The sequence below is a fragment of the Burkholderia sp. Bp9099 genome, from assembly GCF_003857805.1.
Taxonomy (GTDB): domain Bacteria; phylum Pseudomonadota; class Gammaproteobacteria; order Burkholderiales; family Burkholderiaceae; genus Burkholderia.
Map to the genome: position 1 here is coordinate 1 of NZ_QTPU01000038.1, position 55,573 is coordinate 55,573.

53 protein-coding genes and 2 pseudogenes (1 of these 55 cut by a window edge) are annotated in these 55,573 nt (G+C 68.3%); 30 read left to right on the top strand and 25 right to left on the bottom strand.

Going from position 1 to position 55,573, the window contains the following annotated elements; translation table 11 throughout:
• A pseudogene (locus DIE17_RS38125) lies at positions 1–153 on the top strand (virulence factor); the annotation flags it as partial.
• A 227-nt stretch (positions 154–380) separates the two neighbouring features.
• On the opposite strand, the gene DIE17_RS31975 reads toward DIE17_RS38125, so the two are convergent.
• Positions 381–1,934 (bottom strand): methyl-accepting chemotaxis protein, encoded by a 1,554-nt coding sequence (locus tag DIE17_RS31975; RefSeq protein ID WP_124668172.1) that lies wholly within the window; start codon positions 1,932–1,934, stop codon positions 381–383.
• A 245-nt stretch (positions 1,935–2,179) separates the two neighbouring features.
• On the opposite strand from DIE17_RS31975, the gene panE reads away from it, so the two are divergent.
• Positions 2,180–3,118 (top strand): 2-dehydropantoate 2-reductase, encoded by a 939-nt coding sequence (gene panE, locus DIE17_RS31980; RefSeq protein ID WP_124668171.1) that lies wholly within the window; start codon positions 2,180–2,182, stop codon positions 3,116–3,118.
• Between the two features lie 412 nt (positions 3,119–3,530).
• Here the strand turns inward: panE and DIE17_RS31985 are convergent, their stop codons facing one another.
• The 6 genes from DIE17_RS31985 to DIE17_RS32010 all read right to left on the bottom strand — a co-directional run bounded on the left by DIE17_RS31985 (position 3,531) and on the right by DIE17_RS32010 (position 8,918).
• A complete protein-coding gene (locus DIE17_RS31985; RefSeq protein ID WP_124523732.1) occupies positions 3,531–4,115 on the bottom strand; it encodes an NTP transferase domain-containing protein in 585 nt (194 codons plus the stop codon).
• A 369-nt stretch (positions 4,116–4,484) separates the two neighbouring features.
• A complete protein-coding gene (locus DIE17_RS31990; RefSeq protein WP_044846647.1) occupies positions 4,485–4,880 on the bottom strand; it encodes a type II toxin-antitoxin system VapC family toxin in 396 nt (131 codons plus the stop codon).
• Positions 4,877–5,116, bottom strand: a complete 240-nt coding sequence (locus tag DIE17_RS31995) for a type II toxin-antitoxin system Phd/YefM family antitoxin (RefSeq protein ID WP_011659184.1) — start codon at positions 5,114–5,116, stop codon at positions 4,877–4,879. The genes DIE17_RS31990 and DIE17_RS31995 overlap by 4 nt, the downstream gene beginning before the upstream one ends.
• Before the next feature lie 119 nt (positions 5,117–5,235).
• Positions 5,236–5,919, bottom strand: coding sequence for a Fe2+-dependent dioxygenase (locus DIE17_RS32000; RefSeq protein ID WP_124668170.1), 684 nt, complete (start codon positions 5,917–5,919; stop codon positions 5,236–5,238).
• Positions 5,916–6,671 (bottom strand): tetratricopeptide repeat protein, encoded by a 756-nt coding sequence (locus DIE17_RS32005; RefSeq protein ID WP_124489071.1) that lies wholly within the window; start codon positions 6,669–6,671, stop codon positions 5,916–5,918. Before DIE17_RS32005 ends, DIE17_RS32000 begins: the two co-directional genes overlap by 4 nt.
• Before the next feature lie 3 nt (positions 6,672–6,674).
• On the bottom strand, positions 6,675–8,918 hold the full coding sequence (locus DIE17_RS32010; RefSeq protein WP_124668169.1) for a TonB-dependent siderophore receptor: 2,244 nt from the start codon (positions 8,916–8,918) through the stop codon (positions 6,675–6,677).
• 322 nt (positions 8,919–9,240) lie between these two features.
• On the opposite strand from DIE17_RS32010, the gene DIE17_RS32015 reads away from it, so the two are divergent.
• Together DIE17_RS32015 and DIE17_RS32020 are read left to right on the top strand one after the other, a co-directional pair.
• Entirely contained in the window at positions 9,241–9,480 is a 240-nt protein-coding gene (locus DIE17_RS32015) for a FitA-like ribbon-helix-helix domain-containing protein (protein ID WP_124523734.1), read from the top strand.
• Positions 9,477–9,896 (top strand): type II toxin-antitoxin system VapC family toxin, encoded by a 420-nt coding sequence (locus DIE17_RS32020; protein ID WP_124668168.1) that lies wholly within the window; start codon positions 9,477–9,479, stop codon positions 9,894–9,896. The genes DIE17_RS32015 and DIE17_RS32020 overlap by 4 nt, the downstream gene beginning before the upstream one ends.
• A 138-nt stretch (positions 9,897–10,034) precedes the next feature.
• On the opposite strand, the gene DIE17_RS32025 is transcribed toward DIE17_RS32020, so the two are convergent.
• Entirely contained in the window at positions 10,035–11,330 is a 1,296-nt protein-coding gene (locus DIE17_RS32025) for an aspartate carbamoyltransferase (protein ID WP_124668167.1), read from the bottom strand.
• A 232-nt stretch (positions 11,331–11,562) separates the two neighbouring features.
• Here DIE17_RS32025 and DIE17_RS32030 point away from each other — a divergent pair, with 232 nt between their 5' ends.
• Positions 11,563–11,697, top strand: a complete 135-nt coding sequence (locus DIE17_RS32030; RefSeq protein ID WP_059449563.1) for an entericidin A/B family lipoprotein — start codon at positions 11,563–11,565, stop codon at positions 11,695–11,697.
• A gap of 97 nt (positions 11,698–11,794) precedes the next feature.
• On the opposite strand, the gene DIE17_RS32035 is transcribed toward DIE17_RS32030, so the two are convergent.
• The 3 genes from DIE17_RS32035 to DIE17_RS32045 form a co-directional block, all read right to left on the bottom strand.
• Positions 11,795–12,343: a permease gene (locus DIE17_RS32035; protein ID WP_124668166.1), complete on the bottom strand. Its 549-nt coding sequence runs from the start codon at positions 12,341–12,343 to the stop codon at positions 11,795–11,797.
• Between the two features lie 125 nt (positions 12,344–12,468).
• Entirely contained in the window at positions 12,469–13,428 is a 960-nt protein-coding gene (locus DIE17_RS32040) for a DMT family transporter (protein ID WP_044846719.1), read from the bottom strand.
• A 206-nt stretch (positions 13,429–13,634) separates the two neighbouring features.
• Entirely contained in the window at positions 13,635–14,429 is a 795-nt protein-coding gene (locus tag DIE17_RS32045) for an AraC family transcriptional regulator (protein WP_124489066.1), read from the bottom strand.
• 170 nt (positions 14,430–14,599) lie between these two features.
• Between DIE17_RS32045 and DIE17_RS32050 the strand changes: the two genes are divergently transcribed.
• Entirely contained in the window at positions 14,600–15,430 is an 831-nt protein-coding gene (locus DIE17_RS32050; RefSeq protein WP_124668175.1) for a molybdenum cofactor biosynthesis F family protein, read from the top strand.
• On the top strand, positions 15,430–16,239 hold the full coding sequence (locus DIE17_RS32055; RefSeq protein ID WP_124668174.1) for an SDR family oxidoreductase: 810 nt from the start codon (positions 15,430–15,432) through the stop codon (positions 16,237–16,239). Before DIE17_RS32050 ends, DIE17_RS32055 begins: the two co-directional genes overlap by 1 nt.
• A gap of 81 nt (positions 16,240–16,320) precedes the next feature.
• On the opposite strand, the gene DIE17_RS32060 is transcribed toward DIE17_RS32055, so the two are convergent.
• Positions 16,321–16,998: a dihydrodipicolinate reductase C-terminal domain-containing protein gene (locus DIE17_RS32060; RefSeq protein ID WP_124668165.1), complete on the bottom strand. Its 678-nt coding sequence runs from the start codon at positions 16,996–16,998 to the stop codon at positions 16,321–16,323.
• 421 nt (positions 16,999–17,419) lie between these two features.
• Here DIE17_RS32060 and DIE17_RS32065 point away from each other — a divergent pair, with 421 nt between their 5' ends.
• Complete coding sequence (locus DIE17_RS32065) at positions 17,420–18,133, top strand: SDR family NAD(P)-dependent oxidoreductase (protein WP_124668164.1); 714 nt, start codon at positions 17,420–17,422, stop codon at positions 18,131–18,133.
• Positions 18,134–18,221: 88 nt separating this feature from the next.
• On the opposite strand, the pseudogene DIE17_RS38130 reads toward DIE17_RS32065, so the two are convergent.
• Positions 18,222–18,305 (bottom strand): annotated as a pseudogene (locus tag DIE17_RS38130) (RidA family protein); the annotation flags it as partial.
• Positions 18,306–18,410: 105 nt separating this feature from the next.
• On the opposite strand from DIE17_RS38130, the gene DIE17_RS32075 reads away from it, so the two are divergent.
• The gene (locus tag DIE17_RS32075; RefSeq protein WP_409362714.1) at positions 18,411–18,608 is read left to right on the top strand and encodes an oxidoreductase-like domain-containing protein; all 198 of its coding nucleotides are present in this window, start codon (positions 18,411–18,413) and stop codon (positions 18,606–18,608) included.
• Positions 18,609–18,677: 69 nt separating this feature from the next.
• Here the strand turns inward: DIE17_RS32075 and DIE17_RS32080 are convergent, their stop codons facing one another.
• The gene (locus DIE17_RS32080) at positions 18,678–20,138 is read right to left on the bottom strand and encodes an MFS transporter (RefSeq protein WP_124668162.1); all 1,461 of its coding nucleotides are present in this window, start codon (positions 20,136–20,138) and stop codon (positions 18,678–18,680) included.
• A 159-nt stretch (positions 20,139–20,297) separates the two neighbouring features.
• Between DIE17_RS32080 and DIE17_RS32085 the strand changes: the two genes are divergently transcribed.
• From DIE17_RS32085 to DIE17_RS32095, 3 genes are read left to right on the top strand one after another with little or no spacing between them, the layout of a single operon-like run.
• Positions 20,298–21,170, top strand: a complete 873-nt coding sequence (locus tag DIE17_RS32085) for a LysR family transcriptional regulator (protein ID WP_044846723.1) — start codon at positions 20,298–20,300, stop codon at positions 21,168–21,170.
• Between the two features lie 59 nt (positions 21,171–21,229).
• Positions 21,230–21,496 carry a hypothetical protein gene (locus DIE17_RS32090; RefSeq protein WP_124489059.1) on the top strand — a complete coding sequence of 89 codons (267 nt, stop codon included), beginning with the start codon at positions 21,230–21,232 and terminating at the stop codon, positions 21,494–21,496.
• Positions 21,497–21,522: 26 nt separating this feature from the next.
• Positions 21,523–21,843, top strand: a complete 321-nt coding sequence (locus DIE17_RS32095; protein ID WP_124489058.1) for a hypothetical protein — start codon at positions 21,523–21,525, stop codon at positions 21,841–21,843.
• Positions 21,844–21,885: 42 nt separating this feature from the next.
• Here DIE17_RS32095 and DIE17_RS32100 read toward each other — a convergent pair whose 3' ends face one another.
• Positions 21,886–22,785: a LysR family transcriptional regulator gene (locus tag DIE17_RS32100; RefSeq protein ID WP_124668161.1), complete on the bottom strand. Its 900-nt coding sequence runs from the start codon at positions 22,783–22,785 to the stop codon at positions 21,886–21,888.
• Positions 22,786–22,883: 98 nt separating this feature from the next.
• Between DIE17_RS32100 and DIE17_RS32105 the strand changes: the two genes are divergently transcribed.
• Complete coding sequence (locus DIE17_RS32105; RefSeq protein ID WP_124668160.1) at positions 22,884–23,864, top strand: NAD-dependent epimerase/dehydratase family protein; 981 nt, start codon at positions 22,884–22,886, stop codon at positions 23,862–23,864.
• 76 nt (positions 23,865–23,940) lie between these two features.
• Here DIE17_RS32105 and DIE17_RS32110 read toward each other — a convergent pair whose 3' ends face one another.
• The 5 genes from DIE17_RS32110 to DIE17_RS32130 all read right to left on the bottom strand — a co-directional run bounded on the left by DIE17_RS32110 (position 23,941) and on the right by DIE17_RS32130 (position 28,942).
• Positions 23,941–24,642 (bottom strand): DUF2848 domain-containing protein, encoded by a 702-nt coding sequence (locus DIE17_RS32110; RefSeq protein ID WP_124668159.1) that lies wholly within the window; start codon positions 24,640–24,642, stop codon positions 23,941–23,943.
• Between the two features lie 49 nt (positions 24,643–24,691).
• Positions 24,692–26,011: an MFS transporter gene (locus DIE17_RS32115; RefSeq protein ID WP_044846663.1), complete on the bottom strand. Its 1,320-nt coding sequence runs from the start codon at positions 26,009–26,011 to the stop codon at positions 24,692–24,694.
• A 90-nt stretch (positions 26,012–26,101) separates the two neighbouring features.
• A complete protein-coding gene (locus DIE17_RS32120) occupies positions 26,102–26,788 on the bottom strand; it encodes a DUF4286 family protein (protein ID WP_124668158.1) in 687 nt (228 codons plus the stop codon).
• Positions 26,789–26,887: 99 nt separating this feature from the next.
• Positions 26,888–27,928: a LysR family transcriptional regulator gene (locus tag DIE17_RS32125; RefSeq protein WP_124668157.1), complete on the bottom strand. Its 1,041-nt coding sequence runs from the start codon at positions 27,926–27,928 to the stop codon at positions 26,888–26,890.
• Between the two features lie 222 nt (positions 27,929–28,150).
• Positions 28,151–28,942 (bottom strand): SDR family NAD(P)-dependent oxidoreductase, encoded by a 792-nt coding sequence (locus tag DIE17_RS32130; protein WP_124668156.1) that lies wholly within the window; start codon positions 28,940–28,942, stop codon positions 28,151–28,153.
• A gap of 430 nt (positions 28,943–29,372) precedes the next feature.
• Here DIE17_RS32130 and DIE17_RS32135 point away from each other — a divergent pair, with 430 nt between their 5' ends.
• The 15 genes from DIE17_RS32135 (at position 29,373) to DIE17_RS32205 (ending at position 50,348) form a co-directional block, all read left to right on the top strand.
• The gene (locus DIE17_RS32135; protein ID WP_185500298.1) at positions 29,373–31,517 is read left to right on the top strand and encodes a hydantoinase/oxoprolinase family protein; all 2,145 of its coding nucleotides are present in this window, start codon (positions 29,373–29,375) and stop codon (positions 31,515–31,517) included.
• An 11-nt stretch (positions 31,518–31,528) separates the two neighbouring features.
• A complete protein-coding gene (locus tag DIE17_RS32140) occupies positions 31,529–33,853 on the top strand; it encodes a hydantoinase B/oxoprolinase family protein (protein ID WP_124668155.1) in 2,325 nt (774 codons plus the stop codon).
• A 40-nt stretch (positions 33,854–33,893) separates the two neighbouring features.
• Positions 33,894–34,400 (top strand): acetone carboxylase subunit gamma, encoded by a 507-nt coding sequence (locus tag DIE17_RS32145; protein WP_034180969.1) that lies wholly within the window; start codon positions 33,894–33,896, stop codon positions 34,398–34,400.
• A gap of 348 nt (positions 34,401–34,748) precedes the next feature.
• Positions 34,749–36,776, top strand: coding sequence for a sigma-54-dependent Fis family transcriptional regulator (locus tag DIE17_RS32150; protein WP_260427349.1), 2,028 nt, complete (start codon positions 34,749–34,751; stop codon positions 36,774–36,776).
• A gap of 365 nt (positions 36,777–37,141) precedes the next feature.
• On the top strand, positions 37,142–38,020 hold the full coding sequence (locus tag DIE17_RS32155) for a neutral zinc metallopeptidase (protein WP_124489049.1): 879 nt from the start codon (positions 37,142–37,144) through the stop codon (positions 38,018–38,020).
• 427 nt (positions 38,021–38,447) lie between these two features.
• Positions 38,448–39,179: a helix-turn-helix transcriptional regulator gene (locus DIE17_RS32160; protein ID WP_124489048.1), complete on the top strand. Its 732-nt coding sequence runs from the start codon at positions 38,448–38,450 to the stop codon at positions 39,177–39,179.
• Between the two features lie 291 nt (positions 39,180–39,470).
• Complete coding sequence (locus DIE17_RS32165; RefSeq protein ID WP_124668154.1) at positions 39,471–40,973, top strand: aldehyde dehydrogenase family protein; 1,503 nt, start codon at positions 39,471–39,473, stop codon at positions 40,971–40,973.
• 106 nt (positions 40,974–41,079) lie between these two features.
• Complete coding sequence (locus DIE17_RS32170) at positions 41,080–42,420, top strand: aspartate aminotransferase family protein (RefSeq protein WP_044846672.1); 1,341 nt, start codon at positions 41,080–41,082, stop codon at positions 42,418–42,420.
• Between the two features lie 252 nt (positions 42,421–42,672).
• Entirely contained in the window at positions 42,673–44,175 is a 1,503-nt protein-coding gene (locus DIE17_RS32175) for an APC family permease (RefSeq protein ID WP_124668153.1), read from the top strand.
• Positions 44,172–44,762 carry a DUF3156 family protein gene (locus DIE17_RS32180; RefSeq protein ID WP_124668152.1) on the top strand — a complete coding sequence of 197 codons (591 nt, stop codon included), beginning with the start codon at positions 44,172–44,174 and terminating at the stop codon, positions 44,760–44,762. Before DIE17_RS32175 ends, DIE17_RS32180 begins: the two co-directional genes overlap by 4 nt.
• Before the next feature lie 60 nt (positions 44,763–44,822).
• Positions 44,823–45,761: a helix-turn-helix domain-containing protein gene (locus DIE17_RS32185; RefSeq protein WP_044846726.1), complete on the top strand. Its 939-nt coding sequence runs from the start codon at positions 44,823–44,825 to the stop codon at positions 45,759–45,761.
• A 176-nt stretch (positions 45,762–45,937) separates the two neighbouring features.
• On the top strand, positions 45,938–47,146 hold the full coding sequence (locus tag DIE17_RS32190; RefSeq protein ID WP_124668151.1) for a porin: 1,209 nt from the start codon (positions 45,938–45,940) through the stop codon (positions 47,144–47,146).
• A 202-nt stretch (positions 47,147–47,348) separates the two neighbouring features.
• Entirely contained in the window at positions 47,349–48,587 is a 1,239-nt protein-coding gene (locus DIE17_RS32195; RefSeq protein WP_124668150.1) for an ABC transporter substrate-binding protein, read from the top strand.
• Between the two features lie 34 nt (positions 48,588–48,621).
• A complete protein-coding gene (locus DIE17_RS32200; protein WP_124668149.1) occupies positions 48,622–49,491 on the top strand; it encodes a carbohydrate ABC transporter permease in 870 nt (289 codons plus the stop codon).
• Positions 49,488–50,348, top strand: a complete 861-nt coding sequence (locus DIE17_RS32205; protein ID WP_124668148.1) for a carbohydrate ABC transporter permease — start codon at positions 49,488–49,490, stop codon at positions 50,346–50,348. The genes DIE17_RS32200 and DIE17_RS32205 overlap by 4 nt, the downstream gene beginning before the upstream one ends.
• A 9-nt stretch (positions 50,349–50,357) precedes the next feature.
• Here DIE17_RS32205 and DIE17_RS32210 read toward each other — a convergent pair whose 3' ends face one another.
• Positions 50,358–51,380, bottom strand: a complete 1,023-nt coding sequence (locus DIE17_RS32210) for a LacI family DNA-binding transcriptional regulator (protein ID WP_124668147.1) — start codon at positions 51,378–51,380, stop codon at positions 50,358–50,360.
• Positions 51,381–51,386: 6 nt separating this feature from the next.
• Here DIE17_RS32210 and DIE17_RS32215 point away from each other — a divergent pair, with 6 nt between their 5' ends.
• On the top strand, positions 51,387–52,307 hold the full coding sequence (locus DIE17_RS32215) for a phosphatidylinositol-specific phospholipase C (RefSeq protein WP_185733844.1): 921 nt from the start codon (positions 51,387–51,389) through the stop codon (positions 52,305–52,307).
• A gap of 226 nt (positions 52,308–52,533) precedes the next feature.
• Here DIE17_RS32215 and DIE17_RS32220 read toward each other — a convergent pair whose 3' ends face one another.
• Positions 52,534–53,145, bottom strand: a complete 612-nt coding sequence (locus DIE17_RS32220; RefSeq protein ID WP_044846680.1) for a LysE family translocator — start codon at positions 53,143–53,145, stop codon at positions 52,534–52,536.
• Positions 53,146–53,228: 83 nt separating this feature from the next.
• Here DIE17_RS32220 and DIE17_RS32225 point away from each other — a divergent pair, with 83 nt between their 5' ends.
• Positions 53,229–53,756 (top strand): GNAT family N-acetyltransferase, encoded by a 528-nt coding sequence (locus DIE17_RS32225; protein WP_124668146.1) that lies wholly within the window; start codon positions 53,229–53,231, stop codon positions 53,754–53,756.
• 15 nt (positions 53,757–53,771) lie between these two features.
• Here the strand turns inward: DIE17_RS32225 and DIE17_RS32230 are convergent, their stop codons facing one another.
• From DIE17_RS32230 to gcvA, 3 genes are all read right to left on the bottom strand, one after another.
• Complete coding sequence (locus DIE17_RS32230; protein ID WP_124668145.1) at positions 53,772–54,833, bottom strand: alkene reductase; 1,062 nt, start codon at positions 54,831–54,833, stop codon at positions 53,772–53,774.
• A 71-nt stretch (positions 54,834–54,904) separates the two neighbouring features.
• Entirely contained in the window at positions 54,905–55,213 is a 309-nt protein-coding gene (locus DIE17_RS32235; RefSeq protein ID WP_044846683.1) for a helix-turn-helix transcriptional regulator, read from the bottom strand.
• A gap of 122 nt (positions 55,214–55,335) precedes the next feature.
• Positions 55,336–55,573 carry the final stretch of a transcriptional regulator GcvA gene (gene gcvA / locus DIE17_RS32240; RefSeq protein ID WP_124668144.1) on the bottom strand. It continues 662 nt past the right edge of the window, so the window shows 238 of its 900 coding nt (coding positions 663–900); the start codon falls outside the window, past its right edge; the stop codon is at positions 55,336–55,338.

Here is a 55,573-nt window from a genome sequence, read left to right on the forward strand (position 1 = left end):
CCCGTCGCCGTCGTCGTCAGACCACCGTCGAAGCTCACGCCGATCGATCCGGACCAAGACTGGTTCCGCGCACGCGGTGGAAACAACGCGTACCTCCCTTGGTGGGGACGTCGACACGACACCGATTACGGCATACAGGGCTATTCGTGGTGACGTAAGGCAGCGCTGTGGCGTGATTGCTTTGCTTGCGGATTCGCGACGTGTCGGAACGCGATCGACTGGACACATGACCGGTCGACAGTTCCAACGGGTCTGGCTTCGAGATGCCGCCAACCGCGACGCCGAACGGAAGCGGATTCAGCGGTTGGCCGTGTTGAGGTACACGCCACTCCCGCCCTCCGGCGCGACACGCGCGGAAGGGCGGGGCAGGACCCCGGCCGTCAAGCCGGCAACGCGAACCGCGTAACGGCGTCGCGCAGCGCTTCGGCCTGGTCGCGCAGCGAATGCGCGGCCGCCGCGGCTTCCTCGACGAGTGCCGCGTTCTGCTGCGTGACCTGATCCATCTCGCCTACCGCACGGTTGACCTGCTCGATGCCCGCGCTCTGCTCGCGCGATGCATGACTGATCTCGTCGAGGATCTCGTTCACGCGCCGCACCGACTGCACGATCTCGGCCATCGTCTCGCCCGCGTTCGTGACGAGCGTCGCGCCGTGCTCGACGGTTTCGTTCGATGACTCGATGAGCGACTTGATCTCCTTCGCTGCCGTGGCCGAGCGTTGCGCGAGCGAGCGCACCTCGGCCGCGACCACCGCGAAGCCGCGGCCCTGTTCGCCCGCGCGCGCCGCTTCGACGGCCGCGTTCAGCGCGAGGATGTTGGTCTGGAACGCGATTCCGTCGATCACGCCGATGATGTCGCCGATCTTGTGCGAGCGGTCGGTGATCTCGTTCATCGTGCGCACGACATCGTCGACCACCTCGCTGCCGCGCGTCGCGACTTGCGCGGCCTGACCGGCGAGCGTGGCGGCCTGCGCGGCGCTGTCCGCGTTCTGCTTCACGTTCGCGGTCATCTGATCCATGCTCGACGCGGTCTGCACGAGCGCGGCCGCCTGTTCTTCGGTGCGCTGCGACAGGTCGGTGTTGCCCGACGCGATCTCGCTCGCGCCGACGTTGATGTTCTCCGTGCCCATCCGCACGCGCGACACCATGTCGATCAGTCCGCTCTGCATCGTGTGCAGCGCATGCAGCAGGCTGCCGCGGTCGTCATGCTTGACGTTCACGCGTGCGGTCAGGTCGCCCTGCGCGATGCGCCGCGCGGCGTCGAGCGCCACTTCGAGTTCGCCGCCGAGGTTCGCGCGCACGCTTTTCAGCACGAGCACCATCACGGCGGTCGCGATCGCGCCGAGCACGGCCGTCATCGCGAGCCAGCGGCCGACGCTCGCGAGCACGGCCGACCGCACGTCGTCCATGTACATGCCCGTCACGAGATACCAGTCCCACGGCGCGAAGCGCTGCACCGCACTGGTCTTGCCCTGCGGCTTGTCGGCACCCGGCTTCGGCCACAGATACTCGACGAAACCCTTGCCGCCTTCCATGTTGCCGGCCTTCACGATCTCGACGAACAGATGCTTGCCGCTCGGATCCGCGAAATTCGACACGTCCTTGCCGTTGAGCTCGCTCTTGATCGGATGCATCACGATCACCGGCTTCGAATCGTTGATCGAGATGTAGCCGTCGGTGCCGTAGCGCATCGCGGCGATCGCCTCGAGCGCCTTCTGCTTCGCGTCGGCCTCCGGCAATGCATTCTGTTGCGACAGCTTGTAGTAGTGGTCGGCGACGTTCGTCGCTTGCGCGACCAGCGACGCAAGCTGATCGCGGCGGTCCGTGATCATCGACGCGCGCGTCTGCCACGCGCCGATGCCGGCGATCACGAGTAGACCGAGCCACAGAATGACGATCATCGAGGCGAGTTTCTGATTCAGGGAAAGGGTGCGCATGGGTAGTGAGGTCGGTCGGTCGAACAGGCGCGCCGGAACGGCGTGACGGGATAACTCGTTGACGGCATGCAACGAACGTTGCCGTAGGCGGGAAATCCCTTAGAAACGGCAGCGGCCCGATACCGGTGAGCGCGGTGCGGGCATCTATGCATATACATATTCGGCGTCGCTATACTGTCGGGCGATGGCGCGCCGTGCCCGACGGTCGGGCGCACGGCGGCGAACGAACCTGAAAGGAGGCAACGATGCGAATTCTGGTGGTGGGGGCCGGCGCGGTCGGCGGATACTTCGGCGGCCGGCTCGCGGCGGCGGGGCGCGACGTGACGTTCCTGGTGCGCGACGGCCGCGCGGCCGCGCTCGCGCGCGACGGGCTCCTGATTCGCAGCCCGCGCGGCGACCTGACGCTCGCGAACGTGCAGACGGTGCGCGCGAGCGACACGGCCGGGCCGTTCGACCTGGTGCTGCTGAGCTGCAAGGCCTACAGCCTCGACGATGCGATTGCATCGTTCGCGCCATTCGTCGGGCCGTCGACGCTGATCCTGCCGATGCTCAACGGGATGCGCCATCTCGACGTGCTGCGCGAACGGTTCGGTGCCGCGCAGGTGCTCGGCGGCCTGTGCGTGATCGCGGCGACGCTCGATCGCGAACAGCGGGTCGTGCACCTGAACGACACGGCAGGGCTGTCGTTCGGCGAACTCGCCGGCGGCGAATCGGCGCGCGTGCGCGCGGTGGCCGACGAGCTCGGCGGCGCGGGCTTCGATGCGACGCTCAGCGACGACATCGCCGCGCGGATGTGGGACAAGTGGGTGTTCCTCGCGACGCTCGCGGCGAGCACGTCGCTGTTTCGCGGTTCGATCGGCGACATTCTGGCCGCGCCGGACGGCCGCCGCCTGCTCGAGACGATGCTCGACGAATGCAGCGCGATCGCCGCGCACAACGGTTACCGGCCCGATCCCGCCGCGGTCGAGCGGATGCAACGGATGGTGCTGACGCCGTCGCCGCTGACCGCGTCGATGCTGCGCGACGTCGAAAATCGCGCGCGGGTCGAAGCCGATCACGTGATCGGCGACCTGCTCGCGCGCCGCGACCCGCAGGCGGCGGATGCGCTGTCGCTGCTGCGGATCGCGTACAACCACCTCAAGACGTACGAGGTGCGCGTAGCGCGGGAAGGCGCGGCGGCGTAGCCGCGGCAGCGGCCGTGTCGTTTGTCAGGGCGAGTGCCGGAGCAGGCCTGATGGCGCGGGCGGATGCCGGCTAGACAGGATCCTTGCTTGGCGGTCCGTTGGGTTGCTGCGGATTGTCGTGAGGATGCCCCGGTGGCGGCGGTGACAGCGGATCGTCTTCCGGATCGCGGTTCGGGTCGGCCGGGGGCTCGGGCATCGGGGTCGTGTGGTCCATGGGGAACTCGCGCAGGGCGTGACGGCGGTGGCGCGGCGGGCGCGTCTCGTCTCCGTTATAGGCAATCGGGCGGCTGTTTGCCGGAGGATTCTCGCGGCGGCATGCGGATTGCCCGCGACAGGCGAGCCGCTGCAGGTATCGCGCCGGATCGCGCGCAAACAGCGCCACGATGCGGGGTGCGGCCGGCGCGCGCCGCGGTCAGCGCAGATCGGCGGGCGTATCGACGTCGCGCAGGATGCCGGGATCGTCGACCTCGAGCAGGTTCACCGGCGCGCTGGCGAACAGCGCGCGGGCGCCCGTATCGCCGTCCAGCGCGGCGAGCGCCTCGTAGTGGTGCGCGGCAAAGCCGACCGGATGGCCGCGCACGCCGCGGTGCACGGGGGCGACGATCGATGCATCGTCGGCGTCGAGGGCGCGTGTGACCGCTTCGTAGGTGGATGCCGCGATCCACGGCATGTCGCCGAGCGCGACCAGCCAGCCGGGCGCGTCCGGCGAGGTGCGAACACCGGCTGCCAGGCTCGCGCCCATGCCGCGCATCGCGTCGGGCGCATAGACGACCTGGCAGCCGGCGTCGTTCAGCAAAATCGCGAGTTTTTCGGCGCCGGGACGCACGACGGCGATCACCTCGGCCGTGGCCGCCGCCAGATGACGGGCGGCGGCGACCGCAACCGGCGTGCCGTCGGGAAGCCGCGCGAGCAGCTTGCTGTGCAGACCGCTTGGGTCGAAGCGTTGACCGAGACCGCCGGCGAGCAGGACGCCGGTGGCGAGTGACGCATAGGACATCGGCGCGGGGGGAGGGAAGGCAGGTGGCCCGATTGTGCGGGAGCGGGCGGGGATCGGCAAGTGCGGATGTTACCGACGCGGGGGCGTTGTCGTCGGAAAGAATGTCGGCGGGCGCGTTCGTCGAGCATGGTTTCCTCGACGGGGCCGTTTATGGAGTGCGATTCTCGTTACATCACGGTTCAATCGCGGTCGCTGAACGGCTAATGCCGCTAGTCCGACGGGTAATACGTGAAGCGGGTGCGAGGTAAAACCTCGATCGGTCATGGACGGCTTCGCGTGATCGCCGTCATCGGTTCCGTCAGACGAATCGTCTGTCGAGTGGCATGCGGATGTGTCGGTGTTGCGATTCGGCCGACGTGCCCATGACCGTCACCAAAGTGTCTTGACGTGCGCGTATGCACGGATCTTTTCGTCACGGGTGACGAGCGGCGCACCGAGCCGGCGCGCAGTCGCGACGATCATGCGGTCGGCTGGATCCTTGTGAAAAGTGCCGGGCAGCGCGGTGGACCTCGCGGCGATGTCGGCGTCGACCGGCACGAAGCGCATGCCGTCGATTTGCGCGACCGTCGCGAGCCACGCATCGACGTCCATCGTCAATGCGAGGCGCTCGTTGCGCACCAGCATCGCGATTTCCCATGCGGAGATCGCGGACGCAGCGAGTGCGCCCTCGCCGCGCGCGCGATCGATCGCGCTTCGCGCCTTCTTGCTGAGCGACGGATCGCCCGCCACCCACCACACCAATGCATGCGTATCCAGCACGATCACCGCGACGCCTCCCAGTCATCTTCCGCAATCGGATCGAGAGGATTGTCGTAGCGCATGACCGAGCCGCGCAATATGTCCAACGGCTGAGCCTCGCGCGCGTGATACGGCCGGATTTCGAGCGTTGGCTTGCCATGGTCGGTGACGATCAGGCTTTCGCCCGACGCCTCGACGAGCCGGAAGTATTCGAGTGCGCGAGCCTTGAATTCGGATTTCGATACGGGAGCGTGCGGCATCATGATATGAGCATGGTCATTTGACGATGGTCATTTTAGACATGCATCGTGAACCGATGCAAGCGATGGAGCGCCGGCTCCGGCGACGTACTTCACGGCGGACGTCGCGTGATCAGCCCATGCTACGCATCCGCCCATTTCCTCAACAGGTTGTGATAAATCCCCGTCAGGGAAATGACCATCGGATCCTTCGCGCCTTTTTCCGCGGAAAGCGCCTGAATCTGCGTATCGAGCTGAAACAGCAGCGTGCGGTCGCCATCGTCGCGCACCATGCTCTGGATCCAGAAGAACGACGCGACGCGCTCGCCGCGCGTGACCGGCGTGACGTGATGCAGGCTCGACGCCGGATACAGCACGAGATCGCCGGCCGGCAGCTTCGCGCGATGCACGCCGTACGTATCTTCGACGCACAGCTCGCCGCCGTCGTACGCGTCCGGTTCCTCGAGAAACAGCGTCGCCGACAGATCGCTGCGCACGCGGAAATCCGTGCCGCGCAGCAGCCGGATCGCGTTGTCGACATGCGTGCCGAACATCTCGCCGCCTTCATAGCGATTGAACAGCGGCGGAAACACCTTCAGCGGCAGCGCCGCCGAAAAGAACAGCGCATGCCGGGCCAGCGCATCCTGGATCGCATCGCCGGCCGCGCGCGCGACCGGCGAACCTTCCTGCAACTGCCGGTTGCGTTTCGCGAGCGCCGACTGCGCGCCGGATGTCGCGTTGCCGTCGACCCAGTCGGCGGCATCGAGCATCTCGCGGCATCGCGCGACCTGTGCCTTGGTCAACACGCCGGGGATATGAAGCATCATGATTCGGATTCCATGCCGTGAGACGGCAACTGCATCGCCGCCGCGCGCAACGCATCGAGCGGCGACGACGCGAGATAGGCGCGCATCTTCGCGACGAACGCGGGGGTAGCGGTGGCCGGCACGCGCGCGAGCCAGACGAGGGCTTCGTCGACGCGCCCGCGCTCGGCGAGCAGTCGCGCATGGTTGAACTGGCCGCGAAAGTCGCCGGCCTCGGCGGCGCGCCGATAGTGGTCGAACGCGGCGTCGGCATCGGCGGTCACTACCCAGCCGTCCTCGTAGAAGCCGCCGATCAGGTTGATCGATTTCGCATGGCCGAGCGCGGCCGCGCGGCGAAACCAGTCGAGCGCGGCGGCGCGATCCTCGTCGATGCCGTTGCCGAGCGCGAGCGCCGTCGCGTAGTTGTACATGCCCCAGTCGAGCCCGGCCTGCGCGGCGAGCCGATACCAGTACACGGCCACCGGCGCGCATGCCGCCGTCCCCCAGCCGAACTCGTAACAGCGGCCGAGCATGTTCATCGCCATCGGGTGACCGGCCCGCGCCGCGTGCCGGAACCAGCCGCATGCGGCGGCCGGATCGCGCGCGACGCCGTGCCCGTCGAGCAGGTACTGGCCGTAGACGGCCTGCGCGTCGACGATCCCGTTATCGGCGGCCGCCGCGACCCACGCGGCGGCGCGCTCGGGCGGCCCGGCCAGAATGTCGGCGAACGCGCGCGGCGACACTGACGCGAGCGCCTTCAGCGAGACGGTTTCCATCGATCAGTAGCGTGCGTTCAGCGTGACGAACGCCGAGCGGCCCGGCGCGATCGACGCATAGTGCGCCGGATACGCCTGATCGAAGTACGTGCGGTTGAACAAGTTGTTCACGTTCAGCTGCAGGTCGAGCTTCTTGTTGATCCGGTATTGCGCCATCGCGTCGAAGCGCCAGTACGACGGCACCGCACGCAGGTTCGCGGGATCGCCGAACACTTCCGACATGTAGAACGCGCCGCCGCCGACAGTGAACTTCGGCGTCACGTCGTAGTTCGACCACATCGTCAGGCTGTGCTTCGGCGTATTCGGGAAGCGGTTGCCGTCGTTCGCTGCATCCTTGCCGTTGTCGCGCAGCTCGCTCTTCATGTACGTATAGCCGCCGAACACCTGCCACTGCTTCGTGATCTGCCCGGCGACGCCGAGTTCGAGACCCTGCACGCGCTTGTTGCCGACCATCGCGTACTGGTTGTTCGGCAGCGTCACGCGCGCATTCGTCGTGTCGATCTGGAACAGCGCGGCGGTCAGCGACAGCTTGTCGTTCAGCACGTTCCACTTGGTGCCGAGTTCGATGCTGCGGTTCTTCTCGGGGGCCATTTGATCGGCGTTCGGGCCGACGCCGCCGCGGCCCGGCGTGAGCGACTGCGTTTCGCTGCCTTCGCCGAGCAGCATGCCGGCCGGCGTCGACGACGTCGCATACGACGCGTAGATGCTGCCGTTCCGCGCGGGCTTGAACACGAGGCCGGCCTGCCAGTTGAAGAGCGTGTCGTCGCGCGTATAGGTCTTGCTGCCGTTGGCCTTGGTGTCGGTGAAGCGGGTCGAGTAATCGTCGACGCGCACGCCGGCGTTCACCTGCCAGCGCGGCGTGAGCTCGATCGTGTCGAAGCCGTAGATCGACTTGGTCGTGGTGCGTGCATGCGCATAGTCGTTGTTGCGCGTGACGGAGCCGGCCCACGGATCGTTCGGATCAGGCGACCACAGGCTCGTGCAGTTGTAGCCGGACGGCGCGCCGATGCCCTTCTGGCAGATCGTTCCCTTGTCGGTCGCGACCGTGTACGAATCGCGCTTGCCCCATTCGCGCGTCAGCTCGATGCCGGTCGTGAAGCTGTGCTTGAACGGGCCGGTGCGGAATTCGCCGAACAGTTCGGTCAGGTTCGCGAGGCTGTTGATCGAGCTGTCGCGGTTGTTGTTGCGGCGCCAGACACGGCCGTTGACCACGTTGCCCTGGCTGTCGTCGGGCTGCGTCCAGATGTAGTCCTGCGTCGATTCCGTGTAGCGCGTGGTGTTGCGCACCGTCAGATTCGACGTGATGTCGTGCTCGATCTTGATCGTGCTGATGTCCGAGGTGGTCTTGCGGAAGTCGCGGTCGATCAGGCCGTAGAAGTTGTGGCGGTCGACCGGCGCCGGATAGATCGTGTCGACGTTCGCGGGCTTGTTCGACGTCGTGTAGAAGTACGGAATGCCGCCGTCGGGCATGTCGTCGGTCGACAGGTGGTAGTAGCTCGCGGTCACGCGCGTCGGCGTGCCGAGGCCGAACGCGATCGACGGCGCGACGCCCCAGCGCTCGTTGTTGACGGCGTCGCGGCCGGCGACGTCGTTGTTGTGGCTCATCAGGTTCAGGCGGAACGCGGCGTGATCGGCGAACTGCCAGTTGCCGTCGGCGGTGAAGCGGCGGTAGCGGTCGGTGCCGAGGCCCGCGCTCGCGGCGGCCGTCGTGCCGAGGTGCGGCGCCTTCGTGATCAGGTTGATGCTGCCGCCCGCGCCGCCGCGGCCGCCGTACGCGCCGTCGGAGCCCTTGGTGATCTCGACGTGTTCCGTGTTGAAGATCTCGCGCGTGGTCGCGCCCGTGTCGCGCATCCCGTCGACGAACATGCTGCCCTGCGTGTCGTAGCCGCGGATGAACGGGCGGTCGCCGAGCGGGTTGCCGCCTTCGCCGGCGCCGAACGTGATGCCGGGCACGGTGCGCAGCGCTTCGGTCAGCGTCGCCGCGCCGCTGTTCCGGATCAGTTCCTGCGGGATCACGGTCACCGACTTCGGCGTGTCGACGAGCGGCGCGGTGAATTTCGCGGATGCGGAAAAGTCGGCCTTGTAGCTGTGCTCGGCCTTGCCCTGGACCTCGATCGGCGCGAGATGGCCTTCGGTGCTGACCGGGGCGGATGGCGGCGTGCCGTCGGCGAACGCCGGGCTCGCGGCGAGTACGCTGCACAGGGTGGTGAATTTGCCGAGCTTCTGCTCGTCAGGACGGGACTTCATGGTGCGCTTCGACCTCGCAGTATGGCCCCGGGAACGACGCGCTACGGAAATGTGCATGCCGCCCGGAATTATTACGATTTGTTTTCAGGCGGCATTCTATGTAATTTCTTTTTAAATGAGAAGCGTTCGTGTTCGCATTTGCGAGGAGAATGTTGACGAATGTGGCGGAGGGCTGCCGAGCGCGTAGGGGCCGCGGCGATGGCCGAATGGCCGAGTGGGAAAGGCGTGTCGGGCGATTTACAGTGATCGGGTCTTCACTCGTCCAAAATGACAGCAAGGTGATAATATGACTGCATTGAAAGCAAATGTAGTGAGGCGCATCATGCCTGTGATCACTGTTAGAAACCTGCCCGACGAGGTGCATCGCGCGCTTCGAATCCGTGCTGCACAACATGGCCGCAGTACCGAGGCCGAGGTGCGCGATATCCTCGAGCAGGCCGTTCGGCCCGGCGGACGTCCCAGGCTGGGAACGCTGCTGGCGGAGATCGGGAGAGAGGCCGGCGGCATCGATTTCGAGGTTCAGCGCGATCAATCGCCAACCGATCCGATGAGCTTCGAATGATTCTGGTCGATACCAACGTCATTTCGGAGCCGCTGCGACGCGAACCGAGCGCGGCCGTGATCGAATGGCTCGACGCGCAAAACGTCGAGACGCTGTTTCTTGCCGCGATCAGTCTGGCCGAGATGCGATTCGGCGTGGCCGCGTTGCCGGAGGGGCGCAGGCGAGACTGGCTGCACCAAAACATCGAGCAACGCGTCGTGCCGTTGTTTCGCGGGCGGATTCTGCCGTTCGACGATGCGGCCAGTGACGCATATGCGAGCCTACGCGCGAAGGCGCGCGCCCTGGGGCACACGATGGCGCCTGCCGATGGCTTCATCGCTGCAACCGCCGCAGCCAACGGGTTGATCGTGGCCACGCGCGACGTCGCACCGTTCGAAGCAGCGGGCCTGCGCGTGATCGATCCGTGGGCTCGCTAACTTCCGGCCGGTCGCCTCGATATCACCCGCGCCGAAAATGAAAACGCGCCGTGCAAGGCGGCGCGTCGTGCGTTGCTTCGGCGCGCGGCGCTCGATCTTCAGCAATCTCGAGTCTGGCCGCGCGACACTGGATGCGGGTCAATCGATTCCGTGAAACACCGCATCCTCCGGCCCGAGGTACGCCGGCGGGCGCCACGTCGCATCGCGCATCGAATGCTGGACGAGATTCTCGACGCCGAGCAGCACCGCGAAGATCGCCATCCGCACCGGAATGCCGTTGTCGGTCTGCCGGAAGATCGCGAGTCGCGGATCGCGGTTCAAGTCGACCGACAGGTCGTTCGCGCCGGGCCGGCTGTCGCGCGGCAGCGGGTGCATGATCAGCGTGTCGGGCTTGCAGACGGAGTCGACGAGCGCCTGGTTGATCTGGAAATCCGGCGTATAGCCCTCGAACGACTCGTCGGTGAAGCGCTCCTTCTGGATCCGCGTCGCATAGACGACGTCCGCGCCGCGCAGCCCGCCCGCGAGGTCGTTCGTCTGCTCGATCACGTGGCCGTTCGTCGCAATCTGGTCGATGATGTACGCGGGCATTTCGAGCGTCGGCGGCGACACGAGCGTGAACTTCAGCCCGCGGTACAGCGCGAGCAGCTTGACGAGCGAATGCACGGTACGGCCGTATTTCAGGTCGCCGACGAGCGCGATATGCGCGCCGTCGACGATCTTGCCGAGCCGCGAGAACTCGCGCTGGATCGTATAGAGATCGAGGAGTGCCTGGCTCGGGTGCTCGCCCGGGCCGTCGCCGCCGTTGATCACCGGCAGGTTGGTCGCGCGCGCGAATTCGGCAACCGAGCCTTTCTCCGGGTGGCGGATCACGAGTGCGTCGACGTAGCCGGCCATCACGCGGCTCGTGTCGTAGATCGATTCGCCCTTGGCCATCGACGAGAACGTGAAGCCGGTCGTGTCGCACACCGAGCCGCCGAGCCGGCAGAAGGCCGCGCCGAACGACACGCGCGTGCGCGTGCTGGCTTCGAAGAACAGGTTGCCGAGCACCGCGCCCTCGAGCACGCGCGAGATCTTGTGGCGGCGCGCGATCGGCTGCATCACGTCGGCGACGCGGAACAGCGCCTCGACCGAGTCGCGCGAGAACTGGTCCACCGAGATCAGCTGCGGCTTGCCTTCGAACAGGAATTGCTTTGCGAGCTCCTGTTTGTCTACGCTTTGCGTATAGTCTGCGCCGTCCGGCGCCGAGCGCTCGACGATTTCCGACACGAAGCGTTCGACGATCTCGGGCATCCCGCGCGATTCCTGCGAGTCGTCGGGCAACAGCCACGTGTCCAGCGCGCGGCGGCTTACGCCAATGCGGTTCGCGAACGCTTCGCGGGTCATGTTGAGGCGGCGCATCGCGTCGCGCAGGAAGGCTTGCTGGGGAACGGTCATCGGGGGCACCTGATGAAAAATATACGCGGTGCGTATATTAGTTCGCGCGCCGACGAAGTCAAGGAAAATCTGTGCGACCGGCCGTGTCGTGCGCGGGCACTGGCGCGGTCGCCACTGGCGCACGGCGGCCGTCTCCGTATAATCAGGTCAGGCCCCGTGTCCTGCACGCCGCAGGGCACCACGCCGCATACGATTCGCCCGGTCGGGCATGTTGACTCGAAGGAGAATGAGCATGACGCGTACGATTGCTGCAGTGCTGCTGGTGGTGACCGCCGCGCTCGCCGGTTGCAATACCGTTGCAGGCATGGGGCAGGACATTTCGAAGGGTGGCCAGGCAATCAGCGATACGGCTGAGAAGGCCAAATAAGCTGCCGGGTTCCGGAATGCAGAAGGCGCCGGGCCGTCCCGCGATTGCGGGGCGGCCCGGCGCCTTTTTCACGGTGCGAGGTGCGTGGTGTGCGGTATCAGGCGGTTTCCACGAACGCGTAACGGCCCTCGACCTTGCGCGGCGTGAACCAGCCGAAGTCGGGGAACAGCCGGTTGCGGACGAACCAGACGTAGCCGACCAGGATGACCGTCACCCCGAGGGTCGGCAGCGCGGTCGACGGATCGCGGCCGAGATCGGCGATGGTCTTCGGTACCTGCAGCAGCGACAGAATGATGAACGCGTGATATGCGCCGACGCGATGGGTCGCGAAGCCCCAGATGAACAGCAGCGACAGCGGCACCGTCAGTGCGAGGAACAGCGCCGCGGCGCCGACGCTGAGTGTGTCCACCAGGATGAGATAGGCGAGTGCGACGCTGATCACCAACTGCGCGATGCCGAGCCCGATCAGGACCCGCGTATGCACCTTGTTCTTCCTGCACAGCTCGGGGTCGGGGCGCGACGCGATCAGGCGCGCGAGCACGCGATCCTTGAGGCCCTGTCCGGCCAGCTCGGCCAGCACGTCGGCTTTCCTCGCACCCGCGGACAGCAGCGCCGCGATTCTTGTCTTGGCTTCCTTCTTGTTCATGATGATGCGAATTATTGTTCGGTGGTTGTCAAATGGCCCGGCCACGCGAATATTGCATCTTGTGCGACGGTGCGCAACGATTTTGCCGCGGGCGGACACATTCCTACAGTCGCCGCGCACGCGGATCAATCGGTAGCAGTCGACGTGGATGCCGCTGGGCGCGCTGGCGACCTCGACCGTGAGTCCGTTGCGCGTGCCGGCGGCTCGCGCCGCCGCGTCGCGCCCACCAGCATTCCCGCGACGACGAGCGCGATGCCGAGGAGCCGCGTGCCGCCCAGGGTCTCGCCGAACAGCGCGACCGCGAACAGCACGGCCGAGACCGGCGCAACCGCCGTGAACAGCGCGGCTTCGGTGCCGCTCGTGCGCGCCGAACCCGCATACCAGCACAGATAGCCGAGCACGGTCGGCACCAGCGCGTAGTACACGATCGCCGACACCGCGCCGATATTCCAGTTCGTCGCCAGCGCGTGCCATTCGAACGCGGCCGGCACCAGTGCGAGCACGAAGCCGAGGCCCGACATCGCCGTCGACAGCGTGAGCGGCGGCAACGGCGCCGACAGCCGCCGGTTGAGCAGGATGAACACGGCCTCGCATGCGACGGCGGCCAGCACCAGCGCGTCGCCGGCGAGCGTCCGGAGCGACGGCATGGCCTGGCCGGGCGCGAACGTGACCAACACCACGCCGGCGGTGGCGAGCGCGGCCGCGCTCCAGTCGCGCCGCGTCTGCCGCTCGCGCAGCACCACCGCCGCGATCAGCGTCGACATCGCCGGCAGCGTGCCGAGCATCACGCCCGCATCGACCGGCGACGACAGCTTCGTGCCGCTGATCAGCAGCACCGTATAGCCGACCCCGCCCGCCGCAGCCTGCACGACCAGCAGCACGGCGTCGCGTGCGGAGAGCCGCGGCCATCGCAGCCGCTGCGCCCGCATCAGCGCGAACAGCAACGGGGTTGCGATCAGGAAGCGCAGCGCGGTGGCGGCGAACGGCGGCAGGCCGCCGGCCGCGAGGCGGCTCGCGATGACGGTGCTGCCGACGCCCGCCATCGCGGCGGCGAGATAGAGATAGCCGATCAGTCGTGTTTTCATGTGCCGCATAGTCGCGTGCGGCGGCGCGGGCGTCTTGAACGAAATTGCAGCGGCGCCGGCGAGCGGAGCGGGTGAACGGAAGGGTATTGCGCTCGGTGTCCCCGGATGACCGGTGGCGCCGCCATCAAGCGCCATCGTTGGTGCTGAACGGCGGCGATCGGCGACGTCGCGCCACGGCGGCGGCCGTGCCGGGACCGCGACGTCAGTCAGCCGGCCTGCGTGAATCGGCCCGGCGTGATCCCGAACTGGCGTGCGAACGCGCGCGTGAGGTGGCTCTGGTCGGCAAAACCGGCTTCGGCCGCGGCATCCGCGATCGGCCGGCCGCTCGCGAGCAGTGCCCGCGCCAGCCGTGTGCGCGACTGCACCAGATACGCGTGCGGCGTGATGCCGAGTTCGCGCGCGAACCCGCGCAGCAACTGGAAGCGGCTCACGCCGCTCAGGCCGGCGAGTTCGGCCAGCGAGACGGGTGCGGCGGGCGCCGCATCGAGCCGCTCGCGGGCCACGCGGATCGCCGGCGCGACGCCGGCGGCCGGCAGCGCCCGGTTCGAATGCCGCGCAAGCAGCCCGGCGACCAGTGTCACGAGCGCCTCGTCGCGGGCGAGCGGCACGGTATCTCCTGCGACGATTCGAGCATGCAACCGGCCGAACGCGGCCGCGAGCCGCGCGTCGCGCACGGCCGGATGCGCGAGCTCGACGCCGCCGACGCCTTCTTCCGCCGCGACGCCCGCGACCAGCGCCGGCGCGAGGTACAGCATCCGCCAGCGCCGGGCCGTGCCCGTCCCGATCGGCATGCCGTCGTGCATTTCGCCCGGATTGACCATGATCGCGTCGCCGGCCAGCGCATCGACCTGCCCGCGGCCGCTCCAGGACCGGTGCGCGCCGCTGACGATCACGCCGACCCCGAATTCGTCGTGCGCGTGCCGCGGAAACGTGCGGTCGGACTCGAGGCTGATCGCCTCGATGCCTTCATCGGTCCGTCGGTAGTGGGTGACACGGTGCATGGGGGCTCCTCGCGCCGGCAGCGGCGCGGATCACGTGCACTGTAGCGCGTTCCGGCGGCGCGCGCCCTTCATCCTTTTGGCCGATACCGTGCGGCGCGTGCAGCCCGCACCATGTGCACATGAGCAGCGTACACGGCCCGCCGGGCCTGAAGCTGCGCGGGAGACGGCAGGTGGAACGACAGGATCCGGTATTCATTCAGGTTGGCGCGCTCGCGGACGGCTTTGCGCCGGACGCGAACATCCTCACGCCCGTGAACGCGCTCGTCGGGCGGTCCCTGGCCCTTGGCGACGCAACGGGCGCATGGCGCGTCTATACGTTCGAGGCGGGTGCGCTGCAATGGCGCGATGCGGCGACCGACACGGGCGGCCGTGCGCCGTGCCGCGTCACGCGGCTGCGCGACGACCTGTACTTCGTCGACTACATCGATCCGGTGGCGCGCGCGACGTCCGTCAGCCTCGTGATTGACGTCGGCCGCGGCGTGTGGACGTCGGTGATCGGCACGCTGCCGACCGAGGCCGACACGCATGTCGACGCGTTCACGCGCGTTTCGCGCGGGTTGCCGCTGACGGGCGTCGACGCGGCATTCCGGCACGGCACGCTCGGCGGCCATGCGCAGCCGGGCCCGCTGCATGGGCCCACGCGCGAACTGATCGGCAAGCGGACGATGTATCGCTACAGCCCGACCGAATGCTACGAGCACATCTACCTGAACGAGAACTTCTACGCATGGCAGTGCCTGCAGGGCGTAGAAGGCGGGCTGGCGGACGTGGATCGCTGCCATTACTTCAGGATTGCCGATGAACTGTATCTGTTCGTGTGGCGCGAAAAGGTGGTGCCGACGCTCGGCGTCGTGCTGATCGACCTCGCGCAACGCAAGACGGACGGCAAGATCTTCGGCTATCAGGGCGGCGACTTCGGCACGTTGTCGAACTTCCCGGTCGGCGCGCATGCGCAGGTGCTGAACGAAACCGTGCATCCGCTCGGCGGCGAGGCGCAATGATGAGCGCCGTGCCGGGCAGCGCCCGCCTGCGTGCGGATTTCAGCGGACGCGTCGTGCTGGTCACGGGCGCCGCGCAGGGGATCGGCGCGGCAATCGCGCGCCGTTTCGCGGAATCCGATGCGTTCGTCGCGCTCGCCGATCTCAACGGCGATGCCGCCGCCGCGCAGGCGGACGCCCTTGCCAGTGCGGGCGGCGACGCGCGCGCGTATCGCGTCGACGCCGCGAGCCGCGACGAACTCGGCGCGCTCGTCGCGACGGTCGAGCGCGACGGCGGCCGGCTCGACGTCGTCGTTCACAACGCCGCGTACTTCCCGCTGACCCCGTTTGCGCAGATCGACGAGCCGATGCTCGAGCGCACGCTGTCGGTCAACCTGTCGGCGCTGTTCTGGCTCGCGCAGGCCGCGCTGCCGGCGTTCGAGCGTGCGGGAGCGGGGCGGCTGCTCGTCACGTCGTCGGTGACCGGGCCGCGCGTCGTCTATCCGGGGCTCGCGCACTACGCGGCGTCGAAGGCTGGCGTGAACGGCTTCATCCGTGCGGCGGCGCTCGAACTCGCGCGTCGCAACGTGACGGTCAACGGCGTCGAGCCGGGGATGATCCGCACGCCGGCCGCCGACAATCTCGGCGACGCGTCGGTCGCCGCGCAGATCGCGCGCGACATTCCGCTCGCGCGGATGGGCGAGCCGGAGGACGTCGCGAACGCGATGCTGTTTCTCGCGTCGGCCGATGCGGCGTACATCACCGGGCAGACGATCGTCGTCGACGGCGGCGCGACGCTGCCGGAGAGCGGGGCACTGCTGGGCGACGGGTAAGCGGCGCGTGAGCGATCGTGCGATCGCGGCCGTCGAATGTGCCGGCCGCGGTGTCGTCGGCCAAGCCGCGCACCGTCGCGCCTACAGCCAGCCGTTGCGGATGAACTCCACGATCGAGTATCGGCGGGGTTCGAGTTCGTGCCGCCGGACGGTCTCGACGATCCGCGACACGCCGTCCGCGTAAGGCGACGCGCCGTACACGCGCGATTCGAACTGCAGGCTGCATGCGCCATCCTCGATGCGGATCCGGTGGAACGCATGGCGGCCGAGCTGATCGTCGGGGATCTGCAGGGCGTCGCGCTGTTCGTCGGGGTCGCGCACGGAGCGGATGTCCTGCGCCGGCACGCCGAGCGACTGACCGATGCCGACCGCGGTGCCCGGCACGGACGTCTTGCTGGCCTGGTGCGACTCCGTCACGCTGATGCGGCAGTCGCGAAACAGATGGCCGCTGGTTTCCAGCATGCTCATGAACTTCAGCATCAGGATGTTCGTATTCGGACAAAGCACGACGGGAAAGTCGTGCGATCCGGTTTCGAGCTCGGAGCCGGTGGACAGCTCGACGAGCGGCGAGCCCGTTGCGCGGCAGAATTTGATCGCGGCAGGCAGCTCGCGGCCGGATCCGGCATGCACGACGATCGAACGCGTCTCGGTGCGTGCGGGGGCCGACCAGGCCGTCACGCGACAGGTTGCGGGGTCGAGCCGGTGCGAGCCGAGCAGTTCGGTTGCCAGCTTGCCGGTGCCAACGACGAGTACTTGCATGGGATAGACGGATTGAGGTTCGGGTTTCGTTACGGAAACGACGCGGGCCGATCAAGCACCCGGCGCGACCACGGGGCACCGCGCGGCGCACCGTGTTCGCGCATTATGCCCGGCCGTCGGCCGTCGGCCGTCCACCGTCCACCGTCCACCGTCCACCGTCCACCGTCCACCGTCCACCGTCCACCGCCCACCGCCCACCGCCTAACGCCTACCTCCTGCCGTCCACCGTCATGCGCGGTGCGCGCCTTCATGGCTGCGGATCAACCGAGCGGCTGCGTTGGCGGTGACGCATTTATCGCCGTGCGCACGCGGCATGAACGGCGCTACGCTGTCGAAACGGTGGCCACGCGCGTCCGTGTCGGTACCGGCATCGCCCCGAACCACGTATCATCCAACCCCCTCGACCCAGGAGAGCACATCGATGGAACACGACCTGAAAGGCAAGGCAGTCGCGATCACCGGCGGATTCGGCCATCTCGGCGTCGCCACGGCCGCCTGGCTCGGCCAGCGCGGCGCGCGCGTCGCGCTGATCGGCCGCGGCGCGGCGCCGGACGCGCGGGCGTTGCCCGGCGTGCCGGCCGATGCGCTGCGCATCGGCGGCATCGACCTCGTCGATCCGCAGGCGGCTGCGCGCGCCCTTGAAGCGGTGAATCGCGAATTCGGCCGGGTCGACGCGCTGCTGAACATCGCGGGCGCGTTCGTCTGGCAGACGATCGCCGACGGCGACGCGGCCACGTGGGACCGCATGTACGAACTGAACGTGAAGACGGCATTGAACGCGTCGAAGGCCGCGCTGCCGTATCTGGTGGCGAGCCCGGCCGGCCGCATCGTCAACATCGGCGCGGGCGCGGCGTTCAAGGCGGGCACCGGGATGGGTGCATATGCGGCCGCGAAGGCGGGCGTCGCGCGGCTCACCGAGGCGCTGGCGGCGGAACTGCTCGATCGCGGCGTGACCGTGAACGCGCTGCTGCCGAGCATCATCGACACGCCGCCGAACCGTGCGGACATGCCGGATGCGGATTTCACGCGCTGGGTCCGGCCCGAGCAGCTGGCGGCGACGATCGGGTTCCTGCTGTCGCCCGACGCGCAGGCGATCACCGGCGCATCGATTCCGGTGAGCGGTCGCGTGGCGTAGTCGGGAGCGGGTTATCGCACTCGAGTGCGACGTCGGGGCATGCGAAATCGCGCACGCGGGATTTCCGCGATCGCCGCGATTTCGATCGGATCCCGCCGTCGCCCTGGACCCCGGCCATCGAGAGGGCGCCGAATGGCGCCCGGCGTTCCGGCGGATTCACTGCTTCGGCCACGGCGCGATTCCTGTCGGTGCGGGATGCGCGGCTGCGTCCGGTGCGTGCCTGCATGCCGCCGACCATCACCGTATACTGGGCGTTCCGCACCATATGACTGAAGCCGTGACCAAGCCTGCCTCCGCGGATGCGCTCGCCGACGATCCGCGTCCGACCCCGCCCGAACAACCCGAACTGGAAGACTGCTGCAACAGCGGCTGCTCGCCGTGCGTGTTCGACCTGTACGACGAAGCGCTGGCGCGCTATCGCGTCGAGCTGGCCGAATGGGAAGCACGGCACGCGCAATTCAAGCATCACCAGTGAGCCCGCCGCCGGCAAGCGGGCGCGCATGCCGCGATTCGCTGCCGGCGAGGGCTTCCCTGGCCGGCGTCGTCACGCGATGGTGCGCCCCCGCCGATGCATCGGCCCCAATGCGGCCGACAACGCGACGCACGCCAGCAGTACGGCCGCCAGCGCCCACATCGCCGTCCTGAACCCCTGCACGTAGTCGAGCGCACGCGGCTGCGCGCCGAGCCGCGCGAAGAATAGCCCGCCCAGCGTCGCGGCGCCGACGGCCGCGCCGATCTGCAGCATCGCGGTGACCATGCCGGATGCGACCCCGGCGCGCGCCGCGTCGACTTCCGCGAGCACGATCCGCACGACCGACGGCAGCACGAGGCCTTGCCCGATGCCGATCGCCGCGATGCCCGCGTAAAAGCCCGGGCCGGGCGCATGATCGCCGGCCAGCGCGGCGGCGGTCGCGACGCCGGCCGCGAGCATCGCGAAGCCGAGCGTGAGCACGCGATAGCCGCCGAACCGCTCGACGAGACGCGGCATCAGCAGTGGGCTCGCGAGAAAGCCGATGCCGAGCGGCAGGATCGCGAGCCCCGACGCGAGCGGCGACCAGTTCAGGCAGCCTTGCAGATAGATGCCGTAGCTCAGGAAGAACGCGCTCAGCATGTAGAACAGGAACGCGAGCGTGAGCCCGAGCGCGACGACCGGATTGCGCAGCAGGCGCACGTCGAGCAGCGGGTCGCGGCCGCCGGCGAGCCGGCGCGCTTCGACCGCCAGCAGCGCGCCGAGCATCGGCAGCGCACCGACGACGCACGCGATCATCCACAGCGGCCAGTCCGCCTCGCGTCCGTGCGTGAGCGGATAGACGAGCATCAGCAGGAACAGCGACAGCAGCACCGTGCCGGGCACGTCGATGCGCTGGCCGCGCGGCGGCCGGCTTTCCGGGATGAAGCGCCAGCTGCCGAGCAGCGCAAGGATGCCGATCGGCACGTTGACCAGGAAGATCGCGCGCCAGCCGAGCCCGAACGGATGCAGGTCGATCAGCGCGCCGCCGCCGAGCTGGCCGATCACGGCCGCGAGGCCGAACACGAAACCGTAGAAGCCCATCACGCGCACCTGCTCCTGCGGGCTGAACACGCTGCGGATCGTCGCGAGCACCTGCGGCGCGAGGATCGCGGCGAACAGGCCCTGCAGCACGCGGCCGCCGACCAGCACCGCGCCGCTGCCGGCGAGCCCGCACAGCGCCGACGCGACGACGAACCCGGCCATCCCGATCATGAACATCCGCTTGCGGCCGTACAGGTCGCCGAGACGCCCGCCGGTGATCTGCACGACCGCGTTCGCGCACGCGTAGGCCGACACGACGAGCTGCAGCTCGGCCGGCCGCGCGCCGATGCCGTCGCGGATGGCCGGCAGCGCGAGATTCACGATGAAGTAGTCGAGCGGCGGCAGAATGGCGCCGACCAGCAGGACCACGAGCGCCCAGCCGTGATGGCTGCGCGGCGGTGCCGCGGCAGCCGCGCCGGCCGGCGCGCAACGGGCGAGGGTGTTGTCGGTCATGAAAGGAAATCCGGAAGAATGGTGGCCGCAACGCATGCCGAATCCCGTGGAAACGGGTTCGGCGGGCCGTTGAACCGATATTCTGCGGACCGCCGATGAATCGGAAAAGCGGGAATTGGTGGTAGCATCCATCGGGTTATTCGATGGATGGAGGGTGCGATGCGCGGTTTCGACCTGGATCAGTTACGCACGTTCGCGGCGGTGGCGGATGCGGGCAGCCTTACGGCGGCCGCGCCGCTGCTGCATCTGTCACAGTCGACGGTCAGCGAGCAGGTGCGCAAGCTCGAGTCGCGCGCCGGCGTGCCGCTGTTCGTGCGCAGCAAGCGCGGCGTCGAGCCGACGCCGGCCGGCGCGCGCCTGCTGCAGCATGCGCGGCGCATCGTCGCGCTGAACGAGGCCGCGTTCGACGAAGTGCGCGGACAGGCGATCAAGGGCGAATTGCGCGTCGCGATCACCGACTACTACCGGACGCATGAAGTCGCGGGCCTGCTCGCGCGGTTGCGGGAGTGCTACCCGCAACTGAGCCTGCACGTGAGCGCGATGAAGAGCGCGGAGATCGAAGCTGCCCATGCGCGCGGGCAGATCGATCTTGGCGTCGTGATGAACCTGTCGAGCGGCCCGTTCCGGCCCGCGTCGGCCGATACGCGCTGGGTGCTGCGGCGCGAGCCGCTGTCGTGGGTCACGTCGCCCGCGCTCGCCGAGCAGTTGCCCGAGCCGTTGCCGCTCGTGCTGCTGCCGGACGACTGCATGATGCATCAGATCGCGGTGCGCTCGCTCGACGAGCAGCACGCGCCGTACGTGCTCGTGCACAGCGCGTCGGGCGTCGCGGGGCTGCAGTCGATGCTGGCGGCGGGGCTCGGCGTCGGCTGCCTGTGCGCGTCGGCGATCGGCGAGGGCCTCGTGCGGCTCGGCGCGAAATACCGGCTGCCGACGCTGCCCGACGCGGTGTTCTCGCTGACGCCGCCGATGCCGGGCGAGCGCGAGACGGTCACGCAGGCGCGCGAGGTGCTGTCGCGGCAGTTGCTGATGTAAAGCGTGAAGCACGCATGCGCGTCGGCGCAGCGGCACGTATTCGACGGGAGTCGGTACCGATGAAAATATCGAGAGATTTCGGGATCGTCGTTCGACGCGCGGCGCTGGTCGAGAAAGACGTCGACCTGTCCGCGCTCATGCGCGAATTCAATTTCGCCGACTGTTTCGACGAATCGGACCGGCTGGTGTCGCTCGGCCCGTTCTTCGGCGGCGACGCCGCCGATGCGTGCATGAGGTCGCTCGAACGGCGCGGGCTGGTCTACTTCGACGATTTCTTCATCGTCGAGCAAACGTATCCCGGTTGGTGCGAGCTGGAAGCGTTCTGAACGTTGCGTAGCAGGGGGCGATACGCATGAACGACGAACTGAAAAGCGAGATGGCCGCGCGGTTGGCGCACGCGCTCGAGCGGGTGATCGACGAGCGCTCGCTGATCCGTTTCCTGCGCGTGCTCGGCCATGACTGGCACAAGGAGCGTCAGCTCGAGGCCGACTTGCCGCCGGCGCCGTATGCGGCCGCCGCGCTCGGCTGGGAAAACCGCTCGATCGGCGAGTACCTGGAGGCGATGGTCGACTGGGCCGAGGCGTCCGAGGAGGGGCTGCGCTGCTACGACCTGCCCGACAACCCGTGGCGGCGCATGGCCGACATCCTGTTCGCCGGCAAGATCCACGAATAGCGCGCGCCGTGGCGATTCGCGCGTGCGGCGGCCGGGAACGGCCTAGTCGGCCGTCCCTTCGGCATACGCACGCAGCCCGTTCGCCAGCGCATCGAACACGGCCCGGCAACGCGGGCTCGTCCGCAGATCCTCGTGCATGACCATCCAGGTTTCCAGTTTCGTCGCGGGCCCGTCCGGCAGCACGCGCACGAGCCGTGCATCGCGCTGCGCGAGCCGGTTCTGGCAGAAGCCGATCCCGTAGCCCGCGCGAATCATCGCGAGCTGCGCGAGATTGCTGTCGGTGCGCAGCGCGAACGCATCGCGGTTCCACAGCGGCATCCCGCGCCCCGCCGCGCGGATGAACGGCGTGACCGTATCGAAGCCGATCAGCGCGTGATGGGCGAGTTCGTCCGTCGATGACGGCGTACCGTTGCGCGCCAGGTAGTCGTCGCGCGCATGCAGCCCGACTTCCAGCTCGCCGATGCGCCGCGCGACGAGCGCCTCCTGCGCGGGCGGCGCCATCCGCACCGCGATGTCGGCCTCGCGATTCAGGACGTCCTGGATGCGGTCGGTCGGCACCAGTTCGATCACGAGCCCCGGATGCTCACGCCGCAACTGCGCGAGCATCGGCGGCAGCACCTCCACCGCGATCACGTCGCTGGCCGAGATCCGCACGGTGCCGCGCACGCCCGCGCCGTGGCTCGCGGCCGCGCGCTCGAACGCGGCCGCCGCGCTGCGCAGCGCCTCGGCATGGCCGCGCAGCGCCAGGGCCGCCTCGGTCGGCAGCAGCCCCGACGGCGAGCGCGTGAACAGCGTCTGGCCGAACGCGGCTTCGAGCGCCGCGACGTGGCGGCCGGCCGTCGGCTGCGTGATGCCGAGCGTGCGCGCCGCGCCCGACAGCGAGCCTTCCGTCAGCACGGCGAGGAAGGTGCGGTAGCGTTCCCAGTTCAGATCGATGGCCATGCATAAATGTATAGCCGATGCATCGGGTTAGGCAATTCCTTGTTAGGCGGCCTCGCGCCAGAATGGGTGCTGACACGGTTCATTCACGGAGAACGGCAATGACGGCGAACGCAGGCGGGACGCAACGACAGGCACTCGTGCTCGGCGCGAGCGGAGGTATCGGCGGCGAGGTCGCGCGTCAGTTGCGCGATGCCGGCTGGCAGGTGCGCGCGCTCAAGCGCGGGCTCGACGCCGAGACGGTGGAGCGCGACGGGATCGCGTGGCTGCGCGGCGACGCGCTCGACCGCGAGGCGGTGGTTCGCGCGGCGCGCGGCTGCAGCGTGATCGTGCATGCGGTGAATCCGCCCGGCTACCGGAACTGGTCGACGCAGGTGCTGCCGATGCTCGACAACACGATCGCGGCGGCGACGCTGGCGCAGGCGACCGTCGTGCTGCCGGGGACGGTCTACAACTATGGCCCCGACGCGTTTCCGGTGCTGCGCGAAGAGGCGCCGCAGCATCCGGTGACGCGCAAGGGCGCGATCCGCGTCGAGATGGAGCGGCGGTTGCAGGCGGCGACCGCGCAGGGCGTCCGGACGATCATCGTGCGGGCCGGCGATTTCTTCGGGGCGCACGCCGGCAACAACTGGTTCGGGCAGGCGCTCGTCAAGGCCGGGCGGCCCGTCGCGGCCATCAGCGTGCCGGGCCGGCCGGGCGTCGGCCATCAATGGGCGTACCTTCCGGACGTCGCGCGCACGATGGTCGAACTGCTCGAGCGGCGCGACACGCTGGCGCCGTTCGCGCGCTTCCACTTCGGCGGTCACTGGGACGCGGACGGCACGCAGATGGCGCAGGCCGTACGCCGCGTCGCGCAGCGTCACGGGATGCGGCCGACGGTGCGGCGTTTCCCGTGGTGGCTCGTGTGGGGCGCGGCGCCGTTCGTCACGACGATGCGCGAGATGCTCGAGATGCGCTATCTGTGGCGCGAGCCGCTCCGGATGGACAACGCGCGGGTGACGGCGGTGCTGGGCCGCGAGCCGGTGACGCCGCTCGATACGGCGGTGGAGGCGACGCTGGCCGGGCTGGGCTGCTTGCGATGACGGCGAGCGCTCAAGGCGGGTGACGGGGCCGCGTGCGGGTCATGTTCTTTATTGCCTGCGCACCCGCCGCCGTCCTTTACGCGACAACCGGCAATACCTCGACCTCGTATCGGTGCCGCAGGCTGCGCCCGAGCACCGGATCGTGGAGTTCCATCTCGAACGCGTCACCGTCGCCCATCGCCGCGATCGCGCCGTGTACGGCGACCGTGCCGCCGAACATCGCGCAGCGCGCGGGCATCGTGCGCCGATCGTCGAAGCGGTGCCACAGCGCGGCGGGCGCAAGCAGCCCGCTGACCGCGCCGTGCTGATACGCGATGCGGCTGCCGCCGGGTTTGATCCACCACGAACGCATCTCGATCGCGTCCCAATGATCGGCGACGTCCGCATGACGCCACGCCTCGCGGCCGAGCGGTTTCGCGCACACCTGTTTCGACACCGCGACGCCGTAGGCCTCGACTTCCCGATCCGTATGATCGGAGCCGACCGTCACCAGCGTGCCGACCGGGCTGTCGATCAGCACGCACTCGATCTCGCCGCCCGAGCGTGCGCCGAGCACGCCGATCGACGGCGCCTGCGTGAGCAGCGCGGACGACACGCGATAGAAACACGGCGTGGCCGACGGCGGCGCGACGCCGAGCGCCGCGAGTTCGTCGATGTGCGCGCGGATCGCTTCCGGATCGCGGCCAGCCCAGCCGGCGATCACGACACGTTCGATCTCGACGTCGACCTGGGCGGGCGCGCCTTGCAGGGACATCACGTTGAACGACAGGGCTTGCATGCGGGTATCCGTTCGAAGTGCGAATGAGTGAAACGACCGGCGGGGATGTTCAATCCGCGAGCGGCCGGTGCGCGGTCTCGCGCGCGGCCAGCAGCGCGATCGACGTGACGACGAGCGCCGCGGTGACGTACAGCGACACGGCCGTCGTCGTGCCCGTCTGGCGGAACAGCGTGGCGATCACGAGCGGTGCGAAGCCGCCGCCGGCGATGCCGGCGAGCGTGTAGGCCAGCGACGAGCCCGCATAACGCACGCGGGTCGGGAACTGTTCGGTGACGAACGCGCCTTGCGGACCGTACATCACCGCATGGATCACGAGGCCGATCGCAACCGCCGCGACGATCGCGCCCGGCCGCGCCGAATCGAGCATCGCGAAGAACACGAACGCCCATACGATCCCGGCGATCGCGCCGGCGAGGTATACCGGACGGCGTCCGAAGCGGTCCGACAGCGCGCCGAAGAACGGCACCGCGAGCGCGTTGCAGGCCGTGCCGATCATCACGGCCGTCAGCGCGACCGGGCGCGACAGGTGCAGCACGGTCGTCACGTAGGTCAGCGTGAACACGACGATCAGCGCGTACAGCACGTCGGAGCCGATCCGCGAGCCGCCGGCGATCAGCAGGCGCCGCCAGTGACACTTCAGCACTTCGGCGACAGGCACGTCGGCGGTCGCGTGCGATTCGGCGAGCTGCTCGAACTGCGGCGTTTCGTCGACGCCGCGCCGCAGCCAGAAACCGAATACGACGAGCAGCGCGCTGGCCGCGAACGGCACGCGCCAGCCCCACGACAGGAAGGCGTCGGACGTGGTGGAGAGCGTCACGAGCGCGATGCAGCCGGTGCCGAGCAGCGTGCCGAACGACGGGCCGATCTGCGTCCACGACGCGGACAGTCCGCGCCGTTTCTGGTCGCCGTGCTCGACCGACAGCAGCACCGCGCCGGCCCATTCTCCGCCGAGCGCGACACCCTGCACGAAGCGCAGCGCGACGAGCAGGATCGGGCTCAGGATGCCGGCCTGCGCATAGGTCGGCAGCGCACCCATCAGCGCGGTCGTGACACCCATCAGCACGAGCGTGAGCATCAGCACCGCGCGGCGGCCGATGCGGTCGCCGAGGTTGCCGAACACGAAGCCGCCGAGCGGACGCGACACGTAGCCGACCGCATAGGTCGAGAACGCGAGGATCGTGCCGGCCAGCGGATCGACCGACGGAAAGAACAGGTGGTTGAAGACGAGCGCGGCGAGCGTGTTGTAGATCGTGAAGTCGTACCACTCGAGCGACGTGCCGATCATGCTCGCGGTCGCGAGTCGGCTGTTGCGGACGCGGCGGGGCGCGTGGGCGGCGGGCTGGGCGAGAGTGCTCATGGTGTCGGGCATGTCGTGAAGAAGGACGGGGGTGACGCGCGGGGACCGATGCGCGGGCCGCGTGTGGATCACGGACGGCGCGGCCGGTGGCGGCGTCGGCGTTCAGGCCGGCAACGCGGCGGCGGCCGGTTTTGCTTGGGCGTCGCGACCGGCGGCCGGCAGCGGCGCGGCGGCGCGCCACAGCAGGTCGAAGGTGCGCACGTCGTCGTGACCGGCGATCGCGGCGGCGACGCGGCGCGTGGCCGCGGCATCGCTGCCCTCGATCAGCACGAGCGCGTCGGCGGCCGGACGCGCGGCCGCATCGGCGCCGATCGGCGCGGACAGGTCCGGCGCGGTGCGGAACAGCCGGGCCGCGTGGATGCCGGGTTCGTGCAGCGCCGCGTCGAAGCGCTCGCGCAGGTGCGGCACGTCGACGCGCTCCGGCGGTAGCACGAACAGCGCGAGATGCATGCCTTCGCCGTCGCCGGCCTCGATCGTCAGGTCGCCGACCCGCCGCTGCGTGCCCGTCATCCGTTCGAAGTTCGCGAGCGACCACGCGGTCTGCTGCGTGAACGCGCGCCGGTACGCGTCGCTATGGAATACGTCGAGCGTGTCCGTCACGTACAGCGCGAGGTACTTGCGCGGGCCGCCGTCGGTCGCGCGAAACCGCCGCGCATGCGTGAAGCCGGGAATCGCGACACGCTCCTGCATGTGCTCGCGGTCGTACCACGCGTTGAAATCGGCTTCGTGTGCGGGATCGATGTCCGTCCAGACGCAGAGCTGGCCGTGCGGAAGGGAAAGGCGGGACATGGCGGGTTCCTTGTGACGGGGTGTGTCAGGAACCGCAGTGTCCCGAAGACGGGCCGCACCCGTCCAACAAGAAAACAAATTCGCGGTGAACAGGTTTTCTTATGAGCGGCGCGGGCGGCGTTTCGCCGGGGTGGCGGGCGACGCGGATTGGGGCGTGCGTTTTGCTGACGCGGGTCGGGCTTTTTTCGCCGAGCGGGCGGGGGACTTGTCGACGATGTCGGTCTCGGCCTTTGCCGATGCGGCGGGCTTCGCATGACTGGAAGCCGCCGGCATCGCGCGCGCGACTTCGCTCGCCAGTTCCGCGATGCGCGCGGCGACCGGCAGCCCCTGCGTGCGATACGACGCGACGAGTGGCAGCGCGGGGAATTCGGGTTCGACGTCGAGCAGTTCGAGCGCGCCTTCCTGCAGTTCGCGCCCGATGATCGCAGGCGGCAGCGCGGCCACGCCGAAACCGTCGGCGACGAGCCGGATCATCGCGGCGACCGACGTGATGCAGTTGATGCTGGCCGGCCGCTCGACGGCCGCGAACAGCCGCTCGATCGTCGCGTGCGGGCCCGAGTGGCGCGAGAAGCTGATGATCGGGTACGCGGCAAGCCGCGCGACGTCGAGCCGTTCGCCGCCGAGCCCGAGACGCGGGCTCGCCGCCCAGCGTACCGGGAATTCGCACAGCGGCAGGTTCGTGAAGTCGGGGCCCGGCACCGGGTCGGTCTGCAGGATCAGGTCGACGCCGTCGGTGCTCAGCAGGCGGATCAGGTGCAGTGTCGTGTCGCTGGTGATCTCGACGTCGAGGCGCGGATAGCGCTCGCGCAATTGCGCCATCAGTGCCGGAAACCAGCTGTGCACGATCGACTCGATCACGCCGATCCGGATCAGCCCCGCGTCGCTCGCTGCGTCGATGTCGCGCCGCATCTCGCTGTCGAGCCGCACGATGCGTTCCGCGTACGCGAGCATGCGCCGCCCCGCGGGCGTGAGCGTCGCCGAACGCGTGTTGCGGTCGAACAGCCGCACGTCGAACGCTTCTTCCAGCGACGCGATGCGGCTCGACACGGCCGCCTGCGTCGTGTGCAGTTTCTCGGCCGTGAGCCGGAAGTTCTCCAGCTTCGCGAGCCAGACGAAGGTTTCAAGAAACCGGATGTTCATCGAATGCCGATCGGTGAGGCAGTGCCGCGCAGGGGCGGCGGGATCGGTCGATGTTAGCGGATTTCCGGGGCGGGAAGCGCGCGCGGCGTGGTGCATGCGCCGGGCGAAGGGACGGGCGGTCGCGTGCCGGCGGGCGAGCGCGGCCGCCCGTCACGATGCGCGCGCGGGCGATGCGTCCCCGTGCAGTGAAGATGCGTGGTGCGGGCGGCGTATCCCCATGCATCAAAGCGTGTCGAATGCGAGGGTCGGCACGTCGACGACCGTTGCGCCGCCGTCGGCGACGAGCGTCGCGCCCGTTACGAACGACGCATCCGGTGATGCCAGGAATGCGCATACGGCCGCGATCTCGTCCGGATCGGCCGCGCGCCGCAGCGGCACGTCGGCGCTCACGCGGGCATACGCACCGTCGAGCGTGTCGCCGTATGCGGACATCAGCGGTTCCATTTCCGCATCGGCCATCGGCGTGCGGACCCAGCCCGGGCACACAGCGTTCGCGCGCACGCCGTGCGGCCCGTAGTCGCGTGCCAGCGATCGCGCGAGCCCGAGCAGAGCATGCTTGCCGACCGTATAGCCGCATACGCCGGGCCCGGCCGCGAGCGCGGCGATCGACGCGACCAGCACGATGCTGCCGCGCTGCGCGATCAGGTCGGGCAGGCACGCGCGTGCGCTGACGAACGCGGTGTCGAGGTTCGCATGCAGCGCGTCGCGCCATTGCGCGTCGTCGGTTTCGTCCGCGCGGCCGAGACCGTGGCCGCCCGCGCACGCGACGAGCGCATCGACGGGGCCGAACCGCCCGGCGATCTCCGGCACGAAGCGGGCCCAGTCGGCCGTGCTCGCGGCGTCGCCGGCGAGCGCGAGACCGCCCGTCTCGGCGGCGAGCGCGTCGAGCGGCGCGCGGCGCCGCCCGATCAGCACGACGTGATCGCCGCGGGCGGCGAAGCGGCGCGCGCACGCGGCGCCGATGCCGGTGCCGGCGCCGGTGAGCACGATCGTGCGGGGTTGCGGGTGCGTCATGTCGTTCTCCGGAAGGGGGGCGTTCCGGTCACTTTAGGCGGCACGGATGAACGCCGGTATCAGCCGAAAGGATGAACGTGAATGAGGGGCGATGGCCGGCGATGACGTAACGCCGCACGGCGAGGCGCCCGCGTTTCTGCCGTTCCGGATCCGGGGGCGAGCGTGCACCCGCCCGCCGGGGGGGCGACTGATATTCGGACGCCTGACCAGTCCGGAATCCGGACGTCCCAAGGCGAATCGCCTACCCGAAGCAACCCGCTCCATCCGATGGGCGCCCCGCCTGGCTTGACCGGGGCGCGCCGACCGGCCGGATCCACCGAATGGCACGGTTGTTGCCTCCTTGCAGATGAGCCGGCGCCCGGGATCGAACGATGACCCCGTTCGAACCGGAGCGCGGCTCATCACGACTTCAATCATTGGAGACATCACCATGGAAGGACTTTCGCAAGTCCAGGTCTTGGGCATCGACGCGGGCGGCACGATGACCGACACCTTCTTCGTGCGCGAGGACGGACGGTTTGTCGTCGGCAAGGCGCAAAGCAATCCGGAGGATGAATCACTCGCGATCTTCAACTCGTCGCAGGACGCGCTCGCGCATTGGCAACGCGACGTCGACGACGTCTATCCGGAACTGGTCACCTGCGTGTATTCCGGCACTGCGATGCTCAACCGCGTCGTGCAGCGCAAGGGGCTCGACGTCGGGTTGCTCGTCAACAAGGGCTTCGAGCACGTGCACCTGATGGGGCGGGCGATCCAGAGCTACCTCGGGTACGCGCTCGAAGAGCGCATCCACCTGAATACGCACCGCTACGACGAGCCGCTCGTGCCGTTGTCGCGAACGCGCGGCGTCACCGAGCGTACGGACGTCCAGGGCGAGATCGTGATTCCGCTGCGGGAAAACGAAGTGCGGCAGGCTACGCGGGAGCTCGTCGCCGCCGGTGCGAAAGCGATCGTCATCTGTTTTCTTCAGTCGCACAAGAACGCCGCGAGCGAGCGCCAGGCGCGGGACATCGTGCGCGACGAGCTGGCTGCGCGCGGCGTCGATCTCCCGGTGTTCGCATCGGTCGACTACTACCCGCAGCGCAAGGAAAGCCACCGGATGAACACGACGGTGCTCGAAGCGTATGCGGCCGAGCCGTCGCGGCAGACGCTCAGGAAAGTCAGCGACCGCTTCCGCAAGCACGGCGCGAAATTCGACCTGCGCGTGATGGCGACGCACGGCGGCACGATCAGCTGGAAAGCGAAGGAACTGGCGCGCACGATCGTGTCGGGGCCGATCGGCGGCGTGATCGGCTCGAAGCTCCTCGGCGAGGCGCTCGGCTACGACAACATCGCATGCTCGGACATCGGCGGAACGTCGTTCGACATGGCGCTCATCACGAAAGGCAAATTCGCAATTGCGTCCGACCCGGACATGGCACGCCTGGTGCTGTCGCTGCCGCTCGTCACGATGGATTCGGTCGGCGCGGGCGCCGGCAGCTTCGTGCGGCTCGATCCGTACAGCGGGGCCATCAAGCTCGGGCCGGACAGTGCCGGCTATCGCGTCGGCACGTGCTGGCCCGACAGCGGCCTGACGACGGTGTCCGTATCCGATTGCCACGTCGTGCTCGGCTACCTGAACCCGGACAACTTCCTCGGCGGCCAGATCAAGCTCGACGTGAATCGCGCCCGCGAGCACATTCGCGTGCAGATCGCCGAGCCGCTCGGACTCTCCGTGGAGGATGCTGCGGCCGGCGTGATCGAGCTGCTCGACCTGCAACTGCGCGAATACCTGCGCTCGAACGTCAGCGCGAAAGGGTACAACCCGACCGAATTCGTGTGCTTCTCGTATGGCGGCGCGGGGCCGGTTCATACCTATGGCTACACCGAGGGCCTCGGCTTCAAGGATGTCGTCGTGCCGGCGTGGGCGGCGGGCTTCTCGGCATTCGGCTGCGCGTGCGCGGATTTCGAGTATCGCTACGACAAGAGCGTCGATCTCGCGCTGCCGCAGCTCGCGTCCGACGCCGAGAAGGCGCAGGCCGCGCAGACGATCCAGAAAGCCTGGGCCGAACTGACCGCCAAGGTGATCGACGAGTTTCGCATCAACGGTTTCGGCGAGCGGGACGTGATATTGCGGCCGGGCTTCCGGATGCAGTACATGGGCCAGCTCAACGACCTCGAAATCGAATCGCCGATCGCGGGCGCGTCCGGTGCGGACGACTGGGACAAGATCGTGACGGCCTTCGAAGAGACCTACGGCCGCGTGTACGCGAGCTCCGCGCGCTCGCCGGAGCTGGGTTTCTCGGTCACGGGCGCGATCATGCGCGGCATGGTCGTCACGCAGAAGCCGGTATTGCCGGAAGACGCCATTGCCGGCCCCACGCCGCCGGCGGACGCGCGTATCGGCACGCGGCGTCTGTATCGGCACAAGCAGTGGCATGACGCGGTGATCTGGCGAATGGAGTCGCTCAAGCCGGGCAACGAGATCGCGGGGCCCGCGATCATCGAATCCGACGCGACGACGTTCGTCGTCCCGAAGGGCTTCGCCACCACGCTCGACAAGCACCGCCTCTTCCATCTCAGCGAAGTCAAGTAAGGAGACATGCGATGAACATGATGTCCAGCCAGGAAGTCGGCTTCGCCGATCTGCTGAAGAACGGCCAGACGCTCAAGCAGTTTCGCGACGGCATTCTCGAGCGCACCGCGCAAACCGGCCATTACAACGGGCTCGAACGGCTCGAGCTGCGCGAGCGCGATCCGATCCGCTACGAGAAGATCTTCTCGAAGCTGCGCGGCGGCCTCGTGCATGCGCGCGAAACGGCCAAGAAGATTGCCGCGAGCCCGATCGTCGAGCAGGAAGGGGAGCTGTGCTTCACGCTCTACAACGCGGCGGGCGATTGCGTGCTCACGTCGACCGGAATCATCATCCACGTCGGCACGATGGGCGCGGCGATCAAGTACATGATCGAAAACAACTGGGAAGCCAATCCGGGCATTCAGCCCGGCGACATGTTCACCAACAACGACTGCTCGATCGGCAACGTCCACCCGTGCGACATCGCAACGATCGTGCCGATTTTCGCGCACGGCAAGCTGGTCGGGTGGGTTGGCGGCGTCACGCACGTGATCGATACCGGCGCGGTGACGCCGGGCTCGATGTCGACGGGCCAGGTGCAGCGTTTCGGCGACGGCTACATGATTACGTGCCGTAAGACAGGGGTGAACGACACGCCGCTGCGCGACTGGCTGCACGAGAGCCAGCGCTCGGTTCGCACGCCGAAGTACTGGATTCTCGACGAGCGCACGCGCATCGCCGGCTGCCACATGATCCGTGATCTGATCGAGGAAGTGATCGACGAGGAGGGCCTCGACGCCTACGAGAAATTCGGCTTCGAGGTGATCGAGGAAGGACGGCGCGGGTTGCAGACGCGCCTCAAGGCGATGACGCTGCCGGGCAAGTATCGCAAGGTCGCGTTCGTCGACGTGCCGTACGACCATCCGGACGTGCAGACGTCGTCGGCGTTTGCGAAGCTCGACTCGATCATGCACTCGCCGGTCGAGATGGAGATCCGCAAGGACGGCTCGTGGCGTCTCGATTTCGAAGGCGCGAGCCGCTGGGGCTGGCACTCGTACAACGCGCACCAGGTCGCGTTCACGAGCGGCATCTGGGTGATGATGACGCAGACGCTGGTGCCGACGCAGCGCATCAACGACGGCGCGTATTTCGGCACCGAATTTCACCTGCCCAAGGGCGCGTGGATGAACCCGGACGACCGCCGCACCGGACACGCTTACGCGTGGCACTTCCTGGTGTCGGGCTGGAGCGCGATGTGGCGCGCCCTGTCGCAGGCGTACTTCAGCCGCGGCTATCTCGAGGAAGTCAACGCGGGGAACGCCAACACGTCGAACTGGCTGCAGGGCGGCGGGATCAACCAGGACGGCGACATCCATGCGGTGAACAGCTTCGAGGCGTCGTCGTGCGGCACCGGCGCGTGCGCGATCAAGGACGGTCTGAATCACGCGGCCGCGATCTGGAACCCCGAAGGCGACATGGGCGACATCGAGATCTGGGAGATGGCCGAGCCGCTGCTGTACCTCGGCCGCAACGTGAAGTCGAATTCGGGCGGCTACGGCAAGTACCGCGGCGGTTGCGGATTCGAGACGCTGCGCATGGTCTGGAAGGCGCAGGACTGGACGATGTTCTTCATGGGCAACGGCTACATGAACAGCGACTGGGGCCTGATGGGCGGCTACCCGCCCGCCACCGGCTATCGCTTCGAAGCGCATCGCACGGGCATCGAGGAGCGCATCGCGCTCGGCGAGAGCCTGCCGCTCGGCGGCGATACGAATCCGGACCTGCCGGATTACGAAAACCACCTGAACGCCGGCGCGGTCGTCAAGCGCGACCAGCAATGCATGACCACGGAGGACTGCTACAGCAACTACGATCTCTACCTGAACTATCTGCGCGGCGGCCCCGGCTTCGGCGATCCGCTCGACCGCGAGATCGACGCGATCGAACGCGATCTCAACAACGCGGTGCTGCTGCCCGAATACGCGCAGAAGGTCTATGGGGCGGTCGCGACGCGGGATGCCAACGGCATCTGGACGGTCGATCCGCAAGCGACCGCGCTGCGGCGCATCGAGATCCGCAACGCGCGGCTCGCGCGCTCGCAACCGACCCGCGAATGGATGAAGGGCGAGCGCGAGCGGATCCTGCTCAAGCATGCATCGACGCAGGTGCGGCACATGTTCGCGACGAGCTTCGGCCTGTCGACGAAATTCGAGCAGCAGTTCCGCGCGTTCTGGGAGTTGCCGGACACGTGGACGCTCACCGAGGACGAGCTCGACGTGCCGACCTACGGCTCGAAATTCCGCATGGACCTGTCGAAGATGCCCGACGTCAATACGGTGGTGCTGGTCGAGGAGTGAGCCGGACCCTGCGCACTATCACCCACATGGAGGACTGGAGATGTCTACCTACACCAAGGAACAGATCAGGAACATGGTCGACGGCAAGCTCGACTGGGACACCACGTTGCGCATGCTGTCGATGCCGAAGGACGGCGAGCGCTTCCGGATGTACGTCGATGCGCTGCAGCAGAAGCTCGGCTGGAAGGACCGCATCGTGTTGCCGCTCGGCCCGCACCTGTACATCGTGCAGCAATGGGCGACGAAGCACTGGGTCACGCAATGCGACTGCGGCCATGTGTTCTGCGATTACCGCGACAACTGGAAACTGCACGCGAACATCTTCGTGCGCGAATCCGAAGAGGCGATGGACGAGGTCTACCCACGCTTGATGGCGCCCGACACGCAATGGCAGGTCTATCGCGAATACTACTGCCCGACCTGCGGCGCGATGCACGACGTCGAGGCGCCTACGCCGTGGTACCCGGTCATTCACGACTTCGAACCCGACATCGATGCGTTCTACGCGGAATGGGTGAAGCTGCCGGTTCCGGAGCGCGTGCAATGATCTGACGTTTGACGCTGTCCGCGTGGCTCGGCGTTCGCCGGCCTCGCTTCGGCTTCGTTCGCGGAAAGTGTTCGATTTCCGGCCGTTCGATTTTCGAACGGCCGGTTTCTTTTCGGCCACCGGTTCTCGACGGCGTGCCGAGCCGCGCGACGACGTGCGGGCGACCGCTTGCTGGCGCGCGCATTGCTTGCAGTGATTGGTGTCCGGACGGACGTCGAGGCGCCGGGACGGAGTACGATAGTCGCTACGCTCGCCGCCGGCTGCGGTCGGGCGCCCCACAAAGTCGACAAAATGGCCGCTGAGACGGCCGTGCGGTTGGTGCCGTCACGACACCGCCAGGAGACAGACATGCAACAGAGAGGCACGCCGATGGACTGGTTTCCCAGTCCACGCCATGACGCGAGCATCATGGCCGCATGGGAGCATCTGGTGACAGGCAGCGAGTGGCGTTCGCCCGACGTACGCGGCGTGGTCGACGATTCGTGGCAGCGCTGTCTCGTCAGTCGCGTCGATCCCGGCGTCGACCGTGCGCCGCCGCCGCTCGATGAAGACGGGCTCGTGCAGTGGCGCACGTCGAACCGTCGCCTCGTCGATGCGAGCCTGCCGCTGATGCAGCACACCCGGGATTTTCTTTCGCAGACGGGTACGGTAATGCTGCTGGCCGATCCGAGCGGGATGATCCTCCAGCAGGAGGGCGACATGCGGATCGTCGAGCCTGCGCGCGAGGTCGGCCTCATTCCGGGCTGCGAGTGGACCGAGCTGAATTGCGGCACCAATGCGATCGGCACCGCGCTCGCGCTCAGGCAGCCGGTCCAGATCCATGGCGCGGAGCACTTCTGCGCGGGCATCAAGCGCTGGACCTGCTCGGCGACCGTCATCCAGGATCCGCGCGACGGGCACGTATTGGGCGTGATCGACATTTCGGGGCTCGCGCAGACCTACAACCCATACAGCCTTGCGCTCGCGGTATCGCTTGCGGGCCGCATCGAAAGCCGGCTCGCGAAGGAGGGCATGGCGCGCCGTCTGAGCCTGCTCGACCGCTGCGCGTCACGCTTCGGTGCGTCTTCCTCCGATGCGGTGATCGTCGTCGACGAACGCGGCCGACTCGTCAAGGCCAACGCGCAGGTCGTTCCGGTGTTGCGCCGGCTCGGATTCGATATCCGGTGCGACGCGGCGTTCGCGCTGCCCGAACTCGAGCACTACGCGGGCGACGGCCGCCTGTCGGCGAGTGCGCCGGCATGGCTGTCGCGCAGCCACATCGAAACCGTGCGTGACGGTGCGGACGTGCTCGGCTACATGATCGTGACGCCGGGCATCACGAATCCCCGCGGCGCCGTTCCGATCGCGCGCGGACGGGAACGGCACGGCGGTGAGCCGCGAGGGTTCGAGCGTATCGTCGGCGACAGCGCCGCATTGCGGGCGGCCGTGAATCGTGCGCGCCAGCTCGCGCCGTCCAGGGTGCCGGTGCTGCTGCTTGGCGAAACCGGCGTCGGCAAGGAACTGTTCGCGCAGGGTATCCACCAGGCGAGCGATCGCGCCGACGGTCCGTTCGTTGCGCTCAACTGCGGTGGGTTGTCGAGAGACCTCCTGGCCAGCGAGTTGTTCGGCTACGCGGAAGGCGCATTTACCGGCGCACGCAAGTCCGGTGCGGCGGGCAAGATCGAAGCGGCCGATGGCGGCACGCTGTTTCTCGACGAGATCGGGGAAATGCCGCTCGATATCCAGCCGCACCTGCTGCGCGTGCTGGAGGAGAGCGAAATCTATCGCCTGGGCGAGAACACGCCGCGCAGGGTGAATTTCCGGCTGGTCGCGGCGACGCACCGGGATCTGAAGGACGCAGTCGCGAAAGGCCGGTTCCGGATGGATCTGTACTACCGGATCGCGGTCACGACCGTGTCGATTCCGAACTTGCGCGAGCGCGGCGAGGACCTGCCGGCGCTGATTGCGCATTGGCTCGGGCATCTATGCGAGTCGTATGGCCTCTCCCCGAGGTCGTTCGACGACGATGCGTATGCACGCCTGTTGCGCTATCCGTGGCCCGGCAATGTGCGCGAGCTGCGGAACGCGATCGAGGGGGCGCTGCTGCTGTCGGACAGCCCGGTGATAAAGGCCGACAAGTTGCCTGCCGAGATCGGCGCGGGGGCGCCGATCGATGCATGCGCCGCGCGGGCCGTCGACGCGCTCGCGCCGGATGCGGGCGACTCGTTGAAGATGGCCGAGGCGGAATCGATCCGTCGCGCGCTTGCGCGTCATGCCGGCAATCTGACGAAGGCAGCGAGTCAGCTCGGCATCGCGAAGAGCACGCTCTATGAAAAGATCCGCAAGTACCGCTTGCTCGAAGCAGTGAGCGACGTTCGTCGAGGTCACGCGAAGTAAGTCGCGGCAGGCCTGGCCGGGCGGCAGACGGGCAAGCCTGGTTCTTCCGCCGGTCATCTCGTCCTCCCGGGCCGCACGCGCCGTCATTTTGCAAAGAATGACGATGTCGCCGGTCCGGTCGCTCTATGCTCCTTATTTTGCGATAAGACGCCAAGGTCGGCAAAATGGCGCGTGCGCCAGCCTGTCGTCCGGGTGCCGCGTGCGTCGTGTAACGGCGGGGCGGCGCGGGACTGGATGGTGCCGCGCCACTGACCGGGCGGTGCCGCCGTGCGATGGCGCGCCGGACGCTGCACGTCGCAACGGGAATCAATCGTCTGCCGGGGGCTGTCCGGTCAGCACAACGACAAGGAAGGGAGGGGCCGGCAATGAGGCTGGACGACGAAAGAGAAAGCGTGAACGTCGAGGATCGACGCGGTGGCGGCGGGTTCGGCGGCGGGCGTGCGACGATCGGCATCGGCACGATCGTGGTCGCGCTGGCCGCATCGTATTTCTTCGGGATCGACCCGCGCGTCGTGCTCGAAGGCGCATCGGCGCTGCAGGGCCGCCAGCAGCAGGCGCAGCCCGCGCCCACGCAGCACCAGGGCGCGCCGGCGAACGATCCCGGCGCGGTATTTACGCGCAAGGTGCTCGGCAATATCGAGCGCACGTGGACGGGCGTCTTCAACACCCAGTTGCATGCGCAGTACGAGGCGCCGAAGCTCGTGATGTTCACGAACTCGACGCCGACCGCGTGCGGCACCGGCCAGACCGCGATGGGGCCGTTCTACTGTCCGGGCGATCGCAACGTGTACATCGATCTCGGCTTCTACGACGAACTGCGCAAGCGCTTCGGCGCGGGCGGCGATTTCGCGCAGGCCTACGTGATCGCGCATGAAGTCGGCCATCACGTGCAGAACCTGCTCGGCATTTCCGACAAGGTCGATGCCGCGCGCCGCCGTTCGAGCGAAGCGCGCTCGAACGCGCTGTCGGTGCGGATGGAGCTGCAGGCCGACTGTTTCGCCGGCGTGTGGGCGAACAACGCGCAGCGCGCGAACCAGCGGCTGATGGAGCCCGGCGATTTCGAGCAGGGGCTGAAGGCGGCGGCTGCGATCGGCGACGATCGGCTGCAGCAGCAAGGCCAGGGCTATGTCGTGCCGGAGAGCTTCACGCACGGCACCAGCGAGCAGCGCGTGTACTGGCTGCGGCGCGGGATGGAGTCGGGTGAAGTAAGCGCCTGCGACACGTTCGCCGCGAACGCGCACTGACGCAGACCCTGACTGACCGGGCGCGGCGCACACGCTGCCGCACCGCCGTTTCGCGGCTGCGCGTGCGGCCGCTCCGCGCATTTCGCTGATCATTCCGATCATGCTCGATCGGCGCGCGCGATGTCTCGCGTCACTCTCGACGTCCATTCTCGACTGCACGGCTTGCGGCGCATGCCTACGCGACGCGGATTCTGTCGTCGGGTCGCCGCCGGCGCGTGCGATGACTCGCGTCACCCTCGACAGCCATCATCGTCCGAACGGCTCGCGGCGCAAGACTTCCCGACGCAGGCTCCGTTGTCGCGACATGGCCGGCGGCCCCCGTCATCCGTCACCCACGGACGAATTGCCGATTTGTGCTCACCGGCCCATTTCGGCGTGGGTAGGCTGGCCCTATCTTCGACGCGTTCGGCCGCCGGCCGCTCCCATCATGCCGACCTCATCCGCTTCCGCCGACCACGAAGCCGCCGACTGGCAGCGCGCGCTACGCGCGTGCGTCGATGCGTTCGACGCGTTTGCGAGCCCGTCCGCGACCGTGTTCTACCGGCTCGACCTGAGCGGCGAGCCGGCCGATTTCGAGCTGTTCGGGATGCCGGAGGCGATGCATCGCACCTACATCGCGCGCTACCGGATGCTCGACCCGCTGCACCCGTCGCGCTGCGCGGCAGGTGAACGTGCGGTCGTGACGCTCGCGTCCCAATTGCCTGACGAAAGACGCGATGCGTCCGCGTACTGGACCCGTTTCCTGCGACGGCACGATGTGGCCGACGTCGTCGAGATCTGGCTGCGCGACGACGCGGGCCGCACGGTCGGCGCGTTTTCGCTGCTGCGCTTCGGGACGGGCGACGCGGACGGCAACCGCACGGCGGGCCGGTTCGCATCAGGCGAGATCGACGCGCTGGCACGGCTGCAGCCGGTCGCCGAAGCCGCGCTGGCCCCGCTGCTGCGCGCGCGGCGCGGGATTCACCGGATCGGCTGCGAGGAGCGGTTGACTTACCGCGAGGAGCAGATCGCCCGACTCGTACGCGACGGCCGCTCGAACAAGGAAATCGCACGCGATCTCGCGCTCGGCCAGCCGACCATCAAGACACATCTGATGCGCATGTACCGGAAGCTCGGCGTGTCGAACCGCACCGAGCTGGTCGGCGCGTTGTTCCTGTAGCTTTTCCGCATCCGCATCCGCATCCGCATCCGCATCCGCATCCGCATCCGCACCCGCACCCGCATCCGCGTCCGCGTCCGTACCCACGTCCGCATCCACGTCCGCGTCCGCATCCACGTCGCACCGATCGCATCGCACGCCGCCATTCCACGTTCCCGAGTCACCCGCGTTCCGGTCCCGCACGCGCTTGCCAATTTGCGCTCACCGGGCGCGATCCCCCGTCGATACAGTGGTTCGACACCCGCATGCCGAAGCGCACGCGGCCCAGTCATGACAATCATCGAGACGCCCATGAGCACCACGAACTTCGTCGCGGTCAGCGACACCGTGCGCACCTTCGTCGCACGCGACTTCGGCCTTTTCATCGACGGCGCCATGCAGCGCGCGCACTCGCCCGCGCGGCTCGACGTGTACGACCCGGCGACGGGCGAGCGGCTCGCGACGGTCGCGGATGCCGACGCGCACGACGTCGACCGCGCGGTCGCGAGCGCGAAGCAGGCGTTCGACACCCGCGTATGGAGCGGGCTGCGCCCGGCGGACCGCGAGCGCATCCTGCTGAAGCTCGCCGACCTGATCGACGCCGACGCCGAAACGCTCGCGCAGCTCGAAACGCTGAACCAGGGCAAGTCGATCCATGTGTCGCGCGCGATCGAGGTCGGCGCGAGCGTCGAATACGTGCGCTACATGGCCGGCTGGGCGACCAAGATCACCGGCCAGACGCTCGACGTGTCGATCCCGTTCCCGCCCGGCGCCCGCTATACGGCCTATACGCGCAAGGAGCCGGTCGGCGTGGTCGCGGCGATCGTGCCGTGGAATTTCCCGCTGATGATCGCGGTGTGGAAGCTGATACCGGCGCTCGCGGCCGGCTGCACGATCGTGCTGAAGCCGTCGCCGGAAACGCCGCTCACCGCGCTGCGTCTCGCCGAACTCGCCCTCGACGCCGGCGTGCCGCCTGGCGTGTTCAACGTCGTCACCGGCGGCCGCACGTGCGGCGCCGCGCTGTCGAGCCACCCGTCGATCGCGAAGATCTCGTTCACGGGTTCGACCGCGACCGGCAAGCTGGTCGGCGCGGCGGCCGTGCAGAACATGACGCGCTTCTCGCTCGAACTCGGCGGCAAGAACCCGATCGTGATGCTCGACGACGTCGACGTCGCGCAGGCGCTCGACGGCGTCGCCGCCGGCGCGTTCTTCAACCAGGGGCAGGTGTGCGCGGCCGCGTCGCGCATTTACGTTCATCGCAGCAAATTCGCGCAGCTCGCGGACGGCCTCGCGGGCGTCGCGCAGTCGATGAAGCTCGGCGCGGGGCTCGATACCACCGCGCAGATCAACCCGCTGGTGTCCGCGCACCATCGCGACAAGGTCGTCGAGCACATCGAATGCGCACGCCGCGCGGGCCTCACGTTCCTCGCGGGCGGCACGCCCGCCGACGACCTGCCCGGCTACTACGTGAAGCCGGCCGTGATCGCCGATCCGCATCCGGACAGCGCGATCGTGCGCGACGAAGTGTTCGGCCCGGTGATCGTCGTCGTGCCGTTCGACGATGCGGCCGACGCGGTGCGTCTCGCGAACGCGTCGCCGTACGGCCTCGCCGCGAGCATCTGGAGCAACGACCTGAAGCGCGTGATGAACCTCGTGCCGCAGATCGAGGCCGGCACCGTGTGGGTGAACTGTCACATTCCGCTCGACCCGTCGATGCCGTTCGGCGGCTACAAGCAATCGGGCATCGGCCGCGAGTTCGGCCAGTACGCGATCGAAGGCTTCACCGAAACCAAATCCGTCTGCATCGCGCACTGACGCGCGGCGCCTGCTCCGAACACCACGAACCCCGCGAACAACCCGAAAACCTCGAACCCCGACCCCGGACGGTCGAGGTTCAAACGATCCGAAAGTGGAGATTGCAATGAGCTACAACGAAGCGAAATTCTGGCACCCGATGCTGCACCCGAACGAAATGAAACAGCGCAAGCCGATCCGCATCGTGCGCGGCGACGGCTGCTACGTGTTCGACGAAACCGGCAAGCAGCTGGTCGACGGCGTCGCGGGCCTGTGGAACGTGAACGTCGGGCACAACCGCCAGGAAGTGAAGGATGCGATCGTGCGCCAGCTCGACGAACTCGAATACTTCCAGCTGTTCGACGGCATCTCGCATCCGCGCGCGGAAGAGTTGTCGAAGAAGCTGATCGACATGATGGAGCCGGAAGGGATGCGCCGCGTGCTGTACAGCTCGGGCGGCTCGGACTCGATCGAGACCGCGCTGAAGATCGCGCGCCAGTACTGGAAGGTGCGCGGCCAGGCCGACCGCACCAAGTTCATCTCGCTGAAGCAGGGCTATCACGGCACGCACTTCGGCGGCGCGTCGGTGAACGGTAACACGGTGTTCCGCCGCAATTACGAGCCGAACCTGCCCGGCTGTTTCCACGTCGAGACGCCGTGGCTGTACCGCAACCCGTTCACGCAGGATCCGGAGGAGCTCGGCCGGATCTGCGCGGAAATGCTGGAGCGCGAGATCCAGTTCCAGAGCCCCGACACGGTCGCCGCGTTCATTGCCGAGCCGGTGCAGGGCGCGGGCGGCGTGATCGTGCCGCCGGCCAACTACTGGCCGCTCGTGCGCGAGGTGTGCGACCGCTACGGCGTGCTGCTGATCGCCGACGAAGTCGTGACCGGCTTCGGCCGCAGCGGCAGCCTGTTCGGCAGCCGCGGCTGGGGCGTGCGCCCGGACATCATGTGCCTCGCGAAAGGGATCTCGTCCGGCTACGTGCCGCTCGGCGCGACGGCCGTGAACGCGCGGATCGAGGACGCGTTCGCCGCGAACGCGGACTTCGGCGGCGCGATCATGCACGGCTACACGTACGCAGGGCACCCGGTCGCCTGCGCGGCCGCCATCGCGAGCCTCGACATCGTCGTGAAGGAAGACCTGCCGGCGAACGCGGCGAAGCAGGGCGCGTATCTGCTCGAAGCGCTGCAGTCGTTCCCGGAACGCTTCGCGGCGGTCGGCGAGGTGCGCGGCAAGGGGCTGATGCTCGCGCTCGATCTCGTCGCGAACAAGCAGACCCGCGAGCCGATCGACCCGCTGTCCGGCTATGCGAACGCGGTCGCGGAAGTGGCGCGCGAGCACGGCGTGCTGGTGCGGCCGGTCGGCACGAAGATCATCCTGTCGCCGCCGCTCGTGATCCAGCGCGAGCAGCTCGACCGGATCGTCGACGCGCTCGCGGCAGGCTTCGAGGCCGTGCCGTTCGCATGAGGCGGTGACACGGGAAGCGCATGACGCCGAACCGGCGGTGGAGGGCGGGATAACCCGTTCGCCACCGCCGGTTTGCCGATTTGCGCTATGACCGGATTATTTTGCCTGCGTATTTTTTCGACATCGGATCAGGTTTGGATCGACAGGGGCCCGGGTGCCGGCGCTTGAGCGCCGCCCCGGGCCGACCGCGAAGCATGGCTCGGAGCGGGCGCCGCAGCGCCGGTTCCGGCCCGAAAAGGGAAGGAGACGAAGATGTCGGGATGGTCTGGAATGACCGGCGCAGCGGGCGATTCGCCCGCCGGTGCGTCGGCTGAAGCGGGCGGCGGCACGGTGCTGAAGGCCGGTGCGGTCGGGTTTCCGACCGCGCTGGCGAGCGCCGTCGGCCTCATCATGGCGAGCCCGGTGATTCTCACCGCGACCTCGGGCTTCGGGATGGGCGGCTGGGCGTTCGCGGTCGCGATGCTCATCGCGTTCGTGATGATGCAGGCGCAGGCGACGACGTTCTCCGAAGCCGCCGCGATGCTGCCGACGGCCGGCTCGGTTTACGATTACCTGTCATGCGGGCTCGGCCGCTTCTGGGCGATCACCGGCACGATTTCCGCGTATTTCCTCGTGCACGTGTTCGCCGGCACGGCGGAGACGATCCTGAGCGGCATCATGGCGCTCGTGAACTTCGAATCGCTGAACGCCGTGCTCGAGAAGCACAACAGCTCGTGGCTCGTCGGCGTCGGCCTCGTGGTCACGTTCGCGATCACCAACATCATCGGCATCAAGGTGTTCAGCAAGCTCGAGATCGTGCTGACGGCCGGCATGTGGCTGTCGCTGATGATCTTCGGCATCCTCGGCCTCGCGGCCGCGCCGGCCGTGCATCTCGACGGCTGGTTCGGCGGCTCGGAAGTCGGCACGTCGGTGCCGGCCGTGCTGTCGCTGGTCGGGATGGCGATGTTCATGTTCGTCGGCTGCGAGTTCGTCACGCCGCTCGCGCCGGAAATGAAGGCGCCGGGCCGCACGATTCCGCGCGCGATGGCGCTCGGCCTCGTCGGCGTCGCGATCTGCATGTTCCTGTACGGCGCGGCGATCCGGCGCCAGGTCGCGAACGTGCCGGTGAGCCCGGACGGCCTCACGCACCTGCTCGACACGCCGGGCGCGATTCCCGCGTTCGCGCTGCAGGTGCTCGGGCCCTTCGGCCGCATCTGGTTCGGCATCGCGTTCCTGTGCGCGGGCGCCGCGACGATCAACACGCTGATGGCCGGGCTGCCGCGCATCCTGTACGGGATGGCGATCGACGGCGCGCTGCCGCGCTGTTTCGCGTATCTGCATCCGCGCTTCAAGACGCCGGTGGTCGGCATCGTCGCGTCGGCGATCGTGCCGATCTTCCATGCGTGGCTGATCAACGGCAACCTCGACAGCATCCTGCACCTCGTGCTCGCCGCGACCTGCGCATGGGGCACGGCGTACCTGCTCGTCACCGCGTCGGTCGTGATGCTGCGCATCCGCCGCCCGGACCTGCCGCGCCCGTACCGTTCGCCGCTGTTCCCGCTGCCGCAGATCGTGTCGAGCGTCGGCATCGTGCTCGCGATCTGGTACATCACGCCGCCCGGCATGAATGCGCGCGACATCTACGTGCCGTTCGGCGCGATGCTCGGGCTCACCGCGCTGTACGCGCTGTTCTGGACGCTCGTCGTGCAGCGCCGGCATCCGTTCAGGCCGGTGCCGGTCGAGGAAGTGCTGCGCAACGAGCACGTCGCCTCGTGAGGGCCGCGCTCGCCCGCTGGCGCGCGGCGCCCGACGCACCGCCGCCCGGCCAACGGCCCGGCGCGATCGCCGCGCGCGTGCTCGCCGACCTCGGTGCGGTGCGCGACGCGGACGGCGGCGCGGCCGAAATCCTGGCCCGGCTGCCGAACGGCGTGCGCGTGAGCATCGAAGAGCGCATCGACCGGCAGTTCCTGATGCATACGGTCAGCGTGCAGGTGTCGATTAGCGCGGACGGCCCGGCCGCGCAGGGCCTTGCACGCGTGCTGCAGACCGGCTGGCTGCGGCGCACCGGCATCGCGGCCGCGCCCGAGCCGGGAGGCGACCCCGGATTCGCGCGGACGGTGGCCGCACTCGCCGCGCAGCCGTCGCTCGCCGACGCGTTGCGCCCGCTGCACCTGACCGACTGCACGATCGCCGCGCGCGACGGCCGCTGGACGCTCGCCGTCGTGCCGTTCGGCGGCAGCGAGGTCGTGAACCGGATGCCGTCGTTTCGCCGCTACGTGCGCGTGACCGGCGAGCAGGCCGCCGCGCTGTCGGCGGCCTGTCTTGCATTCGAAACTGCACTACGCGGAATTTTGCGGGGGTAAGCTGTGGCGCTGCGCGCCGTGCGGCCGCAGCGTGGAATCAGGGTTTTACCGGAGATGCCGATGCTGTTCCAGTCACGCTCACACGAAGACGTGCATGACCACGGGCTCGCGATCGCGGGTTGGCATCAGGTCTACCGCCAGATGACGCCGGGCCGCTTCAGGGGCACCGTCACGCAGGTGCTGTACGACGATTTCCATTTCTTCCGCGAGACGACCAACCGGCGTGTCGCGCAAACCGGCCTCGCACCGGCCGGGCGCACGTCGCTCGCGGTGCCGCTGTCGGTGCCGCTCGCCGGCACGTTCCAGAGCCAGCCGGTCGACGGCTATGCGCTGCTCGCGCTGCGCGCCGGCGAGGATTTCGAATTCCATACGCCGGAAGGGATGGGACTGGTCGGGATCAGCGCGGCGTCGGACATGGTCGACGAGCTCTGTGAGGCCGAATTCGGTGCGGCCGGCGCGCGCAAGCTGCGGCACGTCACGCGGCTGTCGGACGCGCAAGGCGTCGCGCTCGGCGCGCGGCTGTCGTCGCTGATCGATGACGCGCAGCGCAACCCCGGCTGCCTCGAATACGCGGCCACCCGCAAGATGTTCCGCGACACGATGCTCGGCATGTTCCTCGATGCGCTCGAGCAGGGCATCGGCGTCGAGCGCCGCGACATCACGCACGCCACCTACAGCGATATCGTCAGCCGTTGCGAGAAACACCTGCGCGACCGGCCCGAGGAACCCGTCACCGTGCTCGAGCTGTGCCGCGCGCTGCGCTGCAGCCGCCGCACGCTGCAGACGAGCTTCCAGCGCGTCGCCGACGTCACGCCCGTCGGCTATCTGCGCACGATCCGGCTGAACGCGGTGCGGCGCCTGCTGCGCACGACGTCCGCGCATCAGTTGGGCGTCGGCGAGGCCGCAGCAAGCTGGGGCTTCACGCATCTCGGCTATTTCGCGCGCGAGTATCGCGACCTGTTCGGCGAGCTGCCGTCGCAAACCTTGCGCCCCGAATGACGTCTTCGCACCGCGACGGTGCCGCCGGGCGTCGCCACGTGCCGCCCGTTTCGTTCGCTTCACCATTTGCTGATTTGGGATAGAGGTCCCGAATTTTCGCTGGATAGAGTCCTGTCACCGATATCGACAACACCATCGATTTGCACTGCGAATCGATGACAATAGAGGGACGGGACATGAAGATCGGACGAAGACTGGCCGCGGCCGCGGCCACGCTGGGTTGCATGCACGCGCACGCGCAGACCTCCGGCAGCGTGACGCTGTACGGCACCGTGGACACCGGCATCATCTATTCGACGAACCAGCAGTTCACGCGCGCCGACGGCAGCACGGGCGGCGGCCATGCATGGCAGATGGGCGGCGGCAACCTCGTGCCGTCCCGCTTCGGATTCCAGGGTGCCGAGCCGCTCGGCGGCGGGCTCGACGCGGTGTTTTCGCTCGAGCAGCAGTTCCTGTCCGCGAACGGGCAGGCGCTGCAGGGCGGCACCGCGTTCAGCCGGCAGGCGTGGGTCGGGCTGCGCCAGGATGCGATCGGCACGCTCGGCCTCGGCCGGCAATACGACTCGTACACGGACATGCTCGGCGCCTATGTATCGAGCAACAACTGGGCGACGCCGTACGGCTCGCACCTCGGCGACGTCGACAACCTGAACGCCGCGTTCAACTTCAACAACGCGGTGAAGTTCACCAGCGCGGATTTCAACGGCCTGACGTTCGGCGGCACGTTCAGCTTCGGCGGCCAGGCCGGCGATTTTTCCGCGAAGCGCGGCTATGCGGTCGCCGCGACCTACACGCGTGCGCCGGTCGCGTTCTCGGTCGGCTATCTCGACCTGCACCAGCCGCTCGACGCGGCGCTCGGCGGCGCGAGCGGCTATATCGGCGACTTCGCGTGCAGCAACCCGGGCGCGATGTACTGCCTGCTGCAGGACGCCGGCTCGATGCGCGCGTTCGGCGCGGGCGGCTCGGTGACGCTCGGCGCGGCGACGGTCGCGCTGACCTACACGCACACGCGCCTCGGCGACAGCCGCTATTTCTCGACCGGCGCGCAGCCGCGCACGCAGGCGTTCACGTTCGACATCGGAGAATTGAACGCCACGTACATGTTCACGCCCGCGCTGCAAGGCGGCGTCGCGTACATCTTCAACGCCGCGCACACGGACGGCCGCGGCACGACGCGCTTTCACCAGGTCAACGTCGGCACGAACTACAGCCTGTCGAAGCGCACCGCGCTGTATGCGGTCGCGATCGGCCAGATCGCGAGCGGCACGGGGCTCGGCACCGACGCGAACGGCAATGCGGTGAACTACGCGCAGATTCCGGTGCTCGCGAACAGCAATTCGAGCCGGCAACTCGCGGTGATGGCCGGGATTCGCGTGAACTTCTGACGGCACGCACACGACGGCACGGGTGGCGGGCGGGGCGGGTGGGGCGGGCGGCCGCACCGTCGGCCGCTTTCGCCGCGTGCCACAAATTCTTAACGATCGACGTGAACAATGGCGTTCGCTTCAGGCCGCCCGAAGCGTCGCCCGCGTTGCACACGTGTGCAACGCCCGGCGGCTCGCCACCACGCCGATCGAGAGAGACCACATGACCCTGCTGAGCCGCCTGCGCGCGCTGTCCGCCGCCGTTGCGCTGTCCCTTGCCGCCTCGCACGCCTTCGCGGCGGACCTCGTCATCGCGGGCCGCGACGACATCTACGGCAAGGGGCTGGCCGACGCCGTCGCCGGCTTCACCAAGCTGCATCCGGGCACCGACATCGAGTTGCTCAAGCTGCCGAACGCGAACCTGTACCAGAAGCTGAAGCTGTCGATGCGCGAAGGCACCGGCACGTACGACCTCGTGATGATGGACGATACGTGGGCACCCGAATTCATCGGCAACGGCTGGCTGAAGCCGCTGCCGGCCGCGCTCGCCGACGCCGATCTCGTGCCGTCCGCGGTCGCGCTCGGCCGCAACGCGGCGGGCGCGCTGTACGCGCTGCCGATCGTCGGCAACGTCGAGATGTTCGCGTACCGGAAGGATCTGCTCGCGAAGTACCAGCTGCAGCCGCCGCGCAACTGGGACGACGTGCTGAAGATCGCGCAGACCATCGGCGGCGCGGACAAGAGCGTGTCGGGCGTCGTGTTCCGCGGCACCAAGGGCAACCCGGTCGTGACGGGCTTCCTGCCGATCCTGTGGGCCTACGGCGGCGACGTGTTCGACCGTGCCGGCAACGTGACGATCGATTCGCGCGAGTCGCAGGCCGCGCTGAAGACTTTCCTTGCGCTGAAGACCGCCGCGCCGAAGGACGTCGACGTGTACGGCGCCGCCGAGGTGCGCGACGCACTGCAGCGCGGCACGGCCGCGCAGTCGATCGAGGTGTGGCCGGCGTGGATCCCGGCGCTCGACGATCCGAAGCAGTCGCGCGTGGTCGGGCAGATCGCGCTGCAGCCGCCGCCCGGGCAGACGGCCGGCCCGGCGCCGATGCTCGGCATCTGGCAGATGGGCATTCCGAAGGATGCGCCGCACGCGAAGCTCGCGCAGGATTTTCTGGCCTACCTGAGCTCGCGCGACACGCAAACGCGTCTCGCCGGGATCGGCATTCCGCCGACGCGCCGCAGCGTGTTCGCCGATCCGGCGCTGGTGCGCCAGTACCGCTGGTACCCCGATCAGCTGAAGGCGCTCGAGGCCGGCCGTGCGCGGCCGCGCGTGAAGGACTGGCAGCAGGTCGAGAGCATTCTCGGCGACCAGCTGCAGCTCGCGCTGACCGGGCAGGCCACTCCCGACGCCGCGCTGCGCCAGGCGCAGCAGAAGATCGCGCAGGCGATGGCCGCGGCCGGCAAGTGACGGCACGCCGCCACGCATCGTCCGGAAACCGCGCATGAAAGCCCTCGGCCGCAGCCTGCCGTTCGTCGCGCTGCTCGGGCCCGCGCTGCTGGTGCTGGCCGCGCTCGCGCTGTACCCCGTCGCGCAGGTGCTGATCGACTCGTTCTGCCAGGTCGACTACACGGCGGGCCGTCGCGCATTCGCGGGGCTCGCGAACTATCGCGCGGTGCTCGGCGACGACGCGTTCGCGGCCGGTTTCGGCAACACGCTGCGCTTCACGATCGCGGCGTCGCTCGTCGAGGTCGCGCTCGGCTTCGGTCTCGCGCTGCTGTTCGTGCGCGCGTTTCCGGGGCGGCGCATTGCGCTGCCGCTCGCGATCCTGCCGATGATGCTGTCGACGCTCGTGTGCTCGGCGATCTGGCGCAACTGGCTCAACTTCGACGGCTTCCTGAACGCGCTGCTCGCCGCGTTCGGCGTCGAAGGCGTGCGCTGGCTGTCCGATCCGCATCTTGCGTTGTGGTCGCTCGCGCTCGTCGACGTGTGGCAGTGGACGCCGATGGCGTTCCTGATCGTGTTGGCCGGGCTGCAATCGATCCCGCAGGAACTGTACGAAGCCGCGCGCACCGACGGCGCGAGCGAATGGCAGTGCCTGCGCGACATCACGCTGCCGCTCGCGGCGCCGCAGATCGGCCTCGCGCTGCTGCTGCGCTCGATCGACACGTTCAAGCTGTTCGACAAGGTCTACGCGCTGACGGGCGGCGGCCCCGGCAACGCGACGCAGACGCTGTCGACCTACATCTACGACACGGGCTTCCGCTTCTTCAACGTCGGGCCGGCGAGCGCCGCGTCGGTGCTGATGCTCGCGGCGTCCGCGCTGCTCGTTTCGGGGTACGTATGGCAGACGGTTCGCAAGCGGCGCGCATGACGGCGCGATCCGCATCCCTCGCGCATGCGCGAACGGGGGGTGTATTCGGTCGTGCTGCGCCGTGGATGCTGCGCAGCGTCGCGCTCGCGCTGTTGCTGCTGCCGTGCCTGTGGATGGCCGGCGCGGCGTTCATGCCGACGCTCGAACGCCTCGATCATCCGCTACGGATCTGGCCGGCTGCACCGACGTTCGAGCATTTCGCGTCGGTGTGGTCGAACGGTATCGGCGCGCCGCTCGCCAATTCGCTGCTGGTCGGGTTCGGCACGACGCTGCTCGCGCTGACGCTCGCGTTTCCGGCCGCATACGCGCTCGTGCGGCTGCGGTTTCCGGGGCGGCTGGATGTGCTGTTCCTGATGCTCGTGCTGGCCTTGAAGCTGATGCCGCCGATCACGATCGCGGTGCCGCTGTTCGCGCTCGCGAAGCGGTTGCATCTGCTCGATTCGACGCCCGGGCTGATGCTTGCTTACCAGATCTACGCGTTGCCGATGGCGATCTGGATGCTGCTCGCGTTCGTGCGCGACGTGCCCGTCGAATACGAGGAGGCCGCGTGCATCGACGGCGCGGGGCTCGCACGGCGGCTCGCGCAGATCGTGTTGCCGCTGTGCGCGCCGGGGCTGATCGCGACCGCGATCTTCGTGTTCATCGCCGCATGGAACGAGTTCCTGATCGCGCTGCTGTTCGTGTCGACGCCGAGCCGCTTTACGCTGCCGCTCGCGATTGCCGGCTACGTGACGGAGAACGGCATCGACTGGGGCGACCTGATGAGCGCGGGGCTGCTGGCGTCGCTACCGACCCTTGCGGTGGCCGGCTACGTGCAGCGCTACCTGCTGCGCGGCTTCGCCGGCGGGCTGAAGTGACGCGACGCGTTACGCGCAGCTATGCCGCACCACGTGCCTAACCGGCACGACCCGCGTGCGCGACGCGCCGTCGAACGTCTGGATCCGGTCGGCGAGCAGGTCGACGGCCGCGTGCGCGAGGCCTTGCGTGTCCTGGCGCAGCGTCGAGAGCCGGTAGGCGTCGTATGCGGCGGCGGGGATGTCGTCGAAGCCGATCACGCGCAGGTCGTCGGGCACGCGCAAGCCGAAGGCGTCGCGCGCGGCGTCGATCATGCCGAGCGCGAGCAGGTCGGACGAGCAGAACACACCGTCCGGCCGCTCGCCCGTCGCGAACAGTTGCCTCGCGGCGTCGAGGCCGCATGCATGCGTGTCGGAGTCCGTATCGATCACGCGGACGAGCGCCGCATCGTACGCGTCGCCGCATTGCAGCGCCTGCTCGAACGCATCCGCGCGCGCGCGTGCGCTGTAGCTCGCGGTGCGCGGCCCGACGAACGCGAGCCGGCGCGCGCCGGTCCGCACGAGCCGTTGCGCCGCATGGACGGCGCCCGCCGCGTTGTCGCTGACGACGACGTCCGCGCCCGGCAAGTTCGCTTCGCGGTTGATCATCACGACGGGAATCCGGTGGTCGAGATACTGCTGCGCGACCGACAGCGGCGGCGAAGCGGACGTCATCACCAGGCCCGCGATCCGGTAGCTGAGCAGCCGTTCCAGCGATTGCCGGACCTGATGCGGATCGTCCGCATTGGTCACGAGCGGCGTGAAGGCGCGCTGCCCGAGCGCGGCCATCAGGTCCGACAGCAGCCGTGCGCGGAACGGATTCTCGAACCCGGCCGTCACGACGCCGATCATGCTGCTGCGCTGCGTGATCATGTCGCGCGCGATCAGGTTGACCTGGTAGCCGAGCGCACGCGCGGCCGCCATCACGCGTTCGCGCGTCTCGGGCGCGATGCTCGCCGTCGGCGAGAACGCGCGCGACACCGCGGAACGCGACACGCCGGCCCGCACGGCGACATCCGACGCGGTCACCCACGTCTTTCTTTCCTTGTCAGTCATCGATTCATGATCCCTTCGCGACACGAAGCCTCCACGCCGCTGGCCGACTGGATGTCGGCGCTCGACGACGCGCGGCCGCTGCATACGCTGACCCTACCGGGCAGCCATGACACCTGTGCGTATACGGTCGACGATCCGCTCGTACGCACGCAGCGCGCGCCGCTCGATGCGCAGCTCGCGCATGGCGTGCGGCTGCTCGACATTCGCTGCCGGCACCGGGGCGATACGTTCGACATCCATCACGGCGGCATCGCGCTCGGCCTGTCGTTCGACGACGTGCTCGCGGACTGCACGCGCTTTCTCGATGCGCATCCGCGCGAATGCATCGTGATGTCGGTGAAGGACGAATGGCCCGCGCATGCGTGCACGCGCAGTTTCGATGCGACGTTCGATGCGCATTGCGCGCGGCATCCGCGGCTGCGCTGGCATGCGGGCCGCGCGCTGCCGGCGCTCGGCGACGTGCGCGGCGCGGTGGTGCTGTTGCGGCGGTTCCGCAGCAGCCGGCCGCTGGGCATCGACCTGACCGCGTGGCCCGACAATGCGACGTTTACGGTCGATCATCCGGATGCGGCGTTCGTGATCCAGGATGAATACCGTGTGCCTGTCGCCGGGTCGATCCACTACAAGTGGCGTGTGATCGATGCGCTGCTGAGCCGCATGCCGTCGCCGGAGAGCGGGCGCTGGGCGATCAATTTCTGCAGCGGCACGGGGATGGGCGCGAATCCGTCGGTGGTCGCGCGCGGCGACGGTAGGGTGATCGGGATTCAGGCGCGGCTCGCGGCGCGGTTGCGCGAAGCGCGCGGGCCGTGCGGTGCGATGCTGCTCGACTTCTGCGACGACGATGACTGGGCGTTGGTGCGGGCGCTGGTCGAGTGTAATGAGGATGGGCCCGTGGTGGGTGGCAGGCGCAGGCTAATGGGTTGTTAGCGCATTCGCATTGAAGACCGCGAACTCGCCGACAGTCAGGACCCAACCTTCCCAACCATAGATCGGAATGCGCTGACGCTCGCAATAGTCAATGCATTCGAGCGCGGCGTCGAGCGGAAGCACGATCTCGCGACGAGAAATCGACAGTGCGGCAAGTGCCGCGGGAATTTTCTCGAGTTACGGCATTGCAGGTCTACGGAGAACGGGATGGTGTGCGATCGACGGACTACCGCGTCGCGATCGCCACCGCCGCACCTGCCATCGCGGTCGCGCTCGTGCGGTTCGCGACCCGCTTCGCGCGTGCCGACGTCAGAAATGCCCGCGCACGCACCGCGAGCAGCGACCAGAAGCAGTCGGCGAGGATCAGGATCGCGAGCATCGTGCCGACCAGCTCGGCCCACGCGAGCACACCGACATGCGTCAGATCGACGATCGTCGGCAGCAGCGCGAGATAGAACAGCATGATCTTCGGGTTGCCGAGCGTGACCAGCGTGCCCGCGACGAACATGCGCCACGGCGACTGCCCGCGCGGCAGGTCGCCGGCCTGCGTGTCGGTCGGCGCGGTCCACATCTTCCACGCGAGGAACAACAGGTACGCGACGCCGAGCAGCTTCAGCACGAGCAGGCCCGTCTCGAACGTGCGTGCGAACGCCGACAGCCCGGCCACCGCCAGCGTGAGCCACAGCGCCTCGCCGATCCACATCGCGGCGAGGAACGGCAGCACGTCCCGCACGCCGTTCGTCAGCACGCGCGCGACGAGCGCGGCGACGCTCGGGCCGGGCGTGCCGGCGGTGACGAGCAGGGCGATGGCGAACACGGCGAGCGCGGACAGCGTCATGGCGAACCTCGTGGGCAAGGCGTTCGAAAGGTATGAAGTTTCGATTATAGTGACGGCCGTTCCTGCCTGCCTACCTCGTCGTGATGACAGTATCGATCCGGATTCGTCCCGCCACGCGGGAAGACGCGGCCGCGATGGCCGCCGTGGAAGTGGCCGCCGCCCAGCGCTTTCGCGACATCGGCATGTCCGACATCGCCGAAGGCGAGCCGACCGATGCGGCCGACGTGCTCGCACGCATCGACGACGGCCGCGCGTATGTGGCGACGGACGAAGCGGGGGCCTGCGTGGGTTTCGCGTTCTACCGGCTGCTCGATGCGCAGCGGCTTTATCTGGAGGAGCTGGACGTCGCGCCGTCGCATGCGGGGCAGCGGATCGGCGCGCGCCTGATTGAACGGATCATGACACGCGCCGCGCAAGACGGCATCGCGCAGGTCGTGCTGTCGACGTTTCGCGACGCGCCGTGGAATGCGCCGTACTACGCGCGCCTGGGCTTCGACATCATCGACGACGCATCGCTCGACGACACGCTGCATGCGGTCCGCGCGCATCACGTCGCGCGTGGGCTCGACGAGACGCAGCGCGTGTTCATGCGCGCGGACGTGCGCGCATGAACGTGCCGCCGGCCGTCATGCCGCGTCGCTGAGCGCCGGGTAGTCGGTGTAACCCGTTTCGCCTTCGGCGTAGAACGTCTCCGGCACCGGCTTGTTCAGCGGTGCGCCGAGTTCGAGTCGACGCGGCAGGTCCGGATTCGCGATGAACAGCTTGCCCCACGCGATCGCGTCGGCGTGGCCGCTCGCGAGCGTGTCCTGCGCCGATTCGAGCGTGAACTGCTCGTTCGCGATCAGCGGGCCGCCGAACGCCTCCTTCAGACGCGGGCTCAGCTGGTCGCCCGAATACGATTCACGCGTGAAGATGAACGCGATCTTGCGGCGGCCGAGTTCGCGTGCGACGTAGCCGAACGTCGCGGCCGGATCGGAATCGCCCATCGTGTGCGCGTCGCCGCGCGGTGCGAGGTGCACGCCGACACGGCCCGCGCCCCACACGTCGATCGCCGCGTCGACCACTTCGAGCAGCAGGCGCGCGCGGTTCTCGATCGGGCCGCCGTACGCGTCGGTGCGCAGGTTGGTGCTGTCCTGCAGGAACTGGTCGAGCAGGTAGCCGTTCGCGCCGTGGATCTCGACGCCGTCGAAGCCCGCCTTCTTCGCGTTTTCCGCGCCCCTGCGGTACGCGGCGACGATACCCGGAATTTCATCGATGTCGAGCGCGCGCGGCGTCACGTACGGCCGCGGCGGCCGCACGAGGCTCACGTGACCGCCCGCGGCGATCGCGCTCGGTGCGACCGGCAGGTCGCCGTCCAGGAACACCGGATCGGAAATCCGGCCGACGTGCCAGAGCTGCAGCACGATGCGGCCGCCCGCCGCGTGCACGGCCTGGGTCACGCGCTTCCAGCCTTCCACCTGTTCGTCGGACCAGATGCCCGGCGTGTCCGCGTAGCCGACGCCCTGCGGCGTGACCGAAGTCGCTTCGCTGATGATCAGGCCGGCCGATGCGCGCTCGGCGTAATAGCGGGCCATCAGGTCGTTGGGCACGCGCGCGCTGCCGGCGCGGGCACGGGTGAGCGGCGCCATCACGACGCGGTTCGGTAGAGTCAGGTCGCCGAGGGTAGCGGGATCGAACAGGGTAGGCATGGAGATAACCTCTTCACGAAAGGCGGGATGGCCGTCGCGTCGTGCGCGACGGGTGGCCCGCATGGCCTGGGTCAGAGTTCGCGACGCAGGGCGTCGAGAAATGCGTCGATGACGGCCTCGTTGCGCTGGAAGAACGCCCACTGGCCGATCCGCGTCGACGTCACGAGCCCCGCGCGCTGCAGCGTCGCGAGGTGCGCGGAAACCGTCGACTGCGACAGCCCGCAGCGCGCGTCGATCTGCCCGGCGCAGACGCCGTGGTCGTACGGCAGCGTCTGCTCCGGGAAATGCGCGCCCGGCGTTTTCAGCCAGACGAGGATTTCCCGGCGCACGGGGTTCGAGAGCGCTTTCAGGATCGCGTCGATGTCGAGTTCGGTCGGCATGGAAGGGCGTGGTGTTCTGGGCATACGGGTATCGTCGAAGGGCGAATCATATATCGGAAAATAACGATACGTGTGAAGGCACTGATGGAAGTGGGGTTGTTGATCCGTCGGACTTCAGCGCGTCACCCGTTCCCGTACTGCGCGAACAGCCACCGCCGCATCGCATCGAGCGCTTCCGAGTGCGCACTGGCCTGCGGAAAGACGACGTAAAACCCGAGCGACATTGGAAACGAAAAATCGAACACGCGCCGCAGTCGGCCATCCGCGATATCGCGTTCGACCAGCGGCTCGCTGGTCAGCGCGATGCCCTGGCCGGCGACCGCGGCGTCGATCGCGAGCAGCGACTGGCTGAATCGCGGC

What these genes read in the sequence shown, in the direction of transcription:
- DIE17_RS31975 (WP_124668172.1), bottom strand. Translation starts at nt 1,934, where the DNA reads ATGCGCACCCTTTCCCTGAATCAGAAACTCGCCTCGATGATCGTCATT.
- panE (WP_124668171.1), top strand. Translation starts at nt 2,180, where the DNA reads ATGCGAATTCTGGTGGTGGGGGCCGGCGCGGTCGGCGGATACTTCGGC.
- DIE17_RS31985 (WP_124523732.1), bottom strand. Translation starts at nt 4,115, where the DNA reads ATGTCCTATGCGTCACTCGCCACCGGCGTCCTGCTCGCCGGCGGTCTC.
- DIE17_RS31995 (WP_011659184.1), bottom strand. Translation starts at nt 5,116, where the DNA reads ATGATGCCGCACGCTCCCGTATCGAAATCCGAATTCAAGGCTCGCGCA.
- DIE17_RS32000 (WP_124668170.1), bottom strand. Translation starts at nt 5,919, where the DNA reads ATGATGCTTCATATCCCCGGCGTGTTGACCAAGGCACAGGTCGCGCGA.
- DIE17_RS32005 (WP_124489071.1), bottom strand. Translation starts at nt 6,671, where the DNA reads ATGGAAACCGTCTCGCTGAAGGCGCTCGCGTCAGTGTCGCCGCGCGCG.
- DIE17_RS32010 (WP_124668169.1), bottom strand. Translation starts at nt 8,918, where the DNA reads ATGAAGTCCCGTCCTGACGAGCAGAAGCTCGGCAAATTCACCACCCTG.
- DIE17_RS32015 (WP_124523734.1), top strand. Translation starts at nt 9,241, where the DNA reads ATGCCTGTGATCACTGTTAGAAACCTGCCCGACGAGGTGCATCGCGCG.
- DIE17_RS32020 (WP_124668168.1), top strand. Translation starts at nt 9,477, where the DNA reads ATGATTCTGGTCGATACCAACGTCATTTCGGAGCCGCTGCGACGCGAA.
- DIE17_RS32025 (WP_124668167.1), bottom strand. Translation starts at nt 11,330, where the DNA reads ATGACCGTTCCCCAGCAAGCCTTCCTGCGCGACGCGATGCGCCGCCTC.
- DIE17_RS32030 (WP_059449563.1), top strand. Translation starts at nt 11,563, where the DNA reads ATGACGCGTACGATTGCTGCAGTGCTGCTGGTGGTGACCGCCGCGCTC.
- DIE17_RS32035 (WP_124668166.1), bottom strand. Translation starts at nt 12,343, where the DNA reads ATGAACAAGAAGGAAGCCAAGACAAGAATCGCGGCGCTGCTGTCCGCG.
- DIE17_RS32040 (WP_044846719.1), bottom strand. Translation starts at nt 13,428, where the DNA reads ATGAAAACACGACTGATCGGCTATCTCTATCTCGCCGCCGCGATGGCG.
- DIE17_RS32045 (WP_124489066.1), bottom strand. Translation starts at nt 14,429, where the DNA reads ATGCACCGTGTCACCCACTACCGACGGACCGATGAAGGCATCGAGGCG.
- DIE17_RS32055 (WP_124668174.1), top strand. Translation starts at nt 15,430, where the DNA reads ATGAGCGCCGTGCCGGGCAGCGCCCGCCTGCGTGCGGATTTCAGCGGA.
- DIE17_RS32060 (WP_124668165.1), bottom strand. Translation starts at nt 16,998, where the DNA reads ATGCAAGTACTCGTCGTTGGCACCGGCAAGCTGGCAACCGAACTGCTC.
- DIE17_RS32065 (WP_124668164.1), top strand. Translation starts at nt 17,420, where the DNA reads ATGGAACACGACCTGAAAGGCAAGGCAGTCGCGATCACCGGCGGATTC.
- DIE17_RS32080 (WP_124668162.1), bottom strand. Translation starts at nt 20,138, where the DNA reads ATGACCGACAACACCCTCGCCCGTTGCGCGCCGGCCGGCGCGGCTGCC.
- DIE17_RS32085 (WP_044846723.1), top strand. Translation starts at nt 20,298, where the DNA reads ATGCGCGGTTTCGACCTGGATCAGTTACGCACGTTCGCGGCGGTGGCG.
- DIE17_RS32090 (WP_124489059.1), top strand. Translation starts at nt 21,230, where the DNA reads ATGAAAATATCGAGAGATTTCGGGATCGTCGTTCGACGCGCGGCGCTG.
- DIE17_RS32095 (WP_124489058.1), top strand. Translation starts at nt 21,523, where the DNA reads ATGAACGACGAACTGAAAAGCGAGATGGCCGCGCGGTTGGCGCACGCG.
- DIE17_RS32100 (WP_124668161.1), bottom strand. Translation starts at nt 22,785, where the DNA reads ATGGCCATCGATCTGAACTGGGAACGCTACCGCACCTTCCTCGCCGTG.
- DIE17_RS32105 (WP_124668160.1), top strand. Translation starts at nt 22,884, where the DNA reads ATGACGGCGAACGCAGGCGGGACGCAACGACAGGCACTCGTGCTCGGC.
- DIE17_RS32110 (WP_124668159.1), bottom strand. Translation starts at nt 24,642, where the DNA reads ATGCAAGCCCTGTCGTTCAACGTGATGTCCCTGCAAGGCGCGCCCGCC.
- DIE17_RS32115 (WP_044846663.1), bottom strand. Translation starts at nt 26,011, where the DNA reads ATGCCCGACACCATGAGCACTCTCGCCCAGCCCGCCGCCCACGCGCCC.
- DIE17_RS32120 (WP_124668158.1), bottom strand. Translation starts at nt 26,788, where the DNA reads ATGTCCCGCCTTTCCCTTCCGCACGGCCAGCTCTGCGTCTGGACGGAC.
- DIE17_RS32125 (WP_124668157.1), bottom strand. Translation starts at nt 27,928, where the DNA reads ATGAACATCCGGTTTCTTGAAACCTTCGTCTGGCTCGCGAAGCTGGAG.
- DIE17_RS32130 (WP_124668156.1), bottom strand. Translation starts at nt 28,942, where the DNA reads ATGACGCACCCGCAACCCCGCACGATCGTGCTCACCGGCGCCGGCACC.
- DIE17_RS32135 (WP_185500298.1), top strand. Translation starts at nt 29,373, where the DNA reads ATGGAAGGACTTTCGCAAGTCCAGGTCTTGGGCATCGACGCGGGCGGC.
- DIE17_RS32140 (WP_124668155.1), top strand. Translation starts at nt 31,529, where the DNA reads ATGAACATGATGTCCAGCCAGGAAGTCGGCTTCGCCGATCTGCTGAAG.
- DIE17_RS32145 (WP_034180969.1), top strand. Translation starts at nt 33,894, where the DNA reads ATGTCTACCTACACCAAGGAACAGATCAGGAACATGGTCGACGGCAAG.
- DIE17_RS32150 (WP_260427349.1), top strand. Translation starts at nt 34,749, where the DNA reads ATGCAACAGAGAGGCACGCCGATGGACTGGTTTCCCAGTCCACGCCAT.
- DIE17_RS32155 (WP_124489049.1), top strand. Translation starts at nt 37,142, where the DNA reads ATGAGGCTGGACGACGAAAGAGAAAGCGTGAACGTCGAGGATCGACGC.
- DIE17_RS32160 (WP_124489048.1), top strand. Translation starts at nt 38,448, where the DNA reads ATGCCGACCTCATCCGCTTCCGCCGACCACGAAGCCGCCGACTGGCAG.
- DIE17_RS32165 (WP_124668154.1), top strand. Translation starts at nt 39,471, where the DNA reads ATGAGCACCACGAACTTCGTCGCGGTCAGCGACACCGTGCGCACCTTC.
- DIE17_RS32170 (WP_044846672.1), top strand. Translation starts at nt 41,080, where the DNA reads ATGAGCTACAACGAAGCGAAATTCTGGCACCCGATGCTGCACCCGAAC.
- DIE17_RS32175 (WP_124668153.1), top strand. Translation starts at nt 42,673, where the DNA reads ATGTCGGGATGGTCTGGAATGACCGGCGCAGCGGGCGATTCGCCCGCC.
- DIE17_RS32185 (WP_044846726.1), top strand. Translation starts at nt 44,823, where the DNA reads ATGCTGTTCCAGTCACGCTCACACGAAGACGTGCATGACCACGGGCTC.
- DIE17_RS32190 (WP_124668151.1), top strand. Translation starts at nt 45,938, where the DNA reads ATGAAGATCGGACGAAGACTGGCCGCGGCCGCGGCCACGCTGGGTTGC.
- DIE17_RS32195 (WP_124668150.1), top strand. Translation starts at nt 47,349, where the DNA reads ATGACCCTGCTGAGCCGCCTGCGCGCGCTGTCCGCCGCCGTTGCGCTG.
- DIE17_RS32200 (WP_124668149.1), top strand. Translation starts at nt 48,622, where the DNA reads ATGAAAGCCCTCGGCCGCAGCCTGCCGTTCGTCGCGCTGCTCGGGCCC.
- DIE17_RS32205 (WP_124668148.1), top strand. Translation starts at nt 49,488, where the DNA reads ATGACGGCGCGATCCGCATCCCTCGCGCATGCGCGAACGGGGGGTGTA.
- DIE17_RS32210 (WP_124668147.1), bottom strand. Translation starts at nt 51,380, where the DNA reads ATGACTGACAAGGAAAGAAAGACGTGGGTGACCGCGTCGGATGTCGCC.
- DIE17_RS32215 (WP_185733844.1), top strand. Translation starts at nt 51,387, where the DNA reads ATGATCCCTTCGCGACACGAAGCCTCCACGCCGCTGGCCGACTGGATG.
- DIE17_RS32220 (WP_044846680.1), bottom strand. Translation starts at nt 53,145, where the DNA reads ATGACGCTGTCCGCGCTCGCCGTGTTCGCCATCGCCCTGCTCGTCACC.
- DIE17_RS32225 (WP_124668146.1), top strand. Translation starts at nt 53,229, where the DNA reads ATGACAGTATCGATCCGGATTCGTCCCGCCACGCGGGAAGACGCGGCC.
- DIE17_RS32230 (WP_124668145.1), bottom strand. Translation starts at nt 54,833, where the DNA reads ATGCCTACCCTGTTCGATCCCGCTACCCTCGGCGACCTGACTCTACCG.
- DIE17_RS32235 (WP_044846683.1), bottom strand. Translation starts at nt 55,213, where the DNA reads ATGCCGACCGAACTCGACATCGACGCGATCCTGAAAGCGCTCTCGAAC.